Origin of the sequence: Nocardia sp. NPDC005978, from assembly GCF_040614455.1 — a bacterium.
Lineage (GTDB): Bacteria > Actinomycetota > Actinomycetes > Mycobacteriales > Mycobacteriaceae > Nocardia.
Map to the genome: position 1 here is coordinate 1 of NZ_JBEXUS010000028.1, position 57,671 is coordinate 57,671.

General features: G+C 69.9%; 45 protein-coding genes (1 of these 45 running past the window's edge). 18 read left to right on the forward strand and 27 right to left on the reverse strand.

Annotated features, from left to right (window positions below):
* Window positions 1-72: 72 nt before the first annotated feature.
* Window positions 73-612, reverse strand: coding sequence for a carboxymuconolactone decarboxylase family protein (locus tag ABZ319_RS15270; RefSeq protein ID WP_354987014.1), 540 nt, complete (start codon window positions 610-612; stop codon window positions 73-75).
* 70 nt (window positions 613-682) lie between these two features.
* Window positions 683-1,270 carry a peroxiredoxin gene (locus ABZ319_RS15275; RefSeq protein WP_354987015.1) on the reverse strand — a complete coding sequence of 196 codons (588 nt, stop codon included), beginning with the start codon at window positions 1,268-1,270 and terminating at the stop codon, window positions 683-685.
* Window positions 1,271-1,381: 111 nt separating this feature from the next.
* Between ABZ319_RS15275 and ABZ319_RS15280 the strand changes: the two genes are divergently transcribed.
* The 3 genes from ABZ319_RS15280 (at window position 1,382) to ABZ319_RS15290 (ending at window position 3,644) form a co-directional block, all read left to right on the forward strand.
* Window positions 1,382-2,290 (forward strand): LysR substrate-binding domain-containing protein, encoded by a 909-nt coding sequence (locus ABZ319_RS15280; protein ID WP_354987016.1) that lies wholly within the window; start codon window positions 1,382-1,384, stop codon window positions 2,288-2,290.
* A gap of 113 nt (window positions 2,291-2,403) precedes the next feature.
* On the forward strand, window positions 2,404-3,180 hold the full coding sequence (locus ABZ319_RS15285) for an MBL fold metallo-hydrolase (protein WP_354987017.1): 777 nt from the start codon (window positions 2,404-2,406) through the stop codon (window positions 3,178-3,180).
* Complete coding sequence (locus ABZ319_RS15290) at window positions 3,177-3,644, forward strand: gamma-glutamylcyclotransferase family protein (RefSeq protein WP_354987018.1); 468 nt, start codon at window positions 3,177-3,179, stop codon at window positions 3,642-3,644. Before ABZ319_RS15285 ends, ABZ319_RS15290 begins: the two co-directional genes overlap by 4 nt.
* A 243-nt stretch (window positions 3,645-3,887) precedes the next feature.
* Here ABZ319_RS15290 and ABZ319_RS15295 read toward each other — a convergent pair whose 3' ends face one another.
* From ABZ319_RS15295 to ABZ319_RS15355, 13 genes are all read right to left on the reverse strand, one after another.
* Window positions 3,888-5,897: a hypothetical protein gene (locus ABZ319_RS15295; RefSeq protein WP_354987019.1), complete on the reverse strand. Its 2,010-nt coding sequence runs from the start codon at window positions 5,895-5,897 to the stop codon at window positions 3,888-3,890.
* Window positions 5,894-7,018: a VWA domain-containing protein gene (locus tag ABZ319_RS15300; RefSeq protein WP_354987020.1), complete on the reverse strand. Its 1,125-nt coding sequence runs from the start codon at window positions 7,016-7,018 to the stop codon at window positions 5,894-5,896. Before ABZ319_RS15300 ends, ABZ319_RS15295 begins: the two co-directional genes overlap by 4 nt.
* A complete protein-coding gene (locus tag ABZ319_RS15305) occupies window positions 7,015-9,648 on the reverse strand; it encodes a DUF5682 family protein (protein WP_354987021.1) in 2,634 nt (877 codons plus the stop codon). The genes ABZ319_RS15300 and ABZ319_RS15305 overlap by 4 nt, the downstream gene beginning before the upstream one ends.
* Before the next feature lie 4 nt (window positions 9,649-9,652).
* Window positions 9,653-10,696, reverse strand: a complete 1,044-nt coding sequence (locus tag ABZ319_RS15310; protein ID WP_354987079.1) for an AAA family ATPase — start codon at window positions 10,694-10,696, stop codon at window positions 9,653-9,655.
* A gap of 35 nt (window positions 10,697-10,731) precedes the next feature.
* Window positions 10,732-14,043, reverse strand: a complete 3,312-nt coding sequence (locus ABZ319_RS15315) for a DUF4132 domain-containing protein (protein WP_354987022.1) — start codon at window positions 14,041-14,043, stop codon at window positions 10,732-10,734.
* A gap of 113 nt (window positions 14,044-14,156) precedes the next feature.
* A complete protein-coding gene (locus ABZ319_RS15320; RefSeq protein WP_354987023.1) occupies window positions 14,157-15,416 on the reverse strand; it encodes a hypothetical protein in 1,260 nt (419 codons plus the stop codon).
* Window positions 15,417-15,427: 11 nt separating this feature from the next.
* Window positions 15,428-18,754, reverse strand: coding sequence for a DUF4132 domain-containing protein (locus ABZ319_RS15325; RefSeq protein ID WP_354987024.1), 3,327 nt, complete (start codon window positions 18,752-18,754; stop codon window positions 15,428-15,430).
* Window positions 18,755-18,898: 144 nt separating this feature from the next.
* A complete protein-coding gene (locus ABZ319_RS15330; protein WP_354987025.1) occupies window positions 18,899-22,297 on the reverse strand; it encodes a DUF4132 domain-containing protein in 3,399 nt (1,132 codons plus the stop codon).
* Between the two features lie 147 nt (window positions 22,298-22,444).
* A complete protein-coding gene (locus ABZ319_RS15335; protein ID WP_354987080.1) occupies window positions 22,445-23,428 on the reverse strand; it encodes an aldo/keto reductase in 984 nt (327 codons plus the stop codon).
* A 209-nt stretch (window positions 23,429-23,637) separates the two neighbouring features.
* On the reverse strand, window positions 23,638-24,855 hold the full coding sequence (gene speD, locus ABZ319_RS15340; protein ID WP_354987026.1) for an adenosylmethionine decarboxylase: 1,218 nt from the start codon (window positions 24,853-24,855) through the stop codon (window positions 23,638-23,640).
* Window positions 24,856-24,863: 8 nt separating this feature from the next.
* On the reverse strand, window positions 24,864-25,979 hold the full coding sequence (locus ABZ319_RS15345) for a type III PLP-dependent enzyme (protein WP_354987081.1): 1,116 nt from the start codon (window positions 25,977-25,979) through the stop codon (window positions 24,864-24,866).
* Window positions 25,980-26,157: 178 nt separating this feature from the next.
* On the reverse strand, window positions 26,158-28,668 hold the full coding sequence (locus ABZ319_RS15350) for a DUF3516 domain-containing protein (protein WP_354987027.1): 2,511 nt from the start codon (window positions 28,666-28,668) through the stop codon (window positions 26,158-26,160).
* Window positions 28,669-28,714: 46 nt separating this feature from the next.
* Window positions 28,715-29,668: a PAC2 family protein gene (locus tag ABZ319_RS15355; protein WP_354987028.1), complete on the reverse strand. Its 954-nt coding sequence runs from the start codon at window positions 29,666-29,668 to the stop codon at window positions 28,715-28,717.
* Between the two features lie 201 nt (window positions 29,669-29,869).
* Between ABZ319_RS15355 and ABZ319_RS15360 the strand changes: the two genes are divergently transcribed.
* Window positions 29,870-30,547, forward strand: coding sequence for a DUF5642 family protein (locus tag ABZ319_RS15360; protein ID WP_354987029.1), 678 nt, complete (start codon window positions 29,870-29,872; stop codon window positions 30,545-30,547).
* 69 nt (window positions 30,548-30,616) lie between these two features.
* Here the strand turns inward: ABZ319_RS15360 and ABZ319_RS15365 are convergent, their stop codons facing one another.
* Window positions 30,617-31,132, reverse strand: coding sequence for a hypothetical protein (locus ABZ319_RS15365; protein WP_354987030.1), 516 nt, complete (start codon window positions 31,130-31,132; stop codon window positions 30,617-30,619).
* 165 nt (window positions 31,133-31,297) lie between these two features.
* Window positions 31,298-32,242, reverse strand: a complete 945-nt coding sequence (locus ABZ319_RS15370; protein ID WP_354987031.1) for a WYL domain-containing protein — start codon at window positions 32,240-32,242, stop codon at window positions 31,298-31,300.
* A 95-nt stretch (window positions 32,243-32,337) separates the two neighbouring features.
* Between ABZ319_RS15370 and ABZ319_RS15375 the strand changes: the two genes are divergently transcribed.
* Both ABZ319_RS15375 and ABZ319_RS15380 read left to right on the forward strand, forming a co-directional pair.
* Window positions 32,338-32,760, forward strand: coding sequence for a VOC family protein (locus ABZ319_RS15375; protein ID WP_354987032.1), 423 nt, complete (start codon window positions 32,338-32,340; stop codon window positions 32,758-32,760).
* Window positions 32,761-33,513: 753 nt separating this feature from the next.
* Window positions 33,514-34,722, forward strand: a complete 1,209-nt coding sequence (locus ABZ319_RS15380; RefSeq protein ID WP_354987033.1) for a DUF4192 domain-containing protein — start codon at window positions 33,514-33,516, stop codon at window positions 34,720-34,722.
* 20 nt (window positions 34,723-34,742) lie between these two features.
* Here the strand turns inward: ABZ319_RS15380 and galE are convergent, their stop codons facing one another.
* Together galE and ABZ319_RS15390 are read right to left on the reverse strand one after the other, a co-directional pair.
* A complete protein-coding gene (galE, locus tag ABZ319_RS15385; RefSeq protein WP_354987034.1) occupies window positions 34,743-35,723 on the reverse strand; it encodes a UDP-glucose 4-epimerase GalE in 981 nt (326 codons plus the stop codon).
* 3 nt (window positions 35,724-35,726) lie between these two features.
* Window positions 35,727-36,413, reverse strand: coding sequence for an iron dependent repressor, metal binding and dimerization domain protein (locus tag ABZ319_RS15390; RefSeq protein WP_354987035.1), 687 nt, complete (start codon window positions 36,411-36,413; stop codon window positions 35,727-35,729).
* A gap of 218 nt (window positions 36,414-36,631) precedes the next feature.
* Here ABZ319_RS15390 and ABZ319_RS15395 point away from each other — a divergent pair, with 218 nt between their 5' ends.
* From ABZ319_RS15395 to ABZ319_RS15410, 4 genes are all read left to right on the forward strand, one after another.
* Window positions 36,632-37,870 carry an acetoin utilization protein AcuC gene (locus tag ABZ319_RS15395; RefSeq protein WP_354987036.1) on the forward strand — a complete coding sequence of 413 codons (1,239 nt, stop codon included), beginning with the start codon at window positions 36,632-36,634 and terminating at the stop codon, window positions 37,868-37,870.
* 49 nt (window positions 37,871-37,919) lie between these two features.
* Window positions 37,920-40,592, forward strand: a complete 2,673-nt coding sequence (locus ABZ319_RS15400; protein WP_354987082.1) for a GNAT family N-acetyltransferase — start codon at window positions 37,920-37,922, stop codon at window positions 40,590-40,592.
* 78 nt (window positions 40,593-40,670) lie between these two features.
* A complete protein-coding gene (ppc, locus tag ABZ319_RS15405) occupies window positions 40,671-43,439 on the forward strand; it encodes a phosphoenolpyruvate carboxylase (protein ID WP_354987037.1) in 2,769 nt (922 codons plus the stop codon).
* A gap of 116 nt (window positions 43,440-43,555) precedes the next feature.
* Window positions 43,556-44,026 carry a hypothetical protein gene (locus tag ABZ319_RS15410; RefSeq protein WP_354987038.1) on the forward strand — a complete coding sequence of 157 codons (471 nt, stop codon included), beginning with the start codon at window positions 43,556-43,558 and terminating at the stop codon, window positions 44,024-44,026.
* A gap of 165 nt (window positions 44,027-44,191) precedes the next feature.
* On the opposite strand, the gene ABZ319_RS15415 is transcribed toward ABZ319_RS15410, so the two are convergent.
* The 3 genes from ABZ319_RS15415 to ABZ319_RS15425 form a co-directional block, all read right to left on the reverse strand.
* A complete protein-coding gene (locus tag ABZ319_RS15415; protein ID WP_354987039.1) occupies window positions 44,192-45,058 on the reverse strand; it encodes an alpha/beta hydrolase in 867 nt (288 codons plus the stop codon).
* A gap of 484 nt (window positions 45,059-45,542) precedes the next feature.
* Complete coding sequence (locus ABZ319_RS15420) at window positions 45,543-46,511, reverse strand: sigma-70 family RNA polymerase sigma factor (RefSeq protein ID WP_354987040.1); 969 nt, start codon at window positions 46,509-46,511, stop codon at window positions 45,543-45,545.
* A 451-nt stretch (window positions 46,512-46,962) separates the two neighbouring features.
* Window positions 46,963-48,480 (reverse strand): methyltransferase, encoded by a 1,518-nt coding sequence (locus ABZ319_RS15425; protein ID WP_354987041.1) that lies wholly within the window; start codon window positions 48,478-48,480, stop codon window positions 46,963-46,965.
* A gap of 486 nt (window positions 48,481-48,966) precedes the next feature.
* On the opposite strand from ABZ319_RS15425, the gene ABZ319_RS15430 reads away from it, so the two are divergent.
* From ABZ319_RS15430 to ABZ319_RS15450, 5 genes are read left to right on the forward strand one after another with little or no spacing between them, the layout of a single operon-like run.
* Window positions 48,967-49,395 (forward strand): hypothetical protein, encoded by a 429-nt coding sequence (locus tag ABZ319_RS15430; protein ID WP_354987042.1) that lies wholly within the window; start codon window positions 48,967-48,969, stop codon window positions 49,393-49,395.
* Complete coding sequence (atpB, locus tag ABZ319_RS15435) at window positions 49,392-50,186, forward strand: F0F1 ATP synthase subunit A (RefSeq protein ID WP_354987043.1); 795 nt, start codon at window positions 49,392-49,394, stop codon at window positions 50,184-50,186. The genes ABZ319_RS15430 and atpB overlap by 4 nt, the downstream gene beginning before the upstream one ends.
* Before the next feature lie 43 nt (window positions 50,187-50,229).
* A complete protein-coding gene (locus tag ABZ319_RS15440; protein ID WP_354987044.1) occupies window positions 50,230-50,481 on the forward strand; it encodes a F0F1 ATP synthase subunit C in 252 nt (83 codons plus the stop codon).
* A 9-nt stretch (window positions 50,482-50,490) separates the two neighbouring features.
* Window positions 50,491-50,997, forward strand: coding sequence for a F0F1 ATP synthase subunit B (locus tag ABZ319_RS15445; RefSeq protein WP_354987045.1), 507 nt, complete (start codon window positions 50,491-50,493; stop codon window positions 50,995-50,997).
* Window positions 50,994-51,569: a hypothetical protein gene (locus ABZ319_RS15450; protein WP_354987046.1), complete on the forward strand. Its 576-nt coding sequence runs from the start codon at window positions 50,994-50,996 to the stop codon at window positions 51,567-51,569. Before ABZ319_RS15445 ends, ABZ319_RS15450 begins: the two co-directional genes overlap by 4 nt.
* A gap of 1 nt (window position 51,570) precedes the next feature.
* Here the strand turns inward: ABZ319_RS15450 and ABZ319_RS15455 are convergent, their stop codons facing one another.
* Complete coding sequence (locus ABZ319_RS15455) at window positions 51,571-52,299, reverse strand: VOC family protein (RefSeq protein WP_354987047.1); 729 nt, start codon at window positions 52,297-52,299, stop codon at window positions 51,571-51,573.
* Entirely contained in the window at window positions 52,296-53,216 is a 921-nt protein-coding gene (locus ABZ319_RS15460) for a helix-turn-helix domain-containing protein (RefSeq protein ID WP_354987083.1), read from the reverse strand. Before ABZ319_RS15460 ends, ABZ319_RS15455 begins: the two co-directional genes overlap by 4 nt.
* 344 nt (window positions 53,217-53,560) lie before the next feature.
* Between ABZ319_RS15460 and ABZ319_RS15465 the strand changes: the two genes are divergently transcribed.
* On the forward strand, window positions 53,561-54,841 hold the full coding sequence (locus ABZ319_RS15465) for an MFS transporter (protein ID WP_354987084.1): 1,281 nt from the start codon (window positions 53,561-53,563) through the stop codon (window positions 54,839-54,841).
* Window positions 54,842-54,859: 18 nt separating this feature from the next.
* Here the strand turns inward: ABZ319_RS15465 and ABZ319_RS15470 are convergent, their stop codons facing one another.
* Window positions 54,860-55,213, reverse strand: a complete 354-nt coding sequence (locus ABZ319_RS15470) for a DUF3099 domain-containing protein (protein WP_354987085.1) — start codon at window positions 55,211-55,213, stop codon at window positions 54,860-54,862.
* A 171-nt stretch (window positions 55,214-55,384) separates the two neighbouring features.
* Between ABZ319_RS15470 and ABZ319_RS15475 the strand changes: the two genes are divergently transcribed.
* Window positions 55,385-55,618 carry a DUF3039 domain-containing protein gene (locus tag ABZ319_RS15475; protein ID WP_354987048.1) on the forward strand — a complete coding sequence of 78 codons (234 nt, stop codon included), beginning with the start codon at window positions 55,385-55,387 and terminating at the stop codon, window positions 55,616-55,618.
* 61 nt (window positions 55,619-55,679) lie between these two features.
* Here the strand turns inward: ABZ319_RS15475 and ABZ319_RS15480 are convergent, their stop codons facing one another.
* Window positions 55,680-56,183, reverse strand: coding sequence for a nuclear transport factor 2 family protein (locus ABZ319_RS15480; RefSeq protein ID WP_354987049.1), 504 nt, complete (start codon window positions 56,181-56,183; stop codon window positions 55,680-55,682).
* A 59-nt stretch (window positions 56,184-56,242) separates the two neighbouring features.
* Window positions 56,243-57,055: an SDR family NAD(P)-dependent oxidoreductase gene (locus tag ABZ319_RS15485; RefSeq protein WP_354987050.1), complete on the reverse strand. Its 813-nt coding sequence runs from the start codon at window positions 57,053-57,055 to the stop codon at window positions 56,243-56,245.
* Between the two features lie 104 nt (window positions 57,056-57,159).
* Between ABZ319_RS15485 and ABZ319_RS15490 the strand changes: the two genes are divergently transcribed.
* On the forward strand, window positions 57,160-57,671 hold the 5' portion of the coding sequence (locus ABZ319_RS15490; RefSeq protein ID WP_354987051.1) for a TetR family transcriptional regulator. It continues 172 nt past the right edge of the window; 512 of the gene's 684 nt are visible here — the first part of the coding sequence; its start codon is at window positions 57,160-57,162; its stop codon lies off the right edge, out of view.

Genomic DNA, 57,671 nt, shown 5'->3' on the forward strand with positions numbered 1-57,671 from the left:
CACCCGTGGGTGCGCGGCCCCTGCTCGGGAACCCGAACTACCGCTCCCGAATCACGTCCGTGCGGTCTGGAATCAGACCGCGGCCGAGGCCAGCGCCTCGGTGGTGGCGACGGCCTGGCCGACGCCGGCCACGATGGCGGCCACGCGCAGCGATTCGAAGATCACCTCACGGGACACGCCCTCCTCGCGCAGGGTGTGCTCGTGCGCTTCGAGGCAGTGCGCGCAGCCGTTGATCGAGGACACCGCGAACGACCACAGCTCGAAATCGGCCTTGTCCACACCGGGCGAACCGATGATCTGCATACGCAGGCCCGCGCGCAGATCGTCGTAACGCCCGCCCAGGAACGCCTTACCCCGGTAGAACACATTGTTCATGCCCATGATCGAGGCGGCGCCCAATGCGGCGTTGTACGCCTCGGCCGACAGGGTGTCGGCGGCTTCCTCGGCGATCTCCCGCAGCGTGGTGGCCGAACGGGTGGCGGCCGCCGACGCGAGCAGGGTGCCCCACAACTGCTGCTCGTTGAGCACGGTGGTGCGGGCGATCGAGGAGAGGTTGAGCTTGAGGTCCTTGGCGTACTCGGGGAGGGAGTTCTTGAGGTTCTCGATGGTCACAGCGCGAAATCCTTTGGGTCGTGGACTACTTGGGCGATCGGTGCCGCAGTGCGATGGAAATGCGGGTCGATCAGACCGAAGCGGTCATGAGCTCGCCGGCCTGGATGGTCGGGTCGCCCTTCTTCCAGTTGCAGGCGCAGAGCTCGTCGGACTGCAGGGCGTCGAGCACCCGCAGCACCTCGTCGACATTGCGGCCGACCGAGCCCGCGGTCACGGACACGAACTGGATCTCGTTGTTCGGGTCGATGATGAAAGTGGCGCGATCGGCGACGCCGTCGGCGTTGAGAACACCGGTGGCGGCGGCCAGTTCACGCTTGAGGTCGCTCAGCATGGGGAACGGGAGGGTCTTGAGATCCTCGTGCTGCGCGCGCCACTGGAAGTGCACGAACTCGTTGTCGACCGAGGCGCCCAGCACCTGTGCGTCGCGATCGGCGAACTCCTCGTTCAGCTTGCCGAAGGCGGCGATCTCGGTCGGGCACACGAAGGTGAAGTCCTTCGGCCAGAAGAAGACGATGCGCCACTTGCCGGCGTAGTCGTCGCTCGAGATCTGGGTGAAGTAGTCGTCGGGCTGCTGAGCGTTCACCTTCGTCAGGTCACCGCCGATGACAGCCTTGAGGTTGTAGGCGGGGAACTGGTCGCCGATGGTCAGCAGGGCCATGCTTGCTCCTCTATGTATGTAGTCGAATCGATCGTGTCGTGACTGTTGCGAACGATCTTGCCTCGACCTGGGTAAAAGGTAAAGGTGATCGGTCGCACTATACTGATAGGCGTGACTGATCAAACTTATCAGCCGACCCTGTCGCAGCTGCGTGCGTTCGTAGCGATCGCCGAGTATCGCCACTTCGGTACCGCCGCGGCTCGGCTGGGAGTGAGCCAGCCCACGTTATCCCAGGCCCTCGCATCGCTGGAAAACGGACTGGGATTGCAGCTGATCGAACGCAGTACCCGGCGCGTACTGGTCACCCCGGCGGGCAAAAGACTGCTGGCACAGGCGATGGCGACCCTCGAGGCCGCGGATCGATTCGTGGCTTCGGCGGCGGGTTCCGGGCTCGGCGGCACCCTGCGGCTGGGCATCATTCCGACGGTTGCCCCGTATGTGCTGCCGACGCTGTTGCCCGAGCTGCGCAGGCAGCTGCCCACGCTCGTCCCGCACATCATCGAGGATCAGACCGGGCGGCTGCTGGACGGCCTGCGCTCCGGGGTGCTGGACGTGGCGCTGCTCGCGCTGCCGACCGACGCGTCCGGTCTGGTCGAGATTCCGCTCTACGCGGAGGAATTCGTGCTCGTGGTGCCGCGCGGGCACGAATTCGCCGGGCGCGCGGATCTGCGGCCCGCCGATCTGGACGCACTGCCGCTGCTGCTGCTCGACGAGGGGCACTGCCTGCGCGATCAGACCCTGGACCTGTGCCGGTCCAACGACGCGCATCCGGGTGCGGTGGGTGACACCCGGGCCGCCTCGCTGGCGACGGTGGTGCAGTGCGTGGCCGGCGATCTCGGCGTCTCGCTGATTCCGGAGATGGCGGTCGCGGCCGAAACCTCGCGCGGCACTTTGGATATCGCGCGCTTCGCCGCGCCCGCGCCGGGGCGGACCCTGGGGCTGGCCTATCGTTCGTCCACCGCGCGCGGGGAGGATTACGAGCGGCTCGCGGAGATCATTCGCAGTCACCGGCCGCACTGACCTCGGTTGAGGTGTGATCGTGCGCACCCCGGCGGCGGGTTCCGGGGTGCGTGAGCAGGCGCTGTTGGGGGTTCCAATTGACCGGTTCGGTGCCTTCTGGTTCGCTCGAGCCCATGCGGATCCACCATCTGAACTGCGGCACCATGGGGTTCGGGCTCGTCGATCACTGTTTGCTGATCGAGACCCGGAACGAACTCGTCCTGGTCGACACCGGATACGGTCTCGATTGCGTGCGGGATCCGGGGCGCATGGTGGGCATTTCGCGATTCGCGTTGGGCGCCAAACTGGCCGAGGCCGAGACCGCGGTCCGGCAGATTCAGCGGCTCGGCTACGACCCGCGCGATGTGCGGCACATCCTGCTCACGCATCTGGATCTCGATCACTCCGGCGGCCTGGCCGATTTCCCGGAGGCGACCGTGCACGTGCACGGCCCCGAGTTCCGGGCCGCCATGGCGCTGCCCACCCTGTCCGAGCGGCTGCGCTACCGCGCGCCGCAGTGGGCGCACGGACCCAAGTGGATGGTGAACGAGGTCGAGGGCGGCGAGGACTGGTTCGGATTCGGCACGGTGCGCGATCTGCCCGGCCTGCCCCCGGAGATCCTGGCCGTGCCGCTGATCGGCCACACCCGCGGGCACGTCGGCTACGCCATCGACTCGGGCCGGGGCTGGCTGCTGCACGCCGGTGATTCGTTCATGGTGGAGAGTTCGATCGATCCGGAGCAGCCGCACACGCCGTGGCAGGTCAAGCTGTACGAGACCGGGTCGCTGGTGCGCGGGGCCTATCGGGAGAATCAGAGCAGGCTGCGCGAGCTGCGGCGCGCGCAGGGCCACCAGCTGACCGTGATCAACTCGCACGATCCGGCGATCTTCGCGCGGCTGGCCGGGCGATGAGTTCGGCCGGGCGCTGGGCGCGCCGCCGGCACCCCGCCGCAAGCGAACCGCTGTTCGTCTACGGGACGCTGCAATTTCCGGCGGTGCTGCACGAATTGCTCGGCCGCACACCGGGGTTGGAGGCCGCGACCGCGTCCGGCCGCCGGGTGGCGGCGCTGCCGGAGCGGGTGTACCCGGGCCTGGTGCCCGCGCCCGCCGCCGTCGCCCCCGGCTTCCTCCTGCACGGCCTGACCCCGCCCGAATGGCGGGTACTGGACGCGTTCGAGGACGACGAGTACGACCTGCGCCCCATCCCGGTACACGCGGGCGACCGCGAGACCTACGCCTGGACCTACGTGTGGACCGCCGCCGTCGCTGAAAAAGACTGGTCCGCAACGGAGTTCAGGGCCGCCCGCCTGCCGTCGTACGTCGAGATGTGCGCCGCTTGGCGTCGCGATCTGGCCCTGCTGACCGAAACAGCTTGACCGCTACCGGATCTCTGTAACGAAGCCGATGGTTCGCCGTGATCGACGCTCCGGGTTCCCGCCCGCGGCCGCGTCCCCGCTGCCGCAGGCGCCCGCGATCGACTATGGGCCGATGATCCTCGGGTGCCGGGTTCACCTACGACTACTCCGGTAACGCGCGGCGAAGCGCGCCCGCCCGCGGCGGAGCGGGTTCCGCCCCTCGACCCTGTCGTCGGAGGACGGGTACCTCGCTGTCCGTGGGGGTCAGAGTTGGTCGGCGGTTAGCAGGAGGCGGAGGTGGGTTGTCGCCCAGGTGTCGAGGGGGGTGGGAGGGGTTGGGGCGGAGAGGGATTCGTGGAGGGTCGTCAGGGTGGCGGCAGCGGTGGGGAGGCCGAGGCGGCGCAGGGTCGCGGCGGACTCGGCGGCGCGGGTGAACCAGCTGGGGGGTAGGTGGCGGGCGCCGCGGTGGGGGACCTCCGCCGTCAGGGCGAGGGCGGCGGTCACGGCGGCGGTGAGGGGGGAGTGATCGTCGGGGTGGGTGGTCGGGGGGAGTGCTGTGTCGGCCGTCGCGAAGCAGGGTACGTGCACCGTGTCGCCCGCGACCACCGCGGTCGGATCCAGGACCAGGCGGCCGTGTACGCGCCGCAGGGCGCCCGCGACGTAGCGGACCGGGCCTGATTCGCCCGCCAGCAGGTGCGCGAGGGCATCCACCGCGCCCGGGGCGACGCCGGAATGGGCGTGGGAGAGGGTCACCGTCCCGGCGGGAGCGTGCAGGGTGGCCTCGAGGCGCTGGTCGCCGGGCAGGTAGTGCACGGCGGTGACGTCGGTGACGACCACGGCGCGAACGGATTCCCCGTGTACCCGGGGGCGGATGAGGGCGGGAGGAAGGGCGGCGAGGCGGTCCGACTCGGCGTCCAGGTCGGTGAGCAGCAGTTCGGGCGGCAGCGTGGACCAGTCGCCGGCGGAGGGCAGCACCGAGGTGCGGGCCACGCGGCTGTTCGCCAGGCGCACACTGCGATTGGCCGAGCGCACCGCGGATTCGGTGACCACGTTGCCCGCGGCGAGGTCGCGGAGCCGGGCCGCGCCGGTGCGGCGGTTGCCCAGGCTCGCGGCGCTCGGCGGCTCCGCGCCCTCGGCGTTCGTGGTGTCGTGCCGCAGCGCCAGGACCAGCCGGGCATCGTGATGCGCGAGATAGATTTCCACGCCGCGGGATTCGTCGTTGCCGGTGATGCGCGCGCCCAGGCCGGTGAGCCGCAGGTGCCGCAGCGGGGTCTGCGCGGCCTCCTCGGTGCCCAGGGCGGTGACCGCCGACCGGGACGCGGCGCGGTGCCGGGCCACGAGTTCGGTCATGAGGGCGGCGGTGTGCAGCGGATCGTGGCGAGCGCTGCGGTCACGGTAGGCGGCGAGCTGATCGAGGAGATCGGTGAGCGCGTCGTGCGGCCAGCGGGCGCCGGCCTGATCCAGGGTGCGCTGGGCGGCCCCGAAGACCGCGGGCAACGCCGGACCGGCATGGGCGACACCGTCGTTGAGCAGATCGGTGAGTGGATCGCGCACACTCGCGGCGGCGGCGACCGCGCCCGAACCATCGGCCGACGCGCCGACCGAGACCTCCAGCCTGCTCGCTCGCGCATCCGCAGCGTCGGCGGTCCGGAAGGCCCAGACCGCCAGCGCGATGGCGTCGGTGCGTGCCCCGCGGGCGGCGTCGGCCCGGGCATACCCGAGATCGCCGGGGACCAGGAAACGCACTGTCACCGCGGACAATTCGACGGAGGCGACCGGGTCGGAGGCGGTGGCCCGGCATACGGTCGCCCGGTACCCGGCCCGATGTGCGCGGCGCGCGGCGGTGAAGGCACGCGTGCCGAGCAGCTCCTTCAGTTGGTCGTCGGTGAACTCGCCGGGTGACCAGGGCGGCTGTGCCGCAGCGGTTTCGTGATCGAGCTCCCTCGTCGATGACCGCTCCGGGCCGGCATCCGGGTCGTCCGCCGTCGCGGCGGCCGGGGAGCCGTCGCGGTAGGCCAGCACCGCCATGACGCGATGACGGCACACCGAGGTCGCACCGCAGCCGCACGGCGCGGCTTCCAGGGTCGCCCCCGGCGGCAGTGTGGTCTCGGTCCCGTCGGCGAACCGGACCCGGACCGTGCCGTCCGCGTCCTCGGTGAGTGCCGGTGGCGCGGAGGCGTTCTCCTTCAGCGCGCGTTTGAAGATGCCGCGGTTGGCGAGCGAGATGAGCGAATCGTCGGTGAGAGCGAGCAGGTCGGCGCGCATCCGGGTCATCCGATCTTCTCGGCGATGAAGTTCGCCAGTTCGCCGGGCGTCATCGCGCCCATGTGCACGCCGACGTCGGCCAGTCGCTGGCCGGTGTGACGGTCGTAGTCCGGATCCGCGTCCTCGTTCAGCGCGGCCAGCCCGAGCACGTGCACCCCCTCGGCGACCATGTTCGCGGCGGTGCGCACGAGAAACGTCGCGTCCCCGCCCTCGTAGAAATCGCTGATGAGCGCGACGATCGTGCGCCGGGGCTGTTCGATCAACTGCGCGCCGTAGGCGAGGGCGCGGCCGATGTTCGTGCCGCCGCCCAGTTGCACGCGCATGAGCAGTTCGACGGGGTCCTCCACGTCGCGGGTGAGATCGACGACGTCGGTGTCGAAGGCGATCAGGTGCGTTTTGATACCGGGCAGGTTCCACAGGCACGCCGCCGTCACCGCGGAGTGGATCACCGAATTCACCATGGAGCCGGACTGATCCACCAGCAGAATCACCTGCCAGGTGTCCATGTTCCTGCGGGTTCGCGCCCGGAAATGCGCGGTCTCGACGTAGAGCTTGTTCTCCTCGGGCCGATAGTGGGCGAGGTTGGCACGCACCGTCTTCGGGAAGTCGAAGTCGGCCGCGCGGGGTATCCGGCTGGGCCGGCGCGATCGGGTTCCGGTGAAGCACACCCGGACCTCGGTGGCCATGCGCTCCATGAGGTCGCGCACCACCTGCTCGACGATGCGCCGCGCGATGCGCAGCACCTCGGGATTCATCAGGTGTTTGGTGCGCAGCACCGCGCCGAGCAGTTCGGCATTGGGCTCGAGGCGCTCGAGCACGCCCGGATCGGTCAGCACCTCGTGTAATCCGAAGCGCTGCACGGCATCGCGTTCGAGGCGTTCGATGGTGCTCTTGGGGAACAGGCGATGGATGTCGTCGAGCCAGTCCACCGCGTGCACGATGGAGGGCCCATCGCCGCCGGTGCGTCGGATGTCGCGGCGGTCCAGGTCGCCGTCGCGTTCGTACAGCCAGTCCAGGGCGGCGTCGCGCCGGCCGCCGGCGTCGCTCATGGCCGCGCCGCCCGTGACCGTGGATCCGGGCGTCCCGAGAATCAGCCGCCAGCGTTCCAGGGCCGGATCGAGTTCGGTCATGCGGGGGTCTCGAGTTCTGTTCCGGGGGAGAGGGATTCGAGAGCGGTCGGCGGATCCAGCAGGCCGTGTTCGGCGAGCATCCGGTCCACTCGAAGTTCGACCGCGCGGGCGTGCGCCAGGGTGTCGGCGTCGGCGGCCAGGCGCAGCAGCGCGGACACGTCGGTGGTCAGCCCGCGCATGCCGAGCAGACGTTCACCGATCCGGGCGCGTTCGCGCGGCGGGAACCAGGCGAAGGCGACGCGCAGCGCGGGCAGCGCCGCCAGGAAGTCCTCGTCGCCGAAGCCGGCGACCAATTCGTCGAGCACCGCGAGCAGCGGTTCCCCCGAGCCGGTCGAATCATCCCGTGCCGCGTCGAGAAGCTGTTCGCGAGCCAGGGCGAACAGGCCGGCGAGAAAGTCGCCGAGCAGCTCGGGCGTGCCCGCCAGGCGCACCGAGTGCGCGACGTCGATCCCGGCTGCCGGGTCGAGTACCGCGACCGCGCCGACGGCCGCACCGCGCAGCGCGGGTGGCCGGTCCGCGGCCGTGCAGCGCTGGAACACCCCCGCCAGATCCGCGCGTTCGACGCTCAGCACCGGTGCGGCGTGCAGGGCCGCGTCGCGCACGGCGGCGAGGGCATCGAGCAGTTGGTCGTCGGCGGGCGCGGGCCCGCCGCGGATGCCCTCGATCAGCCACAGCAGGCGCAGCACGGCCGCGTCGATGAGCACGGCCAGCGTCGGCGACTGCGCGGCGCCGAATATCCGGTCGTAGCGCCACAATCCGAGGGTGACGGCCAGCAGCTTGCCGAGACCGGTGGGCGCTCCAGCGGCATCGACGAGCGTGCGCACCTGGGTGACGATGCGCCCGGACAGCTCCGAGAGCCCGCTCAGGGTGGCGTCGAACAGCACGTCCGCGAGTTCGCCGGTGTCGGAACCGGCGGCGGCGAAGCGCTCACCCAGCCGGGCGGCGGCGGCTTCGGCGCAGGTAGCCCCGAGCGATCCGGCTTCGATCAGGGCGGGCAGCCGCATCTCGGTGCGGGACAGCAGCCAGACTTCGGTGAGTTCGGGGGCACGGCCCAGGGCGGGTCCGCCGCGCCGGGCGACGCCGGGAATCCCCAGGACCCGCAGGCGATGCAGCACGCGACTGGCATCGACGCCGCCGCCGGTGGTCAGGTCGAGTTCGTGGCGGCCCTCGTCGGGAATGCCGCAGCGCCGCAGTTCGCCGGCCGCGTCGTGCACCAGCGGGGGATGCGGGGTGCTCGCGTGCAGGCGGCCGACGGTGTCGCCCGAGAGCGCCGCGACCATCTCCAGCACGACGGGTTCGGTGCCGACCGGCAATTGCCCGCGCCCGGTCCACGGCAGGGGTTGCTCCAGGGCCTCGGTGATCAGGGTTCCGGCGAGCCCGTCGAGAACATCGGTGCGCGAGGGCGATTCGTGCCCGCGCAGCCGGCTCAGGCCCACGGTCAGCGTGCGCGCCCCGATCAGCGACGCGGTGGATACGGCCTGCCCGCGCTCGCGCAGCCGCCGCACGACCGCCCGGGTGATCCCCTCGGCGGCGGCCTCGGCCCCCACCTCCCACAGCTGCTGGTAGTAGGCGGGCGACGGCATCCCGGACTGATACCCGGTGAAGGCGTCCAGTCGCCGGAAGCTGAACGGCACCAGGTAGCTGCCGCCGGCTCCCGTGGCCGGGGCCGCGGGCACGACCGGCCACCCCGGGGACCCGAGCGCGGCGGTGCCCTCGGTGGCGTCGGACCGGATCGTCCCGGCGGTCGCTGGATCACCTCCGTCCGGCTCGAATGTCGTTGGTTCCATGACGGACTCGGGCCCGTTCCCCGATCGCGCCTGATCGTGATCGACTTTCGCGCGGACAGGCAGCGGGGCCCGGCCCGGCTCGGAACCCGAGGCCGCGGCGGAGTGCTCGCCATCGCTGCCGTCTCGACCGATGCCGGCCGCGGACCGGCGCCGCAGGTGCCGCACCAACGCCGGGCGGTGGAATCCGCCGGTGATCACGACGATATGTGCCGGGCCGGAACCGGTTTCGCGTCCTTCGAGATCGGCCACGGCCGCGTCCAGCCAGGTCGCCATGTAGCGCTCGCGGGTGAGATCGCCGTCGGAGGCGTCATCGTCACCGCGGACCAGTTCGAAGTAGGCGGCGAGGCGGTCGGCCAGCGTGGCGGGATCGCCGAGCTCGAACAGGTGGTCCCAGAGCGCGTCGATGTTGTCGACCGCGAACTCCCGGCACAGGCGTTCCACGGCATGCTCGTAGCGGCGTTCGGCGTCGGCGTAGCGGTTCTCGGTGCCCGCGAAGGCGCGATGCCAGGCGGGCAGATCGATGAACCGGACCTGCGCGCCCGCGTCGCGGCCCGCGCGCAGACCCACCCATTCGGGGGAGTAGTCGCACAGCGGGGCCCACGACATGTGCCGGTGCTCGTCGTCGCGATAGCTGGTGAACACCGCGATCGGCAGGTCGTGCCCGAGCAGCAGTTCGTCGAGCCGGTCGTTCATGTCGGCCGGTCCCTCGATGAGCACGTGCGCGGGCCGCAACTCGCGAATGGTGTCGCGCACCAGCCGTGCACAGGCCGGGCTGTGGTGGCGCACACCGATGAAGGTGACCGCCACCGTGCCCGCCGCCGTAGCGATCGATTCAGCGTGCACGGTGTCAGCCCGGCAGCTGGAATCGAGCGTCGTGCAGGGCTTTCCAGGCCCGTCCCGATTTGCGCGGGGCCTGCTGCTCCAGATAGCGGCGCAGCCGGGCGAGATCGTCCGGATCGTCCTTGGCGGCGGTGCCCGCCAGGCAGTGCACGATATCCGCGCCGTCGCCGGCTTCGCCCCGCAGATACCATCCGCGCAGCCCGACCGCGTGCGCGACCGATACCGCCTCGGCGGTGCTCATGACCGAGGACATGCGATCCAGCGGCGTCCCCGACGCGGTGGCCCCGGTGCGCAATTCGCGGAACGCGGTGACCAGCACCTCGAGTACGTCCCGGGGCGGGGCCTGCGGGACGCCCGAGCGCCGCAGCAGCGCGGCCGCCTCCGCTTCCACCAGAGCCAGTTCGGCGCCGAAATCGCTGATGGGGAAGACGGTTTCGAAATTGAACCGGCGCTTGAGCGCGGCGCTCATGTCGTTGACGCCGCGGTCGCGGGTGTTCGCGGTGGCGATGACGTTGAAACCCTCGGTGGCGTAGACCATCTCACCGAGCTCGGGCACCGCCAGCACCCGATCGGACAGCAGCGAGAGAATGGAGTCCTGCACCTCGAGGGGGCAGCGGGTGATCTCCTCGAAGCGCACGATCTTGCCGTCCCGCATGCCGCGCATCATGGGCGCGGGCACGATGGATCGCTCCGACGGTCCTTCCGACACCAGCAGGGCGTAGTTCCAGCCGTACCGGATCTGATCCTCGGTGGTGGCCGCTCCGCCCTGGATGGTCAGCGTGGAATCACCGGAGATCGCGCAGGACAGCAATTCGGACAGCAGTGATTTGGCGGTGCCGGGTTCGCCGGTGAGCAGCAATCCGCGGGTGGTCGCCAGGCTCACCAGCGCGCGATCGACCAGCGAGGCGTCCCCGACGAACTTGTTGGCGATCCCGAGCGCGGGATCGCCGACGATGAAGCGCTTGGCCGCGTCCACGCTCAGCGCCCAGCCGGGCGGGCGCGGTGCGGTGTCGCTCTCGCGCAGACGCGCCAGGTCCGCGGCCCAGCGCATTTCGGCGGGCGGGCGCTGGAGGTGTTCGGTCGTGGTCACTGGGCTCCTGCTTTCAGCCACGCGAGATCGCGCAGTACTTCCGAGGCGGTGACCTCGTCGAGGTCGGCGAAGGTGATGTCCCCGCGGTGGTGGTGCGAACGGCACAGCCGGGCGGTGAGGTGCTGGGTGGGATTCGCGCGCGGATCCCAGGCCATGAGACCCGGATCGGCCGACACCGACAGGAAGCGGCCGCCGGGCAGCGGCTTCTCGAAGTCGCACATGTGTGCGCCGTCGGTGTTCTTGGGCGGCAGCCAGCCGCGCGCGGTCAGGCCCAGCAGGCGGGTACTGTCCACCGCCGTGCCGTCGTCGGGGATGCGGTGGTCGCCGAGCAGCTCGGGCGGAACCGAGTAGATGTCCCGGCCGAGCTGCGCGAAGGGTTGCAGCAGTTCGTAATCGGCGAACAGTTCACTCCAGGCCGGGACGGCGTCGGCGAACTGCAGCGGGTGCGCGATGCCGAGTTCGGCGTCCTCGGCCAGCGGTAGTGTCCGATCGTCCTGGTCCGCGCAGGTGCGGTCCTCGGCGATGCGGAAGGTGGACACCAGCTTCTCGCCCTCGTACACGCCCCACACCAGCCGCCGGGTGATGTGCCGGCGCCACGGGTGCGCGACGAAGCCGGTGCGAAATTCCTCGACGGTGAAGCGCCGCTGCTCGACCATGGCGCGTTCGAGCCGTTTGATCTGATCGGCGGCCATCGTTCGCACGGTGAGCTTCATGGCGCGGAAGGTGCTGTGCGCCTGCGCGGCCCGGGCCGAATCGTCCTTCGCACCCGGCTTGGGCAGGGCCTTGACGGTGGCGCCGTCGAGGTTCGCCACGGTGGGCTGCAGCCGCTCGTCGAATCCGACGATGAACTGCCTGGGACCGAAATCCAGTGTCAGCGTGCCGTTCTCGTCGAGTCCGAGGTCCGGCACGAGGCGATCGGCGAGCTGATCGGGGGTGAGTCCGCGCCGGTCGGCGATGTCGGTGATGCGCGCCTGCGCGCCCTCGCGCACCCGATGCGTCTTGACCTTGTCGCCGATGGTCTTCAACGCCAGCAGGGCGGCATCACTGCCGAGGGTGACGAAGGCGTCCAGCGCGCTCACCGAGCGCGGGTCCGACCGCCGCTCCCGGATATCGGCCAGCAGCAGGGCGACGGTGTCGTCGTCCCCGAGCGCGCCGAGCGCCTCGTAGATCCAGGTGAATTTGGTGGGACCGCCCGCCCGCCACCACTGCTGGTACAGCTCCCAGCCGAAGTCGGCCAGCGAACGGGTATCGCAGTACGGTCTTATCGTGTCCAAACCCACGTAGGGTTCGCCGGGCAGGGCGAGCTGCAGCATGGTGATGACGTGCTCGGCGGCCGCCGCCGGCAGCGGTAGGCCGTTGGCGCGCAGCGTGATCGGCGGCAGCGCGGCGGGATTCACCCAGGGCGGGATCGCGGGCAGCCGGGCAGGCAGGTCCGCGGCGGGATCCAGGGCCAGCACGGCCTCGACCGCGGCCACCGCGGGTGGTCCGTATTCCGCTGCGGCCGTACGGATCTCGGTCAGATGGCCGAGTTCGGCCAGTGTGCGCAGGGTACGGCCGTGCACCCGGCGTTCCTTGACGCTTTTGCCGACCGCTCCCGGAATCAGCACGCGCGCGGCGTAGCCGGCGTGCCGTCGCAGATACCGCACACCCGTCGCGCGCAGCGTGCGCCGCTGGAGCCACTGTGCCACCAGGGCCACCACCTCGGGGCTTTCGAACGCCATGATGATGTCGGGGACCTCGCGACTGAACGCGCGGGCGGCGGACAGCGCCAGCGGGTACGCCTCGGTCTCGTGGGCGGCGATGATCGCGCGTAACGGATCGGCGCGGTCCCACACGTACTGCAGCGTTGCTCCCGGCAGGAGTGGACGGGTGAATTCCGGCCCCGCGTACAGCATTTCGAGAAGGTCGGTGGGGGTGAGGGCGCGCGTGCCCATGTTCGCCCGCAGATCGGGACGGGGCTTGTAGTTCGACAGGTCGGCCCCCGCCAGCCACCGCGCACGTTCCTCCGGCAGCCAGGCACAGCGGACCTCGAGCGGACCGGTGAGAGCGAGCGCCGCCGGTTTGGGGCGCTTGCGCAGCCACGGCGGCGTCCGCAGGATCTCCGGTAGCGCGTCGTCGTCGACGGGCGCGGCCGGTTCCAGTGCGGCGCGTACCAATTCGGCGGTGGCGGGGGACAGGTGCGGGAGGTGGTCGCGGGCCAGTTCGGGCCGATCGTGCACCAATTCCCGGAGGGTGTCGGCGTCGCGCTCCGGGTCGAGCAGGCGCAGCGCGCGGCGGGGGAAGCGTTCGGTGGCGTGGCGCAGCGCGGTGAGCGCCACCGGTATCCCGGTGCGCGCGATCAGTTCCTCGAACGCCGCGTCCGTCGGGATGACCGCCAGCACGTCGGCGATCGGGGCCTGCATCTTGCGTTCCCTGACCGTGTAGTGGTCGATCCAGGAGGCCAGCAGCGGCGCGATGTCGAATCCGAACGAGTTGACCAGTGTGATCGCCTGTTTCGCGGTATCCAACGCGACCCCGGGCTCGGGACTGTAACCGCTGTGCACACGGCCGAGCGCGATCAGGTGTTCCGGTTCGGCGGCGGCGTCGACCAGTACGCTCGCGTGCCCGTGGTCGCGTGCATCCGCGGCGCGAGCGACGGCGGCGGACACCCAGTCCCGCTGCCACGGCAGCAGTACGGCGGCGATGACGGCGCGGCGACCCAGGATATCGTCCGCCCGATACCGCTCCATGACCTCGACGGTGGCGTTCAGCGCCGGGTCGCCGGGCGCGAACTCCGCGAGCCGATTGCGAACCGGTCCGAGAATGCGCCGCAGATCGTCGGCGGCGTCGTCCCGGTGCCAGCCGATCTCCTTCCACCACAGTGGATGAGAGCCCGCGAGCAGCACCGCCTCCACGATGAACTCGATGCCTCGCTCGTGGTACCAGTGCTCGAGCAGTCCCAGGGTCTCCGCGTCGGCCTGCGCCCGCTGCTTGCTCGTGGCGCGCCAGCCGAGCTGTGTGATCCGGGAGAGCAGGGCGGCCGCCACGTCGACGGGCACCGCGCCGAGGGGTCCGGGCTCCGCCGGGAGCCCGCGGCCCCCGTCCACGGGGATCTTCGCCTCGATCCACTCCACCGCGGCCGCGTAATACGGTGCACACGACTCCGCTTGCGCGGCGGCCTCTTCCGCCGATATCCCGGGACCCGGGAACTCGATCACCGACCCCGCTCGATACAGCAACCCCCGCCGCTGCACCGCCGTCGGATCGAAAATGTCCTCGGACGCCGCACCGACCTCCCCGACGGTCCGGCGTCGCGATCGTGTAGCCATGAAACCCCGTTTTCCATGATCGTAATTCGGCCCCGACTGTAAACAACCGCACCGACATCGGTGCGGGCCGGTGGAATCACCGACCGGGTGGCGGGCTCGCCGGTGTCGGCGCTTCAGTAGTCGTTCAGGCCGGCCAGTGCGTCCCTCGCCTTGGTGCGCAGACCCTTGAACTTCGACTTCGCGGCGATGGTCTCGAGTTCGCGCAGCGCGACGGCGCTGCCGATCGAGGTCAGGACACCCAGGGCGGTGGCGGCGCGGGCGTTCGCGCCCTCGCCGGGCCAGACGCGGATGAGCTCGGCGAGACGGCGTGCGACGTCGTCGTCACCCCAGCGGCCGAGGGCGCCGAATACCCAGTTCTGCTGGGCCGGGCATCCGGCCCGTTCCCACTGCTCGAACAGCGCCCAGCCGAAGGCGGCCAGGCTGTCGGGTTCGGCGAGGCCGGTGAGCCGGGTGATGCCCGCGTAGTCGGTGTCCGGGGTGCAGAGGGCGAGCATGGTGCACACGGTGGTCAGCGCGGCGGGCGGCAGCGCGGATCGGTGCTCGCGCAGGATGATCGGCGGCAGCGTGGCGACGGTGAGCCAGGGCGGCGGCGGTGGCATCCGGGCGGGCAGCCGGAGCAGCGGATCGGCGGTCAGTTCCGCGCCGAACGCGGTCTCGAACTCCGGGCCCAGACCGGCCGCGGCGGTGTGAAGTTCGCCGGCGCGGCCCTGAGCGGCGTACGCGCGCAGGATGTTCCAGGAGTTCGCGCGGTTGCGCCCGGGTTTGCCCACCGCCACCGTGATCAGGTCGGCGGCCGCGATCGGCAGATGGCGATCGAACCAGGACACGGCCACCGCCCGGCCGCGTTCGGTGTGGTACTCCTTCGTCATGAAGGTCGTGACCGCCGTTCCGGTCACCGGCAGCAGCACCCCGGCGTTGGATCGCGGGTATTCGATGGCCGCGGCCACCGCGCCGTCCAGGACGTCGTCGCCGAACCGGCCCAGCACCCGCCGCAGCGCTTCGTCCCAGCTGCTGTGGAGGTTCGCGCGCAGCAGGTCCAGATGCGGCGCGACCAGCTCCACCGGAGCCAGCGCGAAGATCTTCACGGTGCCCAGGCGGTGCAGGTAGCCGCGCTCGAGATGCCGCTGCACGGTCGCGGGCCAATCCTTGACCGGGGGCCAGTGGTGCGCGGGCCAATTCGCCCACCGCGCCTGCTCGCCGGGCAGCCAGCGCAGCGCGAGTGGGCGCGGGGCGGCGACACCGGCTGTCACGGCGGGCCGGGCCGCGGCCTCGCTCCGTTCCCACGGCGGGTAGCGCAGCAGGTCGGGAAGGTCGGCGAGTTCGGCGGTCGCGACCGGCCGGTCGGCGGTCACGTCCCCTCGGGCAGGCGGCACAGCGGAAGTCCTCATTCGTCGAAGAGCTGGGTCAGTTCACGCAGGAGTTCGGAGGCGGTGACCGCGTCCAGACCGCCGAAGGAGTAGTCGGTGCGGTCGGCGCTCCACCGGTTCTCCTGGCCGGTGCCGGTGATGAAAACGGTGATCTGCTGCTCGCTCCAGCGCAGCACCTCGGCAACCGAGATCCCCGGATTCAGCGCGAGCACGGCCGCCCGGCCCCCGGGCAGCGGCCGGTGGATCACCACGGCCATGTCGCCGTACTCCGCGTCGCCGCGGATCCAGCCGAAACGTTGCAGCCCCAGTAGTTTCGTGGTGGCGACGGTCCGGCCCTCGAATCGCGTCAGGGTCAGAGCCGGGTTCTCCTCGGGAGCGAGGGTGTAGCTCTTCCGGTGGAGTTGCGGGAATGGTTGCAGCAGTTCGTAATCGGCGAAAACCTCCGACCACGCCGTGATCGTGTCACCGAGATGCAGCGGATGCGCGATGCCGACGCGGGTGTCCGCGGTCAGGGTCACGGGTTCGTCGTGCACATCGGCGAAGCTCAGATCCTCGGCGACCCGGAACGATCCGGTGACGGCGTCGTTCTCGTCGACGGTGATCCACACCAGTCGCCGTGCGAGCTGCGAGATCAGCGGATGCTCGGCGAACAGCGGGCGATGGATGGCGGCCGTCCAGCGCCGGCCGGTCGTCATCGCCCGTTCCAGGCGCCGAAGTTGTTCCTCGGCAGCCGCTTTGGCGTCCTTCTTGAACGCGGTGAACGCCTTGTACGCGAGCGGCGCCAGCTCCGGGTCGTCCTTCGCGCCCGGCTTGGGCAGGCTCTTGCGCGGCGTGCCGTCGCTGTCGTGGATCACCGGGCGCAGCTGTTCGTCCAGGCCGGCGCGGAACGAACGGCTGCCGTAGTCGAGCACGATGCCGCCCCGGGCGTCGAGCCCCAAGCTCGGAACCAGCCGGTCCGCCAGTTCTTCGGAGGTGAGTCCGGCCTCCTCGGCCAGCTCCCGGATCTTCTCCCGCGCCGTGTTCTTGATGGCCTTGAACTTCACCTTCTCGGCGATGCTGTTCAGCTGCATCAGTGCGGCATCGCTGCCGATCGAGACGAGCACATCCAGCCCCGCCACCGCTCGCGCGTGGGCGTTCTCGCCGGGCCACGCGCGAATCAGCGGGGCCAGGTCGCGGGCGGTGTCGTCGTCGCCGAACAGGCCGAGCGCGTGCAGCGCCCAGGTGTGGTCCGGCGGATATCCGGCCAGTCGCCAGGTGTCGAACAGCGCCCGGCCGAAGGCTGCCAGCGAGCGTGGTTGCGCGATCTCCGCGACGATCGCGATCCCGGGATAGTTCTCGCCGGGAGCGCAGAAGCTCAGCATGGTGCACACGGCCGACACGGCGGCGGGTGGCAGGGCACGGCCGCTGTCGCGCAACAGGATCGGCGGCAATCCGCGCGGATCCGCCCACGCCGGAAGTTCGGGCCGCACCGCGGGCAACTGTTCGAGAGGGTCGGCCGACAGCTCCGCTTCGATCGCGGCGGCCGCCTCCGGTCCGAGGCCCACCGCGCCCGCGCACAGTGCCTCTCGATGACCCCGCGCGTTCAGCGTCGACAGGGCCTGGCGGGCGAGCGTCCGGGAGGCGCCCGGGCGGCCCAGCGCGGCGGCCACGAGGTCGGGCGCCGCACGCTCGAGATGGCGTTCGAACCAGGTCAGCGCCACGGCCCGCACGCCCCGGCGCGAGCCGAGCAGGCGGGTCATGAGCGTCGTGACCGCGGTGCCGGTCACCGGTGCGAGCACTTCGGCGCGCGCGGCCGGGGAATTGCGCACCGCGCCCACGATGACCTCGGCGACCTCGTCTCCGTAGCGCCCGAGCAGCCGCTGCATGAGCACGATCCAGTCCCAGAAATAGTCGGCGCGCAGCAGGCCCAGATGCGGTGCGACCAGTTCCTGCGGTGCGGCGGCGAACATCTCGGCCAGGCTGTAGCCCGAGGGGTCCGCCGCGCGCAGCACGGCATCGATCCGCGACTGCCAGCCTTCGCGCGGCTCGTAGACCCGCAGATCGTTGTTCGCCCACTCGGTTTGTTCGCCGGGCAGCCATGCCAGCGTGGGCGCGCGCTCGGTACCGATCCCGCTCAGCACGACCTCCTCGCGCGCGGAGATCTCACGCTCCCAGGGCGGTTCGGTGAACAGGCGCGGCAACTCGTGCGGCGCGGCCTCCGGTATCGGGCGCGACTCCGCCGCGTACTCGGGCGCGAAGACGATCCGCGCCTGCCAGTGGATCAGTTCGTCGAGCAGCGGGGATCGCTCGACCTCCGTGGCGAGAATTCGCCTGGCGCGCAACGGGAATCGGAGCATCGATGTCATCAGCGCACCCCGGATCACCGGGCGCTCGGCCCGCCGGGCCAGCGCGGCGAAGGCGGCGTCGCCGGGCAACTGCGCCAGCAGGGCCGCGAGCATCCGCTGTTGCTCGGCCGGCAGGTAGGGGGCGTCCATGGCCGCGGCCAGATAATCGGCGGCCTCGGGTCCGACATGAACGAGGGCGCTGAACAACTCGGTCCGCCCCGGTATCACCCCGATGTAGCTGTGCCGGGGGAGCAGCGCCAGCTGCGCGGCGGTCGTGGCGGAACAGGCGAGCGGTGACCAGGCCTCGCCGGTGTACCCGGGGCCGCCGGCGCGGCGACCGTCCGCCAAGTCCCGGTCCAGCCAATCCTGCCGAGTGGGAACGAGATACGAGGCCGGGACGCGGACGGACAGGGCGCCGGATTCGGCGCGATGGCGGCCGAGGCGCTCCACCACCGTTCGGTGGTCGGCCTCGGACAGGAGCGCGATGTGTGCCCGCAGCTTCCACATCGCCCGCGTCGGCAGGGCGTCACGGCACGGATCCGTCACCCGGTGCGCACCGAAGCACGGCGTCGGCTCGGTACCGGGGCGTCGCCGCGCGGTGCCCAGCCCCGCCCACAGCACCGCTGCCTCGGCGGCGAGCACGACGCCGTGGTCACTGATCCAGATATCGATCAATTGGGCGGCGCTCATGGGCGACCCGGTGGCGCGGTGCTCGTCCAGAGCGCGCGCCAGGATCCCGGTGACCGCCAGCCCGAGCGCGGTCGCCGACTCCGGGTCGGCGATCACGCCCCGCGCGGCAGCGGCCAGATCGGGCTCCTGCTCCGCCGTCGCCGCCACCGAAGCCGCCATCGACTCGTGCGCGAGCCACCCGCGGTAGCGCCCGATCGCCTTGGTGTCGATCACCGGTGTCTGTACCGGCCCGCGCCCGCGGAACGGGGCGGCCTTCTCCGCCCAGCTCGTCGGCGCGATCCAGGTGTCCTCATCGGTGCGTTCGAGCTCGATCGCCGTGTCCCCGCCCATGTTTCCTCCATCGTCGGCGCGGCTCCCGGGTCCGGGCACGCCGCAGGCCGCGTCCGCCCGGCGCGCGGGCTCGTTCGCGGTCTCCTCGTTCGATCGTGGTGGCTCGGGCACGGCCGAGCCACCACGTGCCACATCCGTCGCGGGTCAGCCGTTGTCGCGGAGCGACAGAATCTCCAGCTCGCGCAGCAGTTCCGAACCAGTCACCGCGTCCAGCGCGGCGAAGGTGGGCGGATTGTCGGTGCGGTTCCAGTAGCCCTCGTCGCCGGTGCGGGTCAGGTGGACGGTGATCTTCTGGGTGTCGAACTCCAGGGCGTCCCCGGCGATGATGCCCGGATCCATGTCGATGACCGCGGAATTACCGTCACCCAGGTCGCGGAACATCTCGCAGGAGACGCCGCCGTCCATGGGTTCGCCACGCTCCCAGCCGAATCGGCCCAGGCCCAGCAGCGTGCCGGTGGGGAGGGAGAGCCCGGTGAAGCGGGCGAGGGTGTCGGCGCCCAGCTCCGCCTCGTCGAAGGCGTAGGTCTCGCGCTGCAACTGCGGGAAGGGTTGCAGGATCTCGTAATCGGCGAACACCTCGGCCCATTCACTCAGGGCCGAGCCCAGGTGCAGGGGATGCGCGAGGGCGACCACGGTGTCGGGGGCGACATCGATGGGCTCGTCCGCCGCGTCGGCGTAGCTGCGATCCTCCGCGACCCGGAACGATCCGTCGACCGCGCCCTCGGCGTCGAGGGTGACCCACACGAGCCGGCGCGAAAGATGCCACAGCAGCGGATGTTCCACGAACAGGCGGCGGTGGTCGGCCGCGGACCAGCGCCGGCCGAGCACCATCGCGCGCTCGAAACGGCGGATCTGATCGGCGGCCGCGGTGCGCACGTCCTTCTTGAGAGCGGCGAAGAGTTTCGCGGCCGCGGGGGCCAGTTCGGGATCGTCCTTCGGGCCCGGCTTGGGCAGGGCCTTGCGGAGGCCGGTGGCCTGCCACGCGCCGTCGTCACCGCGCACCGCGTCCGACACCGTCGGCTTCAACTGCTCGTCGAATCCGACGATGAAACCGCGCGGGCCGAAATCGAGCACCAGCGTGCCGTCGGCGTTCAGCCCGAACTCGGGCACCAGGCGATCGGCGAGCTGTTCCGCTGTCAGGCCCAGACTTTCGGCGACCTCGGCGACCTTTTCCTGCGCCTTGGTCTTGAGGCCCTTGAACTTCACCTTCTCGGCGATGCCGTTGAGCTGCATGAGAGCCACATCGGTGCCGAGCGCGGTGAGCACGTCGAGCCCCGAGACGGCACGGGCATGCGCGGCCTCCCCGGGCCACACCCGAATCAACGCGCCGAGCCTGCGCGCGGTCTCGTCGTCGCCGATCAGACCGAGCGCGTGCAACACCCAGCCGTCCTTGGACGGATAGTCCGCGAGCTTCCAGAGTTCGAAGACGCTCCAGGCGAATTCGGCGAGCGACTCCGGATCCGCGGCCTCGCGAATCTGATCGACACCGGCGTAGTCGCCGTTCGGGCCGCACAGCGCCAGCACCTGGCACACGTCGCGCGCCGAATCCTGCGACAGCACCGCGCCGTTGCGCCGCAGCGCCAACCCGGGCAGCAACTCGGGCGCGAGCCACGTCGGGATCGCCGGAATCTTGGCGGGCAGCCGGTGCAGGGGATCGGTGTCCAGCAGCACGGCCGTGGCGGCCGCGGCGCGGGGATCGAGCAGCGCCGCCGCGGCCTCGATCTCGGCGCGATGACCGCGTTCGGCCAGCCAGCACAGCGTGGCCTCCGCGGCGCGGCGATCCTTGCCCGCCTTGCCCAGGCTCGCCGCGATGAGGGTGGGCAACGCGACGGCGCGGTTGCGGTCGAACCACTGGACCGCGACCGGCCGGGTGCGCTTGCCGTCCAGCCAGCGGGTCATGAGCGCGGTCACCTGCGCGCCGGTCACCGGGGCGAGCAGATGCGCCAGGTTGGTCGGGTTGGACTGCACCGCACGGGTGACGAAGGAGATCGCGTCGTCCTCGAACCGAGCCAGAATGCGGCGCAGGCCGGGCTCGGAGTGCCACATCCGCCCGATCGAGGTCGTTGCCAGATGCGGGCGCACCAACTCGTCCGGCGCACTGGCGAACAACCGCACCACACTCCAGAACGATCCGGAATCGCTCGCGACCGCGCGTGCGATCTCGGCCGCGTAGTTCATCCGCTCGGCGTCGGTGACCCACACCTCCGCCTGCTCCCACTCCGCGCGTTCGCCGGGCAGCCAGGCCAGACCATCGGGCGCCGGCGCGGCGAGGTTCGCCAGGGTGACCTGTTCGGTCTTGGCCAGCGCCTGCGTCCACGGTGTCACCCGCAGCACCTCGGGCAGTTCCCCGGGCGTGGCCCGGGGCCGTTCGTCATCGAGATAGGCTGCGGTCTCCGGCAATTCGGCGGCCAACTCCGGGTGCGCACGAGCGATCGAGCGCAGCACGTGCCGGGCCATACCGGATCTCGCCGCGGCCGGTCCCAGCATGCGCAGGGCCCGGCGCGGATACCGGTGCGCGGCCTCGACCAGGACCGGCGGAACGAAGCGCTGTTCGGCCCGCGCGGCCAGACTCGCGAAAGCCGCGTCGGTGGGGAAACCCGCCAGGATCCGGGCCAGCGCGCGCACCATCTCCCCGTCGAGATCCCGTGCGCGCAGCAGACGCTCGACGGCGGGCGCGGCCTCGGGGCCCAGCCGTACGAGCGCGGCGAAGAGCGAGCTGCGGCCGACGCCGTAGGAGTACTGCGCGGCGTCGAACACCCCGACCAGCTTGTCGAGCTGTTCGGCGTCGTGCACGCTCGCAGTCAGCAGTACGAACCTGCTGTCGTAGGAGACCTGCGCGGGCGCCAGCGCGTCGAGATCGTCGGTTACCCAACGGGTTTCGGTCGGCGCGAGGTACGAGGCGGCGATGCGCGCCGCGAGTCCGCACCCGGCGGCGCGCAGGCCCGCCAGCCGTTCGACGGCCGCGCGGTAGTCGGGTTCGGTGGCGGCGGCCAGATACCGTCGCACGGTCACCAGTTCGTCGGGCGCCGAACTCCGGCCGGGCTCGGCCGGATCGAGGCGGCGCACCAGGTAGTGCCAGCTGCGGGTGGTGGTGTCGTGATCCCAATCCAGGGCAAGTTCCGACTGGCACACCGCGGCCTCGGCCGCGAAGGCGAGCCCGCGCCCGAGCAGCCAGGCGTCGGCGGCGTAGTGCACGCCGCTGACCAGCCGATGCAGTAGCAGCGTGAGTACCGCCGCGCCGAGCGGTGTGCAGGTCGCCGCGTCCCGCAGCGCGTCGCGCCCGGCCACGGCCAGTTCGTCGCCGTAACGCGCAGCCGAACGATCGAGGCAGGCGAGCAGCTCTTTGCGCTGGGAGGCAACGGCGTTCGCGAAGTCGAACACCGCCGGCGGATAGGGCTCGAGGGTGGGGGCCGGACCCAGCCCGCGCACGGGTGCGGCCGCCGCCCACCAGTCGTCGGGAATCTGCCAGAGGTCTTCCCCGGCAGCGGCATCGAGAGTGGAGACATCGGCACCATCGGCGACGGTGCGGGCGGAGTCGAGCATGTTCCCCCGAATCAGTGGAGCGTTGACGCAGCGACTGTAGCGAGTCGCCCCGACAGTCGCCGGATCACCCGATCCCCGGCAATCATGTTCCGCCCCTTGCCCGCTGTAACCGGCCTTCCACCAATCTGTTCCGGGGGCCCGGAGGCGCTACTTCCCGGCCGCGCGGGCCAGCTCTTCGGGATAGCGGGCCCCGGCGACGGCGCCGGCCGGTGCGGCTGCTTCGATTCGTGCGACATCCTCGGCACTCAGTTCGATATCGAGTGCTGCGACATTCTGTTCCAGGTAGGAGCGGCGTTTGGTGCCGGGGATCGGCACCACGTCGGCGCCTCGACTCTGCACCCAGGCCAGGGCCAACTGGCCCGCGGTGACTTCTTTTTCGCCCGCGAGCGCGCGCAGCGTGTCGACGATCTCGAGATTGCGGTCGAGGTTGCCCTCGGCGAATCGCGGGAGGCGTCGACGCATATCGTCGGCGGGCAACTCGTCGGCCGAGGTGATCGAGCCGGTCAGGAAGCCGCGTCCCAGCGGCGAGAACGGAACCACACCGATGCCCAATTCTCGGCAGACGGGCAGGATCTCGGCCTCGATATCGCGGGTCCACAGCGACCACTCGCTCTGCAGCGCCGTGACCGGATGCACCGCGTGCGCACGCCGAATCGTCGCCGCCGACGCCTCGGAGATACCGAGATGGCGCACCTTGCCCGCGGTCACGAGTTCGGACAGCGCACCCCAGGTCTCCTCCACCGGCACCGCCGGATCCACCCGATGCTGGTAGTAGAGGTCGATATGATCCACCCCGAGTCGCGTCAGCGACGCGTCACAGCTCTGCTTGACATAGGCCGCGTCACCGCGCGCCCCCATGCTCCCGCCCTCGCCCCAGACGATGCCGAACTTCGTCGCCAGCACCACCCGATCCCGGCGGTCGGCGATGGCCCGCCCGATGAGGCGCTCATTGGTCTCGGGCCCGTAGACATTCGCGGTATCGAGCATGGTGACGCCCAGATCCAGGGCCCGGTGAATGGTGGCGATCGACTCCGCGTCACTGTCGCGAACGCCATACGCCTGGCTCATCCCCATACAACCGAGCCCCTGTGCGCCGACCCGCAGTTCGCCGAGCATCCTGGTCGCGATCATCCGTGTGTCCTCCTTGGCGTCGTGGTGAGTCGTGCTCACCACGACGACGCTACGACCTGGAGCGCACTCCAAGTCAAGCGCTCGCCGGCGTCGATTCCGGTCGGTACGCCGCCCGGACCGACGGCGGGCATGCGCCGGTTCGCGGACGACGAGAAGGCCCGCACGGATCGAAAATCCGTGCGGGCCTTGGTTGCTCGTGATCGACCGAACTAGCCGACCGTCGCGCCCACGCGCAGGGCGTGGGGCTCGATGGCGCCGCGGACCAGGGCCCGCTCGTCGATCGTCTCCGCCTTGTAGGGCAGGGTCGGCAGGGTGGCGGTCATCTTGGCGACCGGATCCTCGATGGCCTTGGGGGTACCGAAGATGAAGGTCCACTCGTGCTCGTCCGAGACGTAGGGGACCACGGTCTCGAACAGGTTGTGGAAGCGGGTCCACGAACGCTTGAGGGTTTCGTTGCGCCACATGGTCTGACAGCCGGCCTGGGCCGCGAGCACGCCGCCCTCGGCCAGGATCGCCTTACAGCGATTGAGGAAGTCGTCCTCGTACAGGCGGTTGTGCTGGGCATCCTCGACGCGCTCGTCCGGCAGGTCGATGCAGATGAGGTCGTAGCGGGTGCCCGCGGCCTCGGCCTTGGCCAGGAAGTCCCAGCCGTCGGCGTAGTGCATCTTGATCGGGCCGGTCTGCGCGACCGCCTCGGCCAGATCCGCCTGCGAGTAGCCGTAGGGCAGGTGCTCGGCGCACAGCTCGACCTCTAGCTGATCGATGTCGACGTGATCGACGAGCGTGGCGCCCGCCGCGGCCGACATCTGCGAGGCGACACCCTCACCGGAACCGATGATCAGCACCTTGTCCAGCTTCTCGGCCAGCGCGTACCCGGGGACCAGCATGGCCTCGTGGTAGGTGAGCTGGGAGAACTCGGTGGACTGGCGATCGTCGTCGGAGAACAGGGACCGGCCCTGCTCGGTTTCGGCGATCACCATGTGCTGGAACGGGGTGTTGGTGTCCACGATGACCTCGGACATGTTCCACACCCGGGTCAGACCCTCGCCGACCGGCTCATGGATCCGGCGCGCGGCGTGCCCGCGCTGGATGACCTCCATGTTGACCGACTTCGGGGCGAGCTCGGCCTGCAGCAGCTCCACGGCCTTGGTCGCGCCCGCGCCGATGCTGCCGCAGGTGAACACGTCGACGAAGATGTCTCCGGATTCGGGGTAGGTGTGGATCGAGGCGTGGGACTCGGCCAGTAGAGCCAGGATGGTGACACCCTGCGGCTCGAACTGCTTGCGCACGACATCACAGATGGTCACCCCCGCGGCGACCAACGATTTTCGAAGTGCGGCTTCGAGTCGTTCGAGGTCGTCGCAGAGGGCCGCGTCGACACCACCGAACTCGGCCAGCACGTGCCAGCCGGTGAATTCTGCCGTCATGGCTAAACTCACTCTCGCTCAGCGCCGATGACATGAACAGTCAAAGGCGGAAAACCGTTGAAGGACACCGACGAATAGCTCGCCGTATATGCGCCGGTCTCGAGGATCCGAATGGGATCACCGGCTCGCAACGTGGTCGGTAAGAGGACACGCGTGCGCTGATACAGTACATCGTCGCCGTCACAGGTCGGACCGGCGACCACCACCTCGTCCATCGGATCGCCGTCGCGATCGGTCTGGAAGCGGTAGGCGATGTACTCGTTCTCGGTTTCGGCCATGCCGTTGTAGCGGCCGATATCGAGGTATATCCAGCGCCGCCCGTCCGGCGCCTGGCGAACATTGACCACCTCGCCGTGGATCACGCCGGTGTTACCCACAAGGGCGCGACCGGGTTCCACGATGAGAGCGGTGTGTTCCGGGAGATGGCGGGCGGCGGCAGCGGCGATGACCGCGCCCAGCTCGTCCACGCCGGGGGCCGCGTCGGCGTACGAAATCGGCAGTCCCCCACCGATATTCACCGCCTTCACGGGAATGTCCTTGGCCGCCAGCGCTTCCGCGATGGCACCCGCCTGTTCGATGCCGATCTGCCAGGCGATGGGATCGAGTTGCTGCGAACCCACATGGAAGTACGGACCGGCGATCGTCAGTCCCAGATCGTGCGCGCGCACCAGCAGTTGCACGGCTTCGCCCGGGGCGCAGCCGAACTTGACGCCGAAGGGCGTCTGCGAGGCCGGGGCCGAGGCCAGGAAGCGGAGTTCGATCTCCGCGCCCGGCGCGTGCTCGGCGATCCGGACCAGATCGTCCTCGGTGTCCGAGGCGAAGCGCCGGACGCCGGCCGCGTGCGCGGCGGCGATGTGGGCGGCCTTCTTGATCGGGTTGCCGTAACACATGACGGCCGGATCAACCCCCTGCGCGAGGCAGAGCTCGATTTCCCCGACGCTGGCGACATCGAACTCCGCGCCCTCGTCGTTCAGTAGCCGGATGATCTCCGGCACGGGACTCGCCTTGACGGCGAATCGGATTCGGGCCGAAGGTAGTGCGGCTTGCAGCGCGCGGTAATTCGCGCGGACCCGGTTCAGGTCGATGACCAGACAGGGCGACTCGGGCGGGTTTGAAACGGACAATCTAAGGGAACTCCCCACTGTTCGGGCTGCCGAAACGGCCTCGGGCAACAGTGGGCGACAATAGCAGCGCCGGGGCCCGGAAAACGAACCGAAGAACCATCGACTTCGTCACCCCACCGCACGAAACCGCCACAAAACCGACGAGAACCCCTAGGCTGGATCGTCGGTCTCCGGGCGCTCAGCCCGCCGTGACGCTCAGCTCATCGAAGACCACTTCACCCGCCGCGTCGGATTCGGCCAGGTCAACAATGGCGTCCACGGACCAACCATGATCGCCGGCCGGATCGTCCAGCACCTGGCGCACATGCCAGAAACCCTCGCGCTGCTCAACCTGGAAAAGTTTCGGCCCGCGCGCGTTGGGACCGGTCCGGATTTCGTCGTACTCGGCGAAGTACGGCTCGAGTTCGCCCTCCCAGTCCACCTCGTCGCCGAAGTCCTCCAGGGCCGCCCAGCGTTGCAGCGCCAGCAGTTCCACCCGGCGGAACAGCGCGTTGCGCACCAGCACCCGGAACGAGCGCTCGTTGGCGGAGATGGGCCGCACGCCCTCCGCGCCGAAGGCGATCTGTTCGGTGTCGGTCTCCGCGCCCGGATTGGTCAGCTGCTCCCATTCGTCCAGCAGGCTGGAGTCGACCTGGCGGATCAGCTCGCCCAGCCATTCGGTGATGTCGTCGAGCTCCTCGGTGCGGGCCTGCTCGGGCACCGTGCGCCGCAGCGCCCGGTAGGCGTCGGCCAGATAGCGCAGCACCACGCCCTCCGACCGCGCCAGCTCGTACTGCGACACCAGCTCGGCGAAGGTCATGGACCGCTCGACCATCTCCCGGACCACGGATTTGGGCTGCGGCTCGAACTCCGACACCCAGGGATGACCCGCCTTGTACGTCTCGTACGCCGGGTAGATGAGCTCCTGCGCGAGCGGTTTGGGCCAGGTCACCTCCTCCAGGAGCTCCATGCGCTCCTCGTACTCGATGCCGTCGGCCTTCATCTCCGCCACCGCGATCCCGCGCGCCTTGTGCTGCTGGCCCATCAGCAGCTGGCGCGGATTCTCCAGCGTCGCCTCGATCAGGGTGATGACGTCGAGGGTGTAGGTAGGGGACTCCTTGTCCAGCAACTCGAACGCGGCCAGGGCGAACGGGGACAGCGGCTGATCGAGCGCGAAATCACGCTGCAGATCCACCATGAGCCGCGCGTGCCTGCCGAACTCGTCCGGCTCGTCGAGCTGCTGCACCACACCCGCGTCCCGCAGCGCGCGATAGAGCTTGATGGCCTTGAGGATGTGTTTGCGCTGGGCCGCGCGCGGTTCGTGGTTGTCCTCCAGCAGATGCCGCATGGCGTAGAAGCAATTGCCCTTGCGCGCAATCACATTGAGCAGCATGGCGTTGGTGACGTTGAACCGCGAGACCATGGGCTCGGGGGAGGCCGCGACCAGGCGGTCGAACGTCTCCTCGGACCAGGACACGAAACCCTCCGGGGGCTTGCGCTTCTGAACCTTCTTGAGCTTCTTGGGATCGTCGCCGGCGCGGGCGATGAGCCGGGCGTTCTCCACCTCGTGGTCCGGCGCCTGCACCCACACGCTGCCCATCGTGTCGAAGCCCGCACGACCCGCACGGCCCGAGATCTGATGGAACTCACGGGCATTGAGCCGGCGGGTGCGCACCCCGTCGTACTTGGTCAGGCCGGTCAGCAGCACGGTGCGAATCGGCACGTTGATGCCGACGCCCAGCGTGTCGGTGCCGCACACCACCTTCAGCAGTCCGTCCTGGGCGAGTTTCTCGACCAGTCGCCGGTACTTGGGCAGCATGCCCGCGTGGTGCACGCCGATGCCGTGCCGGATGAAGCGCGAGAGCGTCTTGCCGAAGCCGGTGGCGAACCGGAACTCGCCCAGCGCGTCGGCGATCGCGTCCTTCTCGGCCTTGGAGGCGAAGTTCACGCTCATCAGGGCCTGGGCGCGCTCGATGGCCGCGGCCTGGGTGAAATGCACGACGTACACCGGCGCGAGGCTGGTGGTGACCAGATCCTCGAGGGTCTCGGTGATCGGGGTCTTCACGTACGAAAAGCTCAGCGGCACCGGGCGTTCGGCGCCCGAGACGACGGCGGTGTCGCGTCCGGTGCGGCGCTCGAGATCGGCGGCGAAGAAGTCGACCTCGCCGAGAGTCGCCGACATGAGCAGGAATTGGGCGCCGGGCAGCTCGATGAGCGGCACCTGCCACGCCCAGCCGCGATCCGGATCGGCGTAGTAGTGGAACTCGTCCATGATGACCTGGCCCACGTTGGCGCTCGGGCCCTCGCGCAGTGCGAGATTGGCCACGATCTCCGCCGTGGCGCAGATGATCGGCGCGTCCGGGTTCACCGCGGCGTCACCGGTCACCATCCCGACGCGATCCGCGCCGAACACCTCGCACAGCGCGAAGAACTTCTCGCTGACCAGGGCCTTGATCGGTGCGGTGTAGTAGCTGCGCTGCCCGCGATTGAGCGCGGCGTAGTGCGCGCCCAGCGCCACGAGGGACTTACCCGATCCGGTCGGCGTCGCCAGGATGACGTTGGCGCCGGTGAACAATTCGAGCAGCGCCTCCTCCTGCGCCGGATACAGGGTCAGGCCCTGGCTCTCGGTCCATTCGGAGAAGGTCTCGTACAGCCAATCCGCTTCCACATCGGGGACGGCTTGATCGGGGACGAGTTCGGATAGCTGCACGCCCCTACGTTAGTGGGTGCGCACCCGCCCCGAGTCCAGCGACCGGCTACCGCAGTTCGCCGCCCTCGGGTCCGCCGCTCTCGCCGAACCCGCCCTGCTCGGCCAGGAAGCGCTCGAACTCCGCGCCCAGCTCGTCGGGGGTGGGCAGCTCGGCGTCCGGGGCCAGCAGGCTCGACTGCCGCTCCTGCGCGGTGACGAAACTGTCGTACTGGCGCTCGAGCGCGTGCACGACCGTCTCCACCTCGGAGTTGCCCGCGATGTGCTCGTTGACCTGCTCGCGCACGCGCGCGGCCGACTCGCTCAGCGCCGCCAGCGGCAGTTCGAGCCCGGCGTTCTCGGCCACGTTCTCCAGCAGGGTCTGCGCGGCCTCGGGGTAGGCGGTCTGGGTCAGATAGTGCGGCACGTGCACCGAGAAGCCCACCGACTCCTGACCGTGCTGGGCCATGCGGTACTCGAGCAGCGAGGACGCGCTGCCGGGCACCTGCAGCTCACCCGGCCAGCGCTGATGGTCGCCGATGAGGTCGCTGTTGCTGGCGTGCGCTGTCACCCCGAGCGGGCGGGTGTGCGGAATCGCCATGGGGATCGCGCTCAGGCCGATGGTGCGGCGCACCCCGAGCTGCTCGGACAGCATGCGCACGGCGGTGACGAACTTCTCCCAGCGCAGATCCGGTTCCAGCCCGGACAGCAGCAGGAACGGGGTCCCGGCGGTGTCCTTGAGCGCCCAGAGATTGAGCTCGGGCTCGGTGTAATCGGAGAAGTGATCGGTCTTGAACATCATCAGGGGCCGGCGCGAGCGATAGTCCAGCAATTCGTCCATGTCGAACGAGGCGACGAGTTCGCTCTCCAGGCTCTCCCGCAGATGGGTGGTGGCCAGGCGCACCGCGTGACCGGCGTCGGTGAAGCCCTCCAGTCCGTGCACCAGCACGGGGCCGGAGCCGTCGGCGGATGACAGCTGCGGAGCGGGGAACTCCAGCTCGTACATTCGCGACTCGTAGTCCATCGCGTACTCCTTCCTGCGTGGCCCACCTTCGCGACCAAGTCCCATTGTCTCTCATACGCGGTCCCACATGCGCCACGGGCCGTCCACTGCCCGCACCTCGGCTGCAACACGCCGGACCGGGACACGCATTCCCGGCGGGGGTGCACGCGGCGTGGCAATCGGTGTGAACAGCCGAATTTCGGCATAGTGGACGGAGTGACCGTGACTGCATCAGTACGCGCCGGGGGAGTCGCGGTCCTGGGGTTGCTCGTCGTGGCCTGCGGAACCACCGTCTCCGGCCAGCCTATCGCCGCCAAGGGCCCCGCGACGGCGGTACGGGCCGATAGCGACCTCACTCGGTTGCTGCCCGAGGCCTCGAAGTTCCCCGGCCGGTACGAGGTCGTGGAGTTACCGCCCGGCGCAGCCGACCAAGCGGCCCATGATCTGGACGGAATTCTGCCGGGAGCGAACGTCGAACCGGGCGCCTGCGTGCCGCCCGTTCCCGCGGCGGGACCCGCGGTCGCCGTCGGCACCGACGACGCCACCCGTGCGACGCTGACCGTGGAACTCATCCGCATCGATCAGCCGCTGTCGAAACTGCGAGATCAATTGCAGCGCTGCGGCACCGTGACGGTCGAGTACGCCGGGACCACCGCCACCGTCACCACCGAACTCGACCCGCCGCCGCCCCTGGACGCGGATGACACGCTCGCCCTGCGCCGTACCGTGCGCTCCGAGAACGGGAGTTCGGGACTGACGCGCAGCATGCAGACGCTGCTCGGGCAGGTGGGTCAGGTGCGGATCAACGTCACCCATATGTCCTACGGGGAGGCCGAACCCGATGCCGAGGCGCTGGATTCGCTGTTCACCGCCGCGGTGAGCAAGGTCCGCAAGGGCTGAGTCGTCGCGGACCCGGGTCGATCCCCCGGAAGAGCCGGCCCCTGCCAGACCCGGCTCCCGGTGGGCGAATCAGCAGCCGGAGCCGGAAGCGCCCGAACCCGAACCGACGGAGCCCGTGGTCGAACCGGTGTCGCCGGGACCGCTCAGGGCCGAACCACTGCCGTTGGAACCGGTTCCGCCCGAACCGGAATTGCCCGAACCGCTGGGCAGCAGGCCGCACAGCGTAGCGCCGCCGTTGCCCACCGAGTAGGTGATGCTGGACAGGGAGCCACTGTGGCGCGCGCTGATGGTGTGCATGCCGGTGGTGGCCGGATGCCATTCGATGGAGGCGACGCCGTTCCAGTTGGGCAGCGCCTTGCCGACGAAGACGCCGTTGACCGACACCTCCACCTCCGAAAGCTTGCCGAAGCCGTCGGTCTCGACCTGGATGGTGCAGCCGGCGCTCACGCCACACTGCTGGCCGGGGGTGAGCCCGACGACGGTGACGCCGTTGATGCCCGCCGCGGCCGGACCGGCCAGTGCGGTGAGGGTTGCCGCCGCGGTGACACCGAGCATGCCGAGTGCCTTGGAGCGTGTTCTGCTCATTGCGTACTTCCTTCCGGCACCTTCGGTGGTGCCGGGCGGACTGTAACAGCGGGACAACTGGTCATTAGGTGAAATCAAAAGTGCTGCAATATCATTCGGTATGCCTATGACTGTGCAGCGGCTTTTGGGGGCTTTTGCCGGGGCGGTTTCGGAGCTAGCCCGCGCCTAGCCGTTCGGGTACGCCGCAGCCAGCTCCGCACCCAATCGTCCCAGCTCAGCGCGTACGGACTCGGGTTCGAGCACCTCCAGTGCCGTGCCCCAGCCGGCGAGTTGCTGGGCGATCATCAGGGCTGTCGGGGCGGAGATTCGCACCCGGATCCGGCCGTCCGGAGCCGGGCCCTCGACGACGCAGTGCCGACCCTGGCGATCCTGCAGGACCGGCAGCAGCCGGGCGGGCACGAGGACGGTCGCGGCCAATGTGGAACGATTGCTTTCCATTTGCTCGACCACCTCCGACCAGGCGGCGGAGAGGTCGAAATCGGCGGGGCGGTCCGAGTTTTCGGCGGTGATCCGGACCCCCGTCATGCGGTCCACGCGGAAGGTGCGCCGTCCGCGTTCCGTGCCCGCGATCAGGTACCAGATGCCGTCCTTGTCGACCAGGCCCCACGGGTCGGCGGTCCGCTCGGTGCTGACGCCGGTGCGCTCGTAGGTGAACGCGACCCGGCGGCGGCGCACCACGGCCGCCTGGAGCAACTCGACCTCTTCGGGGGTCCGGTCGTCGAGTTCGCCCCATCCGGCCGCGTCGACGATGATCGCACCCGCCGCCGCTTCGGCCTCGGAACGGAAGGACTGCGGCAGGGCGCGCATCAGCTTGCGCAGGGCGGTCCTGCTCGCCAGCGTAGCCGTGGTCATCGGCCCGAGCAGCAGGAATAGCGATTGGGCCTCGGCGGCGGTCAGGCCCGTCAGATCGGTGCGTGCGCCGCCCACCAGGGCCCAGCCGCCCCCGCGTCCCGGCTGCGGATACACCGGGATGCCCGCGGTGGACAGCGCCTCGAGGTCGCGGCGCGCCGTCGCGACCGACACCTCGAGCTCGGTCGCGACCTCGGCGGCCGTCACCCGGCCGCGGGTCTGCATGAACAACAGGGTGGCCACCAGACGATCCGCTCGCATGAATTCCATACTGCCCGTAAAAGTGCTCATTCGGTGCTCACTTTGGCGGAGATGCTTGGTTCATCGACATCGACACCGCTAGAAGGAGCACCGACATGCTGCGTGGAATGGCCACCGTGAACTACTTCGCCGACGACCTCGAGGCCGCCAAGGACTGGTACGCCGAACTGCTCGGCGTCGCACCGTATTTCACGGTGCCCGGCGGTTACTACGAGTTCCGGATCGGCGACTACCAGGCCGAACTCGGCATCATCAACCGCAAGTACGCGCCCACCCGCCCCGATCAGCCGGGCGGTCAGATCCTGAACTGGCACGTCGACGACATCGCCGCGGCCTTCGAACGGCTGCTCGAGCTCGGCGCGACGGAGTACGACCCGATCACCGAGCGCGGGGCGGGCACCGGCTTTGTCACCGCGTCGGTGGTCGACCCGTTCGGCAACGTGCTCGGCATCATGTCCAATCCGCACTACCTGGACATTCTCGCCGGGATCAAGGGCGCGGCGGCGGACGGGGCGTAAGGGGTGCCGCCGATTCCGGTGCCGCGCACCGGAATCGGCACGCTACGCGATTGCCCGGGGGGAGGGGCGAGAACTGCCCGGTCAGAGCCTCTTCCATTCGGATGCACATGAAAAACGTTGCGTAGTAATGCTGTTCATGCATCAATTAGCCCGCTCCGGAGCAGGTCGGGATGATCTTCCTGCCGGTCCGAATCGTGAGCTTCGAAGTCGGCCGTCGCGCTGCCGGATCGACCGCTTCGGACGATCCGTCCGCCGGGATCCGGCCGTCCGATCGGGGTCGTTCCCGCGTGGATTCGCGGACGGTAACAGCGGGTACCGACAACTTCCGCGTCCCCGATCTTGTCCCGCGCCGAGTGACCCACACTCGCCACGATTTCCACAGGCCCCGGAAAACCGCAGGTGAGCGCCGAAGGCTCGAGAGCCCGCCCCCGCATCCTCGATCGCATGACACAACCCGCCGAATCCACCCCACCCCGTCCCGCCGCCGCCCGGCCGAGTCCGCGCCAACCGGGCGGACCCGGGCCTGCCGCCCCCGGCCTCGCGGCCCAGTCCCGGGGAGCCCCGGTTACCCCGGGAACGCCTGTCCTCCACTCGGACCCGGTACTCGGCGAACTGCCCGACGGTACGGATAGATCCGGCAGTGGCACGGACGGATCCGGGTGGGGCACGGACAGATCAGGCATCGGACGCGCGGACGGGGCCGGTCCCGGATCCGGCCCCGGTGATGCCGCCGCCGGTGTCGCGGAGTCCGGTGTGCCGGGCACCGGCGACAGTGTCGTCGAATACGGGCCCTCGGACATCGGATCGGCGGAGTTCGAGGCCGCGAACGCGGAGCGGGTCATCGACGCGGTCAGCGCCGGGGCGGTGGCGCTCGGATCGCTGCCGCACCTGCGGGATCCGGGGGATTTCATCGCGGCGGTGCCCGCCATTCTGGGGTTCATGCCCGAGCGGTCGCTGGTGGTGACCGTGCTGCGGGCCACGCCGGAGCAGCCGAGTATCGCCACGGTCGACGTGGTGGCGCGCATCGATCTGGACGATTCGGGGCGGGCGGCCACCGCGGAGATAGTCGAGCGCGTGGCCGGAATCTGTGTGCGAAACACCGCGAGTGCGGTGCTGGCGCTCATCATCGACGATCGCGCCACCCCGCCCGGAGACCGGCAGCGCGGAGTTCGGGCACGGCGGCATCGAGATCTGGTGGGAGCGCTCGAACATCGGCTCGACGCGGCGGCGCTACCGCTCGCGGGCGCGTGGGCCGTCAACACCATCGGCGTGGATATGCCCTGGTGGAGTGTGTGCGAGCCGGTGCGGCGGGGCAGGCAACCCGATCCGGCGGCCTCGCTGGTCACGCTGCGGCAGGTGCTGGAGGGCCGGCCACTGCGCGCGTCGCGGGCGGAACTCGCCGAGTCGGTCGCGGTGGACCGGGTCCTGCGCGACCGGGTGCGTGCCGCGCTGCCCGCCGCCACCGCGGCCGCCGCGCAACGGCTCGCCCGGGCGGTGCGCCGCGGCGAACCGGACGCCTATACGCGCGAGGAACTCCGGAAAGTGCTGCGGCAACTGGTGAACATCGAGGCCGGCGCGTGCTTGGACGGCGGCGAACTCGCGGAGCTGGCGGGTGCGCTGCGGGCGACGGCGGTGCGCGACATCCTGTTCGGGCTCATGCCCGGCAGACACGCCGACGCCGCCGAAGCGCTGTGGCTGCGCCTGACCCGCGCACTCCCGGACCCGGATCGAGCGGAGGCGGCGATGCTGCTGGGGTACGCGGCCTACGTCCGGGGTGACGGCCCGCTCGCCGGTGTCGCATTGGAAACCGCCCTGGCCTCGGACCCCGGCCACCGCCTGGCCGCGCTATTGGACATCGGCCTGCAGACCGGGATGCACCCGCACCGCCTGAACAAGCTGGCGGCGGCCGGCCGGGAAGCCGCCGCGGATCTCGGCATCGCGCTCGATTCGGAGCAGCCGTGAGGACCCGCGGCGACCTTCGATCAGCGTGCGCTGTGCGCGCGGTCGCCCAGCGCGCGCAGGAAATCCCACGCGTCGGACACGATGCCGTCGAGATCGGTGTGCTCGGGCCGCCAGCCGAGTTCGGCGATCGCCTTCTCGCTGGAGGCGATGAGCACCGCCGGATCGCCCGCCCGCCGGGGCGCGTCGATCGCCGCGATCGGCAGGCCGGTGACCCGCTCGCACGCCGAAATCACCTCGCGCACCGAGAAACCGGTACCGCTGCCGAGATTGAAGATGCGGTGCTTGCCCGGCTGCGACTGTGCCAGCGCCAGCAGATGCGCCTGCGCCAGATCGCGAATGTGGATGTAGTCGCGCACCGCGGTGCCGTCCCCGGTCGGGTAGTCGTCGCCGAAAACCGAGATCGACGCCCGATGGCCCAGCGCCGTTTGCAGCACCAGGGGGATGAGATGGGTTTCCACCGCGCGGTTCTCGCCGAGCCCGGCGTAGGCGCCGGCCACGTTGAAGTACCGCAGGCTGGTCGCGGCCAGGCCGTGCGCGGCAGCGTACGAGGTGATGGCGTAGTCGATCGTAAGCTTCGAGGCCCCATACGGATTGGTCGGCGCCTTGGACGCCTCCTCGACGATCGGCACCTGGTCGGGCTCGCCGTATACCGCCGCTGTGGACGAGAACACCAGCCGCGGCGTGCCCGCAGCGCGCATGGCCTCGAGCAGGGCGAAGGTCTTGACCACATTGCCGTGCCAGTACTTCTCCGGCTGCACCACGGACTCACCGACCAGCGACTGCGCCGCGAAATGCAGCACACCGTCGAAGGATTCGGACCCGATCAGTTCCACGCCGGCCGTGGCGATGTCGCCCTCGACGAACTTGGCCCCGGCCGGGACGCCATCGGCATTGCCGGTGGACAGATCATCGACGACCACGACCTCGTGGCCGTCCTCGAGCAGTACCTGCGCGCACACGCCACCGACGTAGCCCGCGCCTCCGGTCACCAGAAGCTTCAAGGGTCAGACCAACTTCACCTGGACGGCGTGCGCCATCTCTTCGGACAGTTCATAGCCGTCGTGGCCGGGAACCACAATGACCACCGAACCCGGACGGGTCTCCACGGTCACGCGCGCGTCCGGCACCACGCCGGCCTCACGCAGCTGGCCGATGATCTCGGGATCGGTCTGAATGTGCTCGGACAGACGGCGAACCACGACCGCGGCGGTCTGACCGGACGGCAGATCCGAGAGCCGGACCAGCTTCTCCGGCGCGTCCGAGGCCGGCGTCACACCCAGCTCGTCCAGCCCCGGGATGGGGTTGCCGTACGGCGAGGTGGTGGGGTGATTGAGCACCTCGATCAGGCGGCGCTCGACTTCATCGCTCATGACGTGTTCCCAGCGGCACGCCTCGGCGTGGACGTTCTCCCAGTCCAGGCCGATGATGTCGACGAGCAACCGCTCCGCGAGCCGGTGCTTGCGCATGACCGAAACGGCCATCGCCCGGCCCTTGTCGGTCAGCTCGAGATGACGATCACCGGCGACGGTCAGCAGCCCGTCCCGCTCCATCCGCGCTACCGTCTGGCTCACCGTGGGACCGCTCTGCTCGAGGCGCTCGGCGATACGCGCGCGCAAGGGCGTGACGCCCTCCTCCTCGAGGTCGTAGATGGTACGGAGATACATCTCCGTGGTGTCGACCAGATCCTTCACCTGTATAACCCCTTCGTCGGCACGAATTCTACCCATGCACGGCGGCTCAACCGGGCGCCAGCTTATTTCGCGAATGCCGGGAGAACATCGAGGACGGCCTGCGTGTTCCCTACGGGTTTCCCGCGTCACAGCCGCGCGGCTCCGGTATGAGGGACGCTTTGCCCGAGCAGCGGTGTCTCACAGCCTACGAATCCCCCCGACGCACTAGCGTGGCAGGTATGCCTGGCCCCGCGCGTGGAGACGGAACCGTTGTCTGGACAGATCGGTTCCTGGATTACACCTGGACGCCCGAGCATCCGATGCGACCGGTCCGGCTGCAGTTCACCATGGCGCTGGCGGAGAATCTGGGCCTGCTCGACGGGGTGGAGACGCTCGACCCCGCGGCCGTCGGGGACGCCGAACTGCTGCGGGTGCACACCCACGACTACGTGGAAGCGGTCAAGCACGCACAGCAGCCGCCCGGTGCGCCGCCCGCCGCGCCGCCATACGGCCTGGGCTCGGCCGACAACCCGGTCTTTCCGCGCATGCACGAGGCGGCCTCGGTGATCGTCGGCGGCACCCTGGCCGCGGCGCGGGAGATCGCGGCCGGGCGGACCAGGCGCGCGGTGAGCATCGGCGGTGGCATGCATCACGCCATGCCGGCGGCCGCCGCCGGGTTCTGCGTGTACAACGATGTGGCCGTGGCGATTTCGTGGCTGCTGGACAACGGCTTCGACCGCATCGCCTACCTCGACGTCGACGTGCACCACGGGGACGGCGTGCAGCGCATGTTCTACGGCGACCCGCGCGTGCTGACGCTGTCCATCCATCAGCATCCGGCCACGCTGTGGCCCAACACCGGCTGGCCGGAGGAGACCGGGATCGGCAAGGCCGAGGGCACCGCCATCAATCTGCCCATCATGCCCGGCACCCGGGACCAGCTGTGGCTGCGCGGGTTCCACGCCGTCGCCCCCGGCGCCCTGGCCGCGTTCCGGCCGCAGATCGTGATCAGCCAGTGCGGGGTCGACACCCACCGCGAGGACCCGCTCGCGGATCTGGAACTGAGCGTGGACGGGCAGCGCGCGGCGTTCATCGCCATGCGCGAGCTGGCCGACACCTACGCCGAGGGCCGCTGGCTCGCGGTCGGGGGCGGCGGCTACGGGCTGATCCGGGTCGTGCCGCGGGCCTGGACGCATCTGCTCGCCACCGCGCTGGACCGGACCATCGACCCCGGCACCGTTATTCCCGGGCAATGGCGGGAACTGGTAGGGGCCTATGCACCCACCGTCGCCGCGCCCGAAACCATGGGCGACGGCGCCGACACCGACTACGAACGCTGGGAGGGTCCCGGCGGCGGCCGGGAAACCGGCGACGAACGCGCCGACCGGGCCCGCCGCGCCCTGGACGTATCCGTATTGGCCACCCGCCGAGCGACTTTCGGGCTACTCGGCCTGGATCCGGAGGATCCCCGTGACTGACGCCGCCGACCCCGCCCTGCCGGGCGGCCCCGCGCCCGCACCGCCGCCGGTGCCGGATTCACCCGGGACGCCGGTGAATCCGCCGCTGCCCCCGCAGCACTGGTTCGCCGACGTCCTGGCCTCGGACGGCGGTGTCGTCCGGCTGGGACCCATCACCCCCGAGGATGCCCCGGCGCTCGAGCGTTTCCACTCCCGGCTCTCGGACCGCACACGGTACCTGCGCTACTTCGGGCCCTACCCGCGCATGACGCCCAAGGACCTGTGGCGCACCACCCACGTCGACTATCACGATCGCGTCGGCCTGGTCATCGAACTCGGCGAGGACATCATCGGGGTCGGGCGCTACGAGTACCTGGCCGAGCGCACCGGACCGCGCGCCGCCGAGGTGGCCTTCGTGGTCGCCGACGAACATCAGGGCCGCGGCCTGGGCTCCATCCTGCTCGAGCATCTCGCCGGCGCGGCGGCCGAGCACGACATCGAGTCCTTCGTCGCCGAGGTGCTGGCCGAGAACAACGGCATGGTGCAGGTGTTCCGCGACGCCGGATACCAGGTGCAGCGCAGCCGCGACGGTTCGGTGCTGCACCTGGAGTTCGACATCGACCCCTCCGAAGCGCTGCAGTCCGTGCGGGATTCGCGCGAGCGCGCCTCGGAGGCGCGCAGCGTCGGCAACCTGCTCGCGCCCAAGTCGGTGGCCGTCATCGGCGCGACGCCCTCGACCTCGCGGGTGGGCGGCGCGGTACTGGCTAATCTCCTCTCGGGGGCCTATCAGGGCCCGGTCTTCCCGGTGAGCCGCACCCGGCGGGCGGTGCGCGGCGTGCGCGCCTATCCGACCGTGCGCGAGGTGCCGGATGAAGTGGATCTGGCGGTGATCGCGGTGCCCGCCGCCGAAATCGGTTCCGTCCTGGACGATTGCATGGCCAAGGGCGTCAAGGGCCTGGTCGTGCTGACGGCCGGATTCTCCGAGACCGGCCCGTCCGGCCACACCGCCGAACGCGAATTGCTGGAGGCCGTGCGCGCGCACGGCATGCGCGTGGTCGGGCCGAGCGCGCTCGGCATCGCGAACACCGATCCCGAGGTCGCGCTCAACGCCACCCTCGCCCCGGTGCTGCCCGGGCGCGGCCGTATCGGATTCTTCTGCCAGTCCGGGCCTTTGGGCGCGGCCATCCTGGGTGAGGCGGCGGCGCGGCAGCTGGGTCTGTCCACCTTCGTCTCGGCCGGCAATCGCGCCGACGTGTCCGGCAACGACCTGCTGCAGTACTGGGACAGCGATCCGGGCACCGATGTGGTGCTGCTGTACCTGGAGACCTTCGGCAACCCGCGCAAGTTCTCCCGGATCGCGCGCCGGGTGGCGCGCACCAAACCCATTGTGGCGGTGAGCAGCGGCCGCAACGTGGTGCGGATCGAGGGGGAGCACGACCTCGACCGATCACTGGTGCGCAATCTCTTCGCCCAGGCGGGCATCATCCAGGTCGACTCCATCACCGAACTGTTCGACTGCGCCATGCTGCTGGCCTATCAGCCGCTGCCCGCCGGCCCGCGGCTCGCGGTGATCGGCAATAGCGCCGCGCTGAACTGGCTGGCGGTCGACGCGGCCCGCAACGAGGGACTGGTCGCCGGGGATCCCACGCACCTGGGCCCGCAGGCCGGGCCTGGGGACTACCTGACCGCCGTCGCCGCGGCCGTGACCGACACCGCGGTGGACGCGGTCATCGTCATCTACTCGCCGCCGGTGCCGACCGCGGTGGCGGCCTTCGCCGAGGCCATTCGCGCGGGCGCGCACACCGGCCCGGACACCCCGGTGCTGACCACCTTCGTCGCCGATCAGGGCATGCCGAACCTGCTGGCCACCCGCGGCGAGGGCGGCATGCTCGAACGCGGATCGATTCCCTCCTACGGTGATCCCGAACGCGCGGCCCGGGCGCTGGCGCGGGTGCGGCGCTACGCGGACTGGCGCACCCGGCCCGCCTCGCCCATCGCCCGCCCCGGTGGCGTGGACACCGCCCGGGCGCGCGAACTCGTCGCCCGCTGGCATGCCGAAGCCGCGCACTGGCTTTCGGACCTGGAAGCGGCGGAACTGCTGGGCTGCTACGGAATTCGGGTCGTGGAATTCCGGGAGGCGCGCGACGCCGACGACGCCGTGGCCGCCGCCGAGGAACTCGGCTTTCCGGTGGCCGCCAAGGCGACCGGGGAGATCTGGCGCAACCGGCCCGATCTGACCGGGGTCCGCCTGGATCTGTGGCGGCCGGACGAGGTGCGCCGCGCGCACACCGAACTGGCCGAGATCTCCGGCAATCCCGTGCACATCCAGCGGATGGCCACCAAGGGCCTGGGCTGCGGGTTCCGGGTGCAGGACGATCCGTCCTTCGGCTCGGTCATCAGCTTCGGGCTCTCGGGCACCATCATCGATCTGCTCGGCGACCGGGTGTACCGGGCGCTGCCGCTGACCGAGGCCGAATCGGCCGAACTCATCGACGCGCCCCGTGCCGCGCCGCTGCTCTCGGGCACGGTGCGCGGCCGCGACATCGGCAAACCCGTGGATCGGGCGGCCCTGGCGGAGCTGGCACAGCGCATCTCGGCGCTCTGCGACGATCTGCCCGAGGTGCGCGAGTTGCAGTGCGAGCCCATCATGGCCTCACCGGACAGTGCGGCCGTGCTGTACGCGCGGGTCCGGATCGGGCCCGAACCCAATCGGTTCGACATCGGCCCGCGCCGCATGGTCTGAGATAAGGCAACACGGGACGGCAACGCGGCCGGGGCACAGTCACATTCGAACAATCGTCGGCTTGGAGAGGTGATCGTAGTGCGGGAGAACCAGATCGAGACAGCTACAGCGACCGCGCCACTGCGCGACGACATTCGGTACCTGGGCGGCATTCTCGGGGACACCATCCGCGACCACGAGGGCGCGGAGGTGTTCGATCTCATCGAGCGGGTGCGCGTCGAGGCGTTCAAGGTGCGGCGTTCGGAGGTCGATCGCAGCGCGGTCGCCGACATGCTGCGCGACGCCGACATCGGTACCGCCATTCCGGTGATCCGCGCGTTCAGTCACTTTCTGCTGCTGGCCAATCTGGCCGAGGATCTGCAGCGGGACCGGCGGCGCGCGGTGCACGTGGCCGCGGGGGAGCCGCCGCAGGATTCCAGCCTGGCCGCGACCTATCGCAAACTCGACGCCGCCGGGCCCGACGGCGATCTGGTGGCCGACCTGCTGACCGACGCCCTGGTGTCGCCGGTCATCACCGCGCATCCCACCGAGACCCGGCGGCGCACGATCTTCGACGTGCAGTCGCGGATCACCGAGCTGATGCGCCGGCGGCAGCGTTACGACGAGCACGAGCCGGAATTCGCCGAGATCGAGGTCGATCTGCGACGGCAGGTGTTGCAGCTGTGGCGGGCGGCGCTGATCCGGCTGGCGCGCTTGCGCATTCAGGACGAGATCGAGGTCGGCCTGCGCTACTACGATCTCACGCTGTTCGACGTCATCCCGCGCATCAACGACCAGGTGCGCGCGGCGCTGCGGGCCCGCTGGCCCGAGCACGAACTCCTGTCGCGGCCCATTCTGCGGCCCGGCTCCTGGATCGGCGGGGACCGGGACGGCAATCCCTACGTGACCGCCGAGGTGGTGCACCGAGCCACCCACCGCGCGGGTTCGGTTGCCTTCGACCGGTATTCGAAGTCGCTGGTGGAGCTGGAGAAGACGCTGTCGCAGTCGGCGCGGCTGGTGCCGGTGACCCCGGAGCTGGCGGCGCTGGCCGACGCCGGATTCGATGATTCGCCGCAGCGCGCCGACGAACCCTATCGGCGGGCGATTCGCGCCGTCCGGGCCCGGCTCAGCGCCTCCGCGCGCCAGGCGCTGGGCGAGATCCCGGTCGAGGGCATCGATGTCGCGGCCGAACCCTATTCCGGGCCGGAGGAATTGCTGGCCGACCTGAACACCGTGGACGCGTCCATGCGCGCCTCCGGGGACGGGCTGCTCGCCGATGATCAGCTCGCCGCGCTGCGCGGTGCGGTGGAGACCTTCGGTTTCCATCTGCAGGGGCTGGATCTGCGCCAGAACTCGGAGATGCACGAGGCCGTGGTGGCCGAGCTCTTCGCCTGGGCCGGAGTGCATTCGGACTACGCGAGCCTGAGCGAACCCGAGCGGGTCGAATTGCTGGCCGCCGAACTGAGCACCCGCCGGCCGCTGGTCGGCCCGAACGCGCACCTGAGCGAACTCGCCGCCAAGGAACTCGGGGTGGTGCGCGCGGCCCGCGCCGCGATCGCCGACCTGGGCCCGGATACGGTGCCCAACTACATCATCAGCATGTGCACGTCGGTGAGCGACATGCTCGAGGCCGCGCTGCTGCTCAAGGAGGCGGGCATCCTCGATCCCGGTGACGCGGCTACCCCGCCGGCCAGTCCCGTCGGGGTGGTGCCGCTGTTCGAGACCATCGACGATCTGCGGCACGGCGCGGAAATCCTTTCCGCCGCAATGGAAGTGCCCGCGTACCAGCGACTGGTGGCGGCGCGCGGGCGGCAGCAGGAGGTGATGCTCGGCTACTCCGACTCCAACAAGGACGGCGGTTACCTGGCGGCCAACTGGGCGCTGTACCGCGCCGAACTCGATCTGGTCGAGGCCGCCCGCAAGACCGGAATTCGCCTGCGCCTGTTCCACGGTCGCGGCGGCACCGTGGGCCGCGGCGGCGGCCGCAGCTACGACGCCATCCTGGCCCAGCCCGCCGGCGCCGTGCGCGGCTCGCTGCGGCTCACCGAACAGGGCGAGGTCATCTCCACCAAGTACGCCGATTCCGGTGCGGCATACCGCAATCTGGAGGCCCTCGTGGCGGGCACCCTGGAATCGACCCTGCTCGATGTGGAGGGCCTGGGCGGGGACGCCGAACCCGCCTACGAACTGCTCGACGAACTGGCCGAGCTGGCGCGCCGGGCGTACGCCCGCCTGGTGCACGAGACCCCCGGATTCGTCGAGTACTTCCGAGCCTCAACCCCCATCGCCGAGGTCGCCGACCTGAACCTGGGCAGCCGCCCCGCCTCCCGCAAGCCCACCAATTCGGTGTCGGACCTGCGCGCCATCCCCTGGGTCATGGCGTGGAGCCAGTCGCGGGTGATGCTCCCCGGCTGGTACGGCACGGGCACGGCCCTCGAGGAGTGGATCGCCGGAGACCCCGGCCGCCTGGCCACCCTCGCCGACCTGCACCGCCGCTGGCCGTTCTTCCGGACGGTCATGTCCAACCTGGCACAGGTCATGGCCAAGGCCGACATGGACATCGCCGCCGCCTATTCCGAACTGGTCCCCGACGAGACCCTGCGCGCCACGGTCTTCGGCATGATCCGCGACGAGTTCGCCCGCACCGCCCGGATGCACGCCGCGATCACCGGCGCCGACGACCTCCTGACCGACAACCCCGCCCTGGCCGAGTCGATCCACAACCGCTTCCCCTACCTGGAACCCCTGAACCAGCTCCAGATCGACCTGCTGCGCCGCCGCCGTGCCGGCGACTCCTCCGAACTGGTGGAACGCGGCATCCTGCTGACCATGAACGGCCTGGCCACCGCCCTGCGCAACTCCGGCTAACGCCGTGGCCCCGGTAATTCGGGGCCACGGATTTGGTGAAAGCACTATGTTTCATAGTTTGTGAAACGTTAGCGTTCATCGACCCCGAGTCTCTGGGGAGATGAACAGGAGTTTCGATGAAGACCAGTGCCAGGCTCGGCCGTGGGATCGGCTGGGGTGTTCAGGTCGCGGCCACCGTCGCGGCCGTCAGTTTCGTGATGGCGCCGAACGCGTCGGCCGATATCACCTCGGTCGACGTGGAAGGGCTCGGCGACGGGGACGCCGTCGTCGGGCAGCTGTACTACCTCACCGCCACCATCGACGCCGAGGACGGGCTGGGGAACAAGCCCGAGGTGACGTTCCTCAACGGGTCCAAGTGCCTGGGCACGGTGACGCTCTCGTCGGCGAGCCAGCAGGCGCGCCTGGCGTGGGTGCCGACCAAGGCCGGGCGGGCCTCGATCTTCGCCAAGCAGGGCTTGGACAAGGACTGGGTCACCATCACCGTGGTCGACGCCCCCGCCGGGACCAAGCCGGCGCCGCAGCCGAGCAACCCGGGCTGCGCCGCCGGTGAGGGCAGCGTCGACACCGGCAGCGCGGGCTCGTCCTAGCCGCCGGCCACGTCGGCTCACCGGGGCGGGCGCGGCCACCGGCCGGAACATGATCTCGGGCCCACCCCGCGCGGGGCGGGGGTGGGCGTCCGGGACCCGATCACGGGGCGCGACTGACCGCCGTTCCTCCGGATCTGCTACGCGCTGAACGGGATTCGGGGAGCGTCACGACCGCACGTGCGTGCGCAGGAACGCGGTCAGGGGCGTCGCCACCGCCCGCGCGTCGTCGATGAACGGCCAATGCCCCAGCCCGTCCAGCACGTGCACCTCGGCCTCGGGGAAGTACCGGCGCTGCTGCTCGGCGAAGCGCACCGGGATGTAGGGATCCCGCGACCCCCAGAGCACGCAGGTCGGCAGCCCGTTCACCTCGATTCCGAGATTGCGCTCAGGAAACGCCCCTGCGGGATCCCGGGACGTTCGATACAGCCGCAGCACCGCGCGCTTGTGCCCCCAATCGGCGTGCCTGCCGACCCGCTCGATGTAGGTGCGCGGTAGTGGCCGGGGATTGTCCCGATTCAGCGCGATATGCATCAGGCGGGGCGAACTCAGCAACTGGAAGAGCTCGCCCAGCATCGGCACCTGCCAGATCCGTGCGTACCGGTGCCACCGATATCCCTCCAGCACACCGCAATCGATCAGTGTCAGACTGCGCAGCCGCGCCCGATGATCCAGTGCCCAGCGCAGGCCCCACGCCCCACCGAAATCGTGCAGCACCAGGTGGACTCGCTCGACCCCGAGCTGATCGAGCAGCCGGCCCAGGAACCGCGCGTGCCCGATCACGCTGTGATCGAACGACTTCGGCCGCTGCGCCCGACCGAACCCCGGCATGTCCATGGCGATCACCCGCGCGAAACCGGTTATCTCCGGCACGATCTCGCTCCAGTCCGCCATCGGCCCCGGATTGCCGTGCACGAACACCACCGCCTCCGCGCGATCGCGCGGCCCGCTGTCGAACACCGAACATCGCACACCGTCGACCCACTGATCGCCACCGATCAACTCCGGTGGTGGTTCCCGCCTGTTCCCGGCCATCGGCCGCCCTCCCCGCGTCGTCCGTCGCCGTCGCGTGCGCCACCGTCCCCGCCCGGTCCGCACCGCCGGCCCTGCGTTCGACCGTACCGGCCTGCGCCGAGTTGCCGCACCCACGATGAACAACGTTGGCGCACAATGGCCTCCGGCCCGTACCGGACCTGTCCCGGATCCGACGTCCCGGCGGAGTGCGCCGGGTTCGCGTCACGGCCACCGATGGCCCCGGCGGACTTGTCGAATTCGACGCTCGCCGCGGTCGGGCGCGCAGAGCGCCGTCCGGAGACGCTCGGTGTGGGAGTGCGGCGGCAAAGGCCGGTGTGACGGCCGAACCCGCCCGCTCACGCGCGAACGCCGGGCGGCTCGGCGCTGTCCGGAGGGGGACGTACGGATAGCGGGAACCGCCCGGCGTGTATCGGACCGACGCCTCGTAGACGGCCCGAAGCAGGAGGCGGGCCCGGCCGCGGTGACCGGCCGAGCCCGGGGTGTGTCAGCTCGCGTAGGCGCGCAGGCGATCCGCGCGCTCGCCCTTGCGGAGCTTGGTCATGACCTCGCGCTCGATCTGGCGCACACGCTCACGGGAGAGCCCGAAGAGCTTGCCGATCTGATCGAGGGTGCGGGGCTGGCCGTCGTCCAGGCCGTAGCGCAGGCGGATGACCTGCTGTTCGCGCTCGTCCAGGGTGGCCAGGACCACGCGCACGTCGCGGTGCAGCAGACCCGCGATGACGGCGCTCTCGGCGGAGGTGGCCTCGGAATCCTCGATGAAGTCACCGAGCGGGGCCTCTTCGTCGTTGCCGACCGGCATGTCCAGGCTCACCGGGTCGCGGCTGTGGTCCAGCAGATCGGCGATCTTCTCGACCGGGATGCCGGACTCGTTGGCCAGTTCCGCGTCGGTGGCCTCGCGCCCGAGCTGCTGATGCAGTTCGCGCTTGATGCGGGCCAGCTTGTTGACCTGTTCCACGAGGTGGACGGGGAGCCGGATCGTGCGGCTCTGATCGGCCATACCGCGGGTGATCGCCTGACGGATCCACCAGGTGGCGTACGTCGAGAACTTGAAGCCCTTGGTGTAGTCGAACTTCTCCATGGCCCTGATCAGACCCAGATTGCCCTCTTGAATGAGGTCCAGCAGCGGCATGCCGCGGCCGGTGTACCGCTTGGCCAGTGAGACCACGAGGCGCAGGTTGGCTTCGAGCAGATGCTGACGGGCCGCGCGGCCCTCACGTACGAGAATCGCGAGGTCCTTCTTCTTGACCGCGGACAGCCGCTTGCTCGTCTCCAGCAGGTGCTGAGCGTAGAGGCCCGCCTCGATGCGCTTGGCCAGCTCGACCTCGTCGGCGGCCGTGAGCAGCGCCGTCTTGCCGATTCCGTTCAGGTACACGCGTACCAGGTCGGCAGCGGGGCTCTGGGCGTCGAGGTCCTGTTCGCTGGGGCGCACATAGGTAGTGGCGGGGCTTGTCATGACTTGCCTCCTGTCGGTGGTGTCTCGCTCCGTTCAACGGGCCCGACACCCAGAAAGTTCCCCGCCGGGCCGTTCATAAACCGCATCTGAGCTGCGGTTTTCACGGCGCACGGCTGAGAAGTTCCTGAGAAGCGCGCGATGCGGGGAACACGGGCGCTCCGGCGGTGACGTCCGGTGTCCGTGCGGTTGCCACCGCCGATGCCGAACTGTGGAGCGCGACAATCGAATACGTGATCACGGGCACCGTTCCGCCGCCGTCGTTCGGGGAGTTGGTGCAACGGAGTGGTCGAGTCAGGCATTCCCGAGGTTTCCGGAGTTGAACCCCAAATTGTGATACGTCTCACCGAGAGCTGATAAACGCCTGGTCACGGGACGGAAACGACTCGGCCACCGGGCAGCTGCGCCGGTGGCCGAGGGAGGTGAAGCGTAGAACCCGGGCGGGTTCCGAGGGCTAGCGCGGATGGATGAGGCCGTGCCGGACCAGGCCCACCACGATGCCCAGGGCCGCCGAAATGAATTCGGGCGTGGCCGCGTCGCCGGTCTCGCCGAAGGCCAGCAGTTCGATGAGATCGCGCAGCGGCAGGCCGTCCGGTCGCATACCGGCCAGCAGCGCCGCGGTGGTGTCGTCGGTCTCGTGCTGCCAGCGCGGCCCGTCGCCGCGATGCAGGCGCGCGACCTGCTGCTGCCAGCCCTCGGCGCCGGGCAGGTAGACCCGTTCCAGGGCCGTGGCCGGATCGACCTCGAAGCGGGACGCGAGCACCAGCTCCGGGTCCGTGGCCACCGCGCGCAGCCAGGCCGAGCGCTCGAAATAGCGCAGCGCCTCGGGGCCCAGCGGATCGTCGAAGGCGTGGGTGAGGTCCTCGGCCAGGATTTCGGTGGGCCCGTCGATCGCGCGGAGATAGACGAATCCGAATCCGATGCCGTCCACGTTGTTGACGGCGAGGGCTTCGAGCCAGCGCTCGGCGCGCTCCTGCGCCAGCGGCTCGCGCGGGTCCAGCCCGGCGTCGCGCAGCCAGGTGCCGACATAGAGGTCGGGATCGGCGATGTCGCGCTGCACCACCCAGGCCTCGATGCCGTGATCGGGCAGCCAGCTCGATACCCGGGTCCGCCAATCCTGGCCGGTCACATGCACCCAGGCGGACAGCATCGCCGCGGTGCCGCCGGGCGCGAGCAGTTCGGGCACCGACGAGATCACCAGTTCGCTGGCCCCGTCCAGGGCCAGGCCGGAATCCCGGTAGGTGTGCTCGATACGGGCCGGGCCGACCACGAACGGGGGATTGGCCACCACCCGGTCGAAACGACGCCCGGCGACCGGCTCGAACCAGGAACCCTCCAGCAGTTCGACGTCGAGGTCGTTGAGGCGCGCGGTGGCCTCGGCCAGCCACAGCGCCCGCTTGTTCACGTCGGTGCCGGTGACCCGCTGCCCGTAGGTTGTGGCGTGCATGGCCTGTACGCCGCAGCCGGTGCCCAGATCCAGCACGGTGCCGACCGGGCTCGTCGGGGTGGCGCGCAGCAGCGACAGTGAGGCCTGCCCGACGCCGAGGACGTGATCGGTGTCGAGCGTGCGCCGGCGCATGGAGTCGTCCAGGTCCGAGAACATCCACTGGGTGCCCGCCCCGAGGTCCATCGGCCGCAGATCCAGGGCGGCGCGCACGTCCGACCCGTCGCGTTCGAGCAGACCGGCCGCGACCGCCTGGGAGATGTCGGCGGGCGCCAGCGCGGCGGCGACCTCGCGCTCGGGCAGTGCGTCGCCGAGCAGCAGCAGGCGGATCAGGGTGCCGAGCTCACCGAGCCCGCGGGCGGCCCGGCGCACCGGCACCGGTTCCTGCCGGCTCAGAGCCGCGTGGGTGGCGGGGCCGAGCGCCTCGAACAGGGTGATGGCGTCGTAGCCGACACGGACGAACGCCGTGCGCAGATCCGGAGCCAGGTCGGCGAGCGGGGACGAGGTGGTCCTCTGATTGGTCGGCATGGCATCGAACTCTGCCACCGCAACCCCGCGGCATCGGCCGGTGGGTCGGGTTCGCCGGTCGGGAAAGCATGCGGGTACGGGTGGGGCGGGGTTGCGCGGTGATCGCGGAGACGGGTCTCCGGGGTGCTTCGGGGGTGTCGCCGCGGGTGTCGTGGGGTGGCTCTGCTCCGGCGTTCGCGGCGGGTGCGCGCGCGGGCGCCGGCGGTTCGGAAGGTGTTGGGGCGCGCCGGTTTTCGATCATGGTGCGAGGTCACGCGCGCCCCTCGATCTTTACCGCGGGAAAGGCTGCCGAACGGACCGGGTTGCGGAAAGAGCGGTCCGTCAGGGATATTGGAAAGCACCGATAAACCGTGAGAAAAGCGCCGACAAAAGATTGTCAAAGCCTCTCTAAAAAATCCCTAAAACGTATGGGGGACAATTCAAGATCGGTCAATTCGGATCAGAATTGTTGTCACGCAATGCCGTTCGCCGGTGTATGGTTCGATCATGTTCGGCCCCACCGTGCGGTGGGATGATGGCGAGGCGGTGTCATTGGTGGATGTCAACAAGATCCGGATGCGCCGAGTGGCCGCAATTGCGACCGTGCTCGGATTGCTGATATTGATGGTCACCGGTGTGCTCGATCGATTGCTACTCGGTGTTTTCATCGCCGGCGGCCTCGTGCTCGGTGGGCTCAATGCGCAACTCACGTGGATGTCCATTGTGCGCATCACCGATTCGGAAACACCCAGCAAACAAAAGCTGGCGCTGTCGTCCGCGGCCCGGCTGCTCATTCTCACCGGCCTGTCGATCCTGCTCGCCATCGTGACCCGGCCCAACGGCATCGGAATCTTCTTCGGGCTGGCTCTCTTTCAATTGATCCTGGTCCTGCAGACCGCGATCCCCGAAGTGAAAGGGCTCCGGCAGCAGCCATGAGCATTCCAGGCGCCGCGCTGACCCGGCTGACCACATCCGTCGCGCCGCTGGCCCAGCAGGAGGGCGGCGAGTCCAAGATCCATGTCGGCGAGCACGCCGAGGCTCATCTGTTCGGCACCGTGTTCAACGTCGACACCATCGTCTCCACGCTGGTCGCGGCGCTGATCGTGCTGGCGCTGGCCTTCTTCCTGCGCGCGAAGATCACCTCGGGCGTCCCCAACGGCGTGCAGCTGTTCTTCGAGACGGTCACCGTGCAGATGCGCAACCAGGTGGAGAGCGCCATCGGCATGCGGGTCGCGCCCTTCGCGCTGCCGCTCGCGGTGACGCTGTTCGTCTATATCCTGCTGTCGAATTGGCTCTCGGTGCTCCCGGTGCAATACGGCCAGGGTGAACTCGTCAAACCACCGGCCTCGGATGTCAATTTCGTCTACGCGCTGGCGCTCTTCGTGTTCCTCTGCTATCAGGGCGCGGGGATATGGCGGCGTGGCGCCGGCGGGCATGCCAAACAATTGCTGAAGGGGCATACCGGCTGGGGTCCCATGGTTTTCATCAACATCATCGAGGAAATCGCCAAACCGCTGTCGCTGTCGCTGCGGCTCTTCGGCAATATGTTCGCCGGTGGCGTGATGCTGTCGGTGATCACGCTTTTCCCGTTCTGGATCAGCTGGGGTCCGAATGCGGCCTGGAAACTCTTCGATCTCTTCGTCGGCCTGATTCAGGCCTTCATATTCTCCCTCCTGACCGTGCTGTATTTCAGCCAGTCGATGTCGCTGGAGGGTGAAAAGCACTGAACGGCACCGCCGTCCGGTGATATTTCTCAAAAGGAAGTGAACAATGGCAGCAGACCCCTCAATCGTCCAGGGCGCGCTCATCGGCGGTGGCATCATCCTGGCGGGCGGCGCCGTCGGTGCGGGCATCGGCGATGGTCTCGCCGGCGCCGCACTGATCAACGGCGTCACCCGCCAGCCCGAGGCGGAAGGCCGTTTGCGCGGCAACTTCTTCCTCACCGTCGGCCTGGTCGAAGCCGCCTACTTCATCAACCTAGCGTTCATGGCATTGTTCGTATTCGCTACACCCGGTCAGTAGGCCGGGATCATGTCTCCGCGAACGGATGTGGTGGCCGCCGGGAACTTCCTGATCCCCAATGGCACCTTCTTCGTCGAGTTGGCGATCTTTCTGATCGTGCTCGGGGTCATCTGGTTCTTCGTCGTCCCGCCGATCCGAAAGGTGCTGGGGGAGCGGGAGGCACGGGTCGAGGAGACCGCGGCGATCAGCAAATCGGCCAACGAGACGTTCGCCGAGGCCAAGGCCCGCTACGACACGGCGCTGGCGGCCGCCCGCGCCGAGGCGGCCGACATCCGCAATCAGGCGCGAGCCGAAGGCCGGGCGATTCTCGAGGAACTCCGCGACGCGGCACAGCGGGAAGCCGATCACATCGTCGCGGAGTCCACGGCGCACCTGCGCGCCGAGGCCGACCAGGTCTCCGCGGAACTCCGTGAAGCAGTGGAACCGCTGGCACAGGACCTGGCCGAACGCATGCTCGGCCTGGCACAGCGACCCAGAACCAGTGCCGGAAACCAGAGAGGACGGGGGTCGTCATGATCCTCAGCACGGGGGTGCTCGCCGCCGGGGGCATCTATCACATCAAGTTCGACTGGCCCGTCTTCTTCAGCCAGCTGTTCGGCTTCGGCGTCATCGTCTGGTTCATGATGAAATACGTTGTCCCGCCGGTGCGCCGGATCATGAACAAGGCGCAGGACACCATCGCGCGGCAGCTCGAGGAGAGCGAGAACGCCGCGGATCGGCTGGTGGAGGCCAAATCGGCCTACGACAGCGCCGTCACCGAGGCCCAGGCCGAACTCGAGCGGATGCGCGCGGACGCCCGCGCGGACGCCGACCGCATCATCGGGCAGATGCGCCAGGCCGCCGCGGCGGAGGTCGAGCGGGTGCGCAGGCAGGGCCGTGATCAGATCCTGCAGTTCCGCAGGCAGCTCATGCGGGATCTGGAGGCGGACCTGTCGGCCGCCATGCTCGCGCTGACCGAGGAGAAGGTGCGCGAACACGCGGGCGCTCCGCAGGCCAGGTCCGAGAGCATCGAGCGTTTCCTCAATGATCTGGAGGTGCTGGCGAATTCGGCGCCGGCCGAGCAGCGGCGGCTGCCCGGCCCCAACTGAATCAGGACGGTTCCCGGCCGGTCAGGCAGTAGGGCTGACCGGCGGGATCCGCCATGACGATCCAGCTTTTGCCGTGCTCCACCCGGGTCGCGCCCAGCCGCTGATGCCAGGCGGCGGTGGCCTCGATGTCGGTGCAGGCCAGATCGACGTGCGCCGAGGTCGGCCGGTCCGTGCCGAGGCGCTGCAGGAGCAAGCCGATCGGCAGCGCCGAATCCGGCCGCAGTCGCGAATACTCCGGCAGCGTGCTCGAATGCATTGTCCAGCCGGTCAATTCGGTCCAGAACCGCACCTCGTCCGCGTGATCGGACGGCCCGATGTCGAGGCAGATCTGATCCAGGCGGCTGATCTCCCCGCCGGGGCCTGCGGTCGCGGGGGACCGTTCGCCCGGTTCGCGCTGCGCGGGGGTGAAACAGAAGATCATGCCGTGCGGGGATCGCAGCACCGTGTAGACCGGGTGCTCGAGCACCACGCTCGCGCCCAGCGTCACCGCGCGCCCGGCCGCGGCCCGGACGTCGTCCACATCGAGGTCCATGTGCACGCGCGGCCCGCTCGCCACCGCCTGCATCTTGACCGTCGGCGACCCGGAATCCGGTAGCAGCGTGACGAATTCGGAATTCTCGCCACGCGCGGGCGAGAGGCGAGTATCGGTGACCGCGGTCCAGAATCGCGCGCATTCATCGAATTGCGCGGCGGGCCGGTCCAGGAAGGCCCAGATCCAGCGAATTGTCATGCGGTCTCCCAGTGTTCGCGAAATGTCTTGCGGTAGGCCAGCGGCGGCACGCCGAGTTCGGCGCGCATGTGGTGCCGCAGCACGGCCGCCGTGCCCATGCCCGCGCCGCGGGCCACCTCGTCGATGGCCAGATCGGTGCTCTCCAGCAGGTGGCGGGCATGACGGAGGCGCTGCTGCAGCACCCAGGCCCCGGGCGCCATGCCGGTCTCGGCCTTGAACCGTCGGGTGAAGGTCCGCACGCTCATATGGGCGTGCGCGGCCAGGGTGGCCAGGTCCAGGTCGTGATCGAGGTGGTGCAGCGCCCACAGGCGGGTCGGGGCGGTGCCGTCCACGCCGGGCTCGGGGACCTGGCGTTCGATGAACTGGGACTGCCCGCCCTCGCGCCACGGCGGGACCACGCAGTACCGGGCGGCGTGATTGGCCACGGCGCTGCCGTGGTCGGTGCGGATCAGGTGCAGGCACAGGTCGATACCGGCCGCCAAACCCGCTGCGGTCCAGATGTTCTCGTCCTGCACGAACAACAGGTTCTCATCGAGATGGACCCGGGGATAGAGGGAGCGGAACATCTCGGCGAACTTCCAGTGGGTGGTGGCGCGCCTGCCGTCCAGCAGCCCGGCCGCGCCGAGCACGAACGCGCCGGTGCAGATGGAGACGATGCGCGCGCCGGGCCGGATGGTGTCCAGGGCCGCGGCGAGGCCGGGGTCCAGCAGGCCCTGGGTGCGGGGCCCCGCTATCCGGGTGCCGGGCACGATCACGGTGTCCGCGCGGGCCAGGAGCTCGGGGCCGAACTCGGGCACGATCGCGTAGCCGTTGGTGGAAAGCACGGCGTCCGTGCTCAATCCGCACACGTGCACGTCGTAGAGCGGGTCGCCCGCCTCGTCCCGGGCGGCGCCGAGGATCAGCGGCGGGATGGTCATGTCGAAGCCGACGATCGGCTCCAGCGCCAGCACGGCCACCAGGTGTGGTGTGGCCACGGCGGCCTCCTCTCGCGGTGTTGGCCGGATATCGATGCATTGTGTCATTCAGGCCACTCGTGCGCGAGCCGCATATCGGTCAGGCTCGACCGGTGAGCGAACTGCGAGACGACCCGGCCCTCGAATCGGTGCTCGGGGCAACAGCACTCGACGGCGTGCCGGACGCGACGAACAGAGAACCCGCGGCCTCGACCGGGGCGAGCGCGGCGACGCGGCCGGGCCCGGGGCGGCCGGCGGCGGTCGCCGAGACGGGGGAGGTCGCCGCACCGGCGGGCACGCGAGCCGGGATCAGCACTCGCGTCTCGAACACCGCGGCCCGTTCGCGCGGCGGTCTGCATCCGGCGTGGATCGTGGCCGCCGTCGCCTTCGTCGCGCTGGTCGGTGCCGCCGCGTTCCGCTCGGTGCCCGGGGTGCTCATGGCCCCGCTGCACGACGAGTTCGGCTGGTCGCACGGCACGATCGGGGCCGCGGTCTCGGTGAATGTGCTGCTGTACGGACTCATCTCGCCGTTCGCCGCCGCCCTGATGGATCGGTTCGGGATCCGCCGGGTGGTGGCCTGCGCGCTGGTGCTGGTGGCGGCGGGCGCGGGGCTGACGGTGTTCATGACCCAGGCGTGGCAGCTCATGGTGACCTGGGGGCTGCTGGTCGGGGTCGGCGTCGGGTCGATGTCCATGCCGTTCGTGGCGACCATCACCGGGCGCTGGTTCGTCAAACAGCGCGGGCTGGTCACCGGCGTGCTCACCGCGGCGGGGGCGGCGGGGCAGCTGGTGTTCCTGCCGCTGGTCGCGGCGCTGGCCAACGATCACGGCTGGCGCGCACCGTCCCTGGTGGTGGCGGGGCTGGCGCTGGCGGTGGTGCCGCTGGTGTGGTTCTTCATCCGCGACTATCCCGGCGATATGGGCGTGACCGCGTACGGGGCCGAGCCCGGCAGCACGGTGGGGGTCCGCAATCCCGCGCCCGGCGGTGCGCTGCGCGCGCTCACCGTGCTCGGAACCATCGTGCGCAAGCCCGTATTCTGGCTGCTGGCAGGTGGTTTCGCCATCTGCGGGATGTCGACCAACGGGCTCATCGGCACGCATTTCGTCAGCGCCGCCCACGATCACGGCATGCCCGCCACCACGGCGGCCGGGCTGCTCGCGCTCATCGGGGTGTTCGATGTCGCGGGGACCATCGCCTCGGGATGGTTCACCGACCGCGTGGATTCGCGCTACCTGCTGGTCGCGTACTACTCGCTGCGCGGGCTGTCGCTGCTGATCCTGCCCGCGCTGTTCGCGCCCGACGTGGAGCCGAGCATGTGGGCGTTCGTGATCTTCTACGGGCTGGACTGGATCGCGACCGTGCCGCCCACCGTGGCGCTGTGCCGCGCGCACTTCGGCGACGACGGGCCCGTGGCGTTCGGCTGGATCTTCGCCTCGCACCAGGTGGGTGCGGCGATCGCGGCGTTCGGTGCGGGCGTGATCCGTGACGTGCAGGGCAGCTACACCCTGGCCTGGTACATCGCGGGCGGGCTGTGCGCGCTGGCGGCGGTCCTGTCGCTGAGTATCCGGCGTGCCCCGGCGGCGGTCTGAGGGTCCGGGGCCGTCCGGTCAGGATTCGATGGTGCGGTGCGAGCGGGCTTCCAGGGCGGCCTGGTCCTCGCGCCGGCCGTCCCAGCGGCTCGGCTCCTCCTTGGTGCGCGGCGGCCGGTCGTTGGCGATCAGCACGGCGATCCACGGCAGCGGAATCGAGACGCCGATGATCAGCAGCGAGATGACCCAGTTCTCCCACAGGGTGTAGGCGATCGCCGCGCCGACCAGGCATGGGATCCGGAAGGCCATGATCATCATGTAGCGCCGGACGCGATTGCGATGCTGCTGCTCGAGCGAGGTCGCGGCCTCGGTGATCAGCGCCGGGTGGTCCTTCTCACCGGTGAAGAAACCCTGCGATTTCCGCTCCGGCATCGGAATCGACCCGGCGGGGAGAATTTCGGCCTCGGGGCGCTCGCCGCCGCCGGCCTCGGCCTGAGAATCGCCGTCACGCTGCATAACCTCGAGTCTTGCACTCCGGCTCGCCGAATGCACATGACGGTGGTAGAGGTGAAGCGCGGGCGCGGGGCTGGCATCATGGACGGGGTGAGCACAGACACCCTGGTCCGGCCGGATACGACCACCGACGAGACGACCTCCGACGACACGCCCAAGGTCTTCCACTATGTGAAGAAGAACAAGATCGCTGAAAGCGCGGTCATGGGCACCCACGTCGTGGCCCTCTGCGGCGAGGTCTTTCCGGTGACGCGCTCGGCCAAGCCCGGCTCCCCGGTGTGCCCGGACTGCAAGAAGGTCTACGAAATGATGAAGAAGGACTAGCTCGCCGCACGCGGTGCCCCCGGGTCCCGGGCCGGACACGTCCCGCGGACCCTTGCTCGGCTCACGGCGCGGTAGCCGGCTCCTCGGCTGCGCCGTCGGCCGTCGCGCGCAGCAGGCCTCTGGCGTGTTCGGAGCCGTCGAGCGCGCGGGTCACCCGCCGATCGATTCGCCAGCCGCTGGTGGTCCTGGCCAACCGGAAGTGGTTCGCACCCGCCCGCCACACCGAGAAGCGGCCGTCCCGATGCCGGACCAGCAGTGATTCACACACCGCCTCGGCGGCGTCGCCGTGCACCGTGACGTGCACCGGACCGAGGAAATGCGCCGAGCCGGCCGCTATGAGCGACTGGTGCGCGGGGGACTCGACCATCGCGTGTATCTGGCTCCGGTCGCGCATATGCCAGCCTTCGACGTCGTATTCGCCGTCCTCGGTCCACAATTCGGCGACCGCCCGCGCTGCACCGGCATCGACCAGCGGCCCGTACGCGGCGATCAGCCGGGTGATGGCCAGCTCGTCCTCCACCCGCGACAGCCGGGATTCCAGGGCGGCGAGCCGTTCTTCGAGCATCGGAGTTCCTTCCTCGGTAGGGCCCGCGACGGCGGGTTTCGGCGGTTCGGGTCGTGCGGTCATCGCGCCACCCGTTCGGGCAGTCCCATGAGCCGTCGCATCCCGCGGTCGGCGCGCAGCACCGCGGCCGCCCGATCGGGATCGTTGCGTGCCCGCGCCCCGGCCTCGTTTCCGGAAACGATATGCACGGGACCGTGCGCCAGCCGTGAAAGTCCTTCGCGTGCAACATCATCCGGCTCGGATACCGGCAGGCCCGGTACATCGAAGTTCAGGCCGGCTCGTTCCATCGCCGGTGTTCGCGTGACGCCGAGCACCAGGTCCAGGACATCGACCCCGAATTCGCTCAGTTCGAGCCACAGGCTTTCGGCGAATATCCGCCCGAACGCCTTCACCCCGCCGTACACGGTGTGATGCTGGGACCCCAGATACCCGGCCAGCGATCCGGCCATCAGAATTCCGCCCCGCCCACGGGTTTTCATCGCGCTGCCGAAGTGATGGATCAACCCGAGCGGCGCGGTGATGTTCAGGTCGATGACCCGCTGGAAAGCGTCCAGATCGCCGTCCACGAACGGTGCGCCGTGGGTGTTCGCGCCCGCGTTGAGGATCAGCAGGCCGACCTCCAGATCCGAAGCCGCCGCGGTGATCTCGCGTACCGCGCCGGGGGCGGTCAGATCGATCGCGAGGGTGCGTACCTCGACGCCGTGCGCGCGGCACTCCGCGGCGGTCGCCTCGAGTGGCTCGGCCCGCCGGGCGACCAGCAGCGGGGAGATACCCGCCCGTGCCAGCTCCAGCGCCAGCGAGCGCCCCACACCTTCGGATCCGCCGATGACCACGGACCACGGCCCGTATCGGAGCGGGTCGAGACCGTTCATCGTGGCTCCCTCGGGACCGGGATCGAAATATGACACCTCCCGTTCTACAAACTTCCGCGCCGAAAAGCTAGAGTGAATTCTAGTTTTCGAGCGGAGGTGGGCCAGTGCCCCGAATTTCACAGGACCGCGCGGTCGGGCGCGTCTCCACCGCCCGGCAGCTCGAGCGGCAGCGGGCGATTCTGGTCGCGGCCGCGCGCATCGGCGCGCGGCACGGGCTGGAACGCGTTCAGATGAGCGAGGTCGCCCAGTCCGCCGGCGTGGCCCTCGGGACGCTCTACCGCTACTACCCGTCCAAGCATCACCTGTTCGCGGCGGTACTCGACGACGCGGTTCGGGAACTGCCCTCCGTCGCAACGGTTCCGGAGGACCCGATCAAGGGAGCGGCGGACTTCCTGCGCCGGACCGTCGGGGAGCTACTGCGCCATCCACTGCTCGCGCGCGCGATGCTGTTGTCCGTCAACGCGATCCGTGCGCAGGATGGGAGCGCCGCCCAGGACCCGTCCGGGAAATCCTCCGGCACAGTGGCTCCCGAAGCCGACCAGATCATGCCCGCGCGCATTCTCGCCGCGGCGGGGATCGTCGCGCCGTCCGCGGAGGATCATCGCCTGGCGCGGCT

What these genes read in the sequence shown, in the direction of transcription:
- ABZ319_RS15275 (WP_354987015.1), bottom strand. Translation starts at nt 1,270, where the DNA reads ATGGCCCTGCTGACCATCGGCGACCAGTTCCCCGCCTACAACCTCAAG.
- ABZ319_RS15285 (WP_354987017.1), top strand. Translation starts at nt 2,404, where the DNA reads ATGCGGATCCACCATCTGAACTGCGGCACCATGGGGTTCGGGCTCGTC.
- ABZ319_RS15290 (WP_354987018.1), top strand. Translation starts at nt 3,177, where the DNA reads ATGAGTTCGGCCGGGCGCTGGGCGCGCCGCCGGCACCCCGCCGCAAGC.
- ABZ319_RS15295 (WP_354987019.1), bottom strand. Translation starts at nt 5,897, where the DNA reads ATGACCCGGATGCGCGCCGACCTGCTCGCTCTCACCGACGATTCGCTC.
- ABZ319_RS15300 (WP_354987020.1), bottom strand. Translation starts at nt 7,018, where the DNA reads ATGACCGAACTCGATCCGGCCCTGGAACGCTGGCGGCTGATTCTCGGG.
- ABZ319_RS15310 (WP_354987079.1), bottom strand. Translation starts at nt 10,696, where the DNA reads ATGCGCTGGGCCGCGGACCTGGCGCGTCTGCGCGAGAGCGACACCGCA.
- ABZ319_RS15315 (WP_354987022.1), bottom strand. Translation starts at nt 14,043, where the DNA reads ATGGCTACACGATCGCGACGCCGGACCGTCGGGGAGGTCGGTGCGGCG.
- ABZ319_RS15325 (WP_354987024.1), bottom strand. Translation starts at nt 18,754, where the DNA reads ATGGGCGGGGACACGGCGATCGAGCTCGAACGCACCGATGAGGACACC.
- ABZ319_RS15330 (WP_354987025.1), bottom strand. Translation starts at nt 22,297, where the DNA reads ATGCTCGACTCCGCCCGCACCGTCGCCGATGGTGCCGATGTCTCCACT.
- ABZ319_RS15335 (WP_354987080.1), bottom strand. Translation starts at nt 23,428, where the DNA reads ATGATCGCGACCAGGATGCTCGGCGAACTGCGGGTCGGCGCACAGGGG.
- speD (WP_354987026.1), bottom strand. Translation starts at nt 24,855, where the DNA reads ATGACGGCAGAATTCACCGGCTGGCACGTGCTGGCCGAGTTCGGTGGT.
- ABZ319_RS15355 (WP_354987028.1), bottom strand. Translation starts at nt 29,668, where the DNA reads ATGGACTACGAGTCGCGAATGTACGAGCTGGAGTTCCCCGCTCCGCAG.
- ABZ319_RS15365 (WP_354987030.1), bottom strand. Translation starts at nt 31,132, where the DNA reads ATGAGCAGAACACGCTCCAAGGCACTCGGCATGCTCGGTGTCACCGCG.
- ABZ319_RS15370 (WP_354987031.1), bottom strand. Translation starts at nt 32,242, where the DNA reads ATGCGAGCGGATCGTCTGGTGGCCACCCTGTTGTTCATGCAGACCCGC.
- ABZ319_RS15375 (WP_354987032.1), top strand. Translation starts at nt 32,338, where the DNA reads ATGCTGCGTGGAATGGCCACCGTGAACTACTTCGCCGACGACCTCGAG.
- ABZ319_RS15395 (WP_354987036.1), top strand. Translation starts at nt 36,632, where the DNA reads ATGCCTGGCCCCGCGCGTGGAGACGGAACCGTTGTCTGGACAGATCGG.
- ABZ319_RS15410 (WP_354987038.1), top strand. Translation starts at nt 43,556, where the DNA reads ATGAAGACCAGTGCCAGGCTCGGCCGTGGGATCGGCTGGGGTGTTCAG.
- ABZ319_RS15415 (WP_354987039.1), bottom strand. Translation starts at nt 45,058, where the DNA reads ATGGCCGGGAACAGGCGGGAACCACCACCGGAGTTGATCGGTGGCGAT.
- ABZ319_RS15420 (WP_354987040.1), bottom strand. Translation starts at nt 46,511, where the DNA reads ATGACAAGCCCCGCCACTACCTATGTGCGCCCCAGCGAACAGGACCTC.
- ABZ319_RS15425 (WP_354987041.1), bottom strand. Translation starts at nt 48,480, where the DNA reads ATGCCGACCAATCAGAGGACCACCTCGTCCCCGCTCGCCGACCTGGCT.
- ABZ319_RS15430 (WP_354987042.1), top strand. Translation starts at nt 48,967, where the DNA reads ATGTTCGGCCCCACCGTGCGGTGGGATGATGGCGAGGCGGTGTCATTG.
- atpB (WP_354987043.1), top strand. Translation starts at nt 49,392, where the DNA reads ATGAGCATTCCAGGCGCCGCGCTGACCCGGCTGACCACATCCGTCGCG.
- ABZ319_RS15440 (WP_354987044.1), top strand. Translation starts at nt 50,230, where the DNA reads ATGGCAGCAGACCCCTCAATCGTCCAGGGCGCGCTCATCGGCGGTGGC.
- ABZ319_RS15445 (WP_354987045.1), top strand. Translation starts at nt 50,491, where the DNA reads ATGTCTCCGCGAACGGATGTGGTGGCCGCCGGGAACTTCCTGATCCCC.
- ABZ319_RS15450 (WP_354987046.1), top strand. Translation starts at nt 50,994, where the DNA reads ATGATCCTCAGCACGGGGGTGCTCGCCGCCGGGGGCATCTATCACATC.
- ABZ319_RS15455 (WP_354987047.1), bottom strand. Translation starts at nt 52,299, where the DNA reads ATGACAATTCGCTGGATCTGGGCCTTCCTGGACCGGCCCGCCGCGCAA.
- ABZ319_RS15460 (WP_354987083.1), bottom strand. Translation starts at nt 53,216, where the DNA reads ATGACCATCCCGCCGCTGATCCTCGGCGCCGCCCGGGACGAGGCGGGC.
- ABZ319_RS15470 (WP_354987085.1), bottom strand. Translation starts at nt 55,213, where the DNA reads ATGCCGGAGCGGAAATCGCAGGGTTTCTTCACCGGTGAGAAGGACCAC.
- ABZ319_RS15480 (WP_354987049.1), bottom strand. Translation starts at nt 56,183, where the DNA reads ATGCTCGAAGAACGGCTCGCCGCCCTGGAATCCCGGCTGTCGCGGGTG.
- ABZ319_RS15485 (WP_354987050.1), bottom strand. Translation starts at nt 57,055, where the DNA reads ATGAACGGTCTCGACCCGCTCCGATACGGGCCGTGGTCCGTGGTCATC.